Here is a 57671-nt window from a genome sequence, read left to right on the forward strand (position 1 = left end):
CGGTGGCAAGACGGGCACGACGCTGTCGAACGTGGCGGCTGGCAAGGCCGACACGGACGCGGTGAACGTGTCGCAACTGAAGTCGTCGGGCCTCGTTGGCGAGGACGGCAAGTCGCTTGCCGCAATCACGTACGACAAGAACGCGGACGGTACGCCGAACTACAAGTCGGCAACGCTCGCCGGTGAAGGCGGCACGAAGCTGTCGAACGTGGCGGCGGGCAAGGCCGACCTGGATGCGGTGAACGTGTCGCAACTGAAGTCGTCGGGCCTCGTTGGCGAGGACGGCAAGTCGCTTGCGGCAATCACGTACGACAAGAACGCGGACGGCACGCCGAACTACAAGTCGGCAACGCTGGCCGGTGAAGGTGGCACGAAGCTGACGAACGTGAAGGCAGCCGAACTGTCGGCGACGAGCACGGACGCGGTGAACGGCTCGCAACTGTTCGCGACGAACGAGAACCTGGGCAACCTGAAGGACGCGCTGACGGATGGCGGCGTCCTCGACAAGACGACCGGTGAATCGCTGGCGGTGGTGTACGACAGCACGTCGAAGGACAAGGTGACGCTGGCCGGCAAGACGGGCACGACGCTGTCGAACGTGAAGGCCGGTACGGCGGATCTGGATGCGGTGAACGTGTCTCAGCTGAAGTCGTCGGGCCTGATCGGCGAAGACGGCAAGTCGATCGCCGCGGTGACGTACGACAAGAAGGCGGATGGCACGGCGAACTACAACTCGGTGACGCTGGGCGGCGGGAAGTCGACGAGCCCGGTGACGCTGTCGAACGTTGCACAGGGCAAGGCCGGCACGGACGCGGTGAACGTCGATCAACTGACGAAGGCGATCAGCGACGTGGAAGGCGGCATGAACCCGCTGGCGGTGTCGTACGACACCGTGGCGAAGGACAAGGTGACGCTGACCGGCGAGAAGGGCGCGACGCTGACGAACCTGAACGCGGGCAAGGTGAGCGCGGACAGCAAGGACGCAGTCAACGGTTCGCAGCTGTACGGCACGGCGAAGAGCGTGGCGGATGCGCTGGGTGGTGGCTCGACGGTGGACGAAAACGGCAAGGTGAAAGCGCCGACGTACACGCTGGTCGATCCGGCGGACGATACGAAGAAGGTCGATTACCACACGGTAGGCGATGCGCTGGAGAACCTGGATGGTCGTGTGGCGAGCAACACGGGCGACATCACGAACATCAAGAACCAGTTCACGAACACGGGTCTGGTGGACAGTGATGGCGACACGCGTGCTGCGGTGACGTACGACAAGAACACGGACGGCACGCCGAACTACAAGTCGGCGACGCTGGCGGGTAAAGGCGGCACGAAGCTGACGAACGTGGCGGCCGGTACGGCGGATATGGACGCGGTGAACGTGTCGCAACTGAAGTCGTCGGGCCTCGTTGGCGAGGACGGCAAGTCGCTTGCTGCAATCACGTACGACAAGAACGCGGACGGCACGCCGAACTACAAGTCGGCAACGCTGGCGGGTGACGGCGGCACGAAGCTGACGAACGTGAAGGCTGCCGAACTGTCGGCGACGAGCACGGATGCGGTGAACGGCTCGCAACTGTTCGCGACGAACGAGAACCTGGGCAACCTGAAGGATGCGCTGACGGATGGTGGCGTCCTCGACAAGACGACCGGTGAATCGCTGGCGGTGGTGTACGACAGCACGTCGAAGGACAAGGTGACGCTGGCGGGCAAGACGGGCACGACGCTGTCGAACGTGGCGGCGGGCAAAGCCGACCTGGACGCGGTGAACGTGTCGCAGCTGAAGTCGTCGGGCCTGATCGGCGAAGACGGCAAGTCGATTGCCGCGGTGACGTACGACAAGAACGCGGACGGCACGCCGAACTACAACTCGGTGACGCTGGGTGGCGGGAAGTCGACGAGCCCGGTGACGCTGTCGAACGTGGCGAAGGGCAAGGCCGGTACGGACGCGGTGAACGTCGATCAACTGACGGACGCACTCCGCGACGTGGAAGGCGGCATGAATCCGTTGGCCGTGGCCTATGACAGCGCGAAGAAGGACAAGGTGACGCTGACGGGCGAAGGCGGTACGACGCTGTCGAACGTGGCGGCCGGCAAGGCCGACACGGACGCGGTGAACGTGTCGCAACTGAAGTCGTCGGGCCTCGTCGGCGAGGACGGCAAGTCGCTTGCCGCAATCACGTACGACAAGAACGCGGACGGCACGCCGAATTACAAGTCGGCGACGCTGGCGGGCGAAGGCGGTACGAAGTTGTCGAACGTGAAGGCCGGTACGGCCGACATGGACGCGGTGAACGTGTCGCAACTGAAGTCGTCGGGCCTGATCGGCGAGGACGGCAAGACGCTGGCTGCAATCACCTACGACAAGAACGCGGACGGTACGCCGAACTACAAGTCGGCAACGCTGGCCGGTGAAGGTGGTACGACGCTGTCGAACGTGAAGGCCGGCAAGGCCGACATGGACGCGGTGAACGTTGCGCAACTGAAGTCGTCGGGCCTCGTTGGCGAAGATGGCAAATCGCGTGCCGCAGTGACGTACGACAAGAACGCAGACGGCACACCGAACTACAAGTCGGCGACGCTGGCTGGCGTTGGTGGCACGACGCTGTCGAACGTGAAGGCCGGTACGGCGGACATGGACGCGGTCAACGTGTCGCAGCTGAAGTCGTCGGGCTTGATCGGCGAGGATGGCAAGACGCTGGCTGCAATCACCTACGACAAGAAAGCGGACGGTACGCCGAACTACAAGTCGGCGACGCTGGCTGGCGAAGGTGGTACGAAGCTGTCGAACGTGGCGGCCGGTACGGCGGACGCGGACGCGGTGAACGTGTCGCAACTGAAATCGTCGGGCCTGATCGGTGAAGACGGCAAGTCGGTTGCCGCGGTGACGTACGACAAGAAGGCAGACGGTACGCCGAACTACAAGTCGGCGACGCTGGCGGGTGAAGGCGGTACGACGCTGGCGAACGTGGCAGCCGGTAAGGCTGACCGCGATGCGGTGAACGTGTCGCAGTTGAAGTCGTCGGGCTTGATCGGCGACGACGGCAAGTCGGTGGCCGCGGTGACGTACGACAAGAACGCGGACGGTACGCCGAACTTCAAGTCGGCGACGCTGGCGGGTGAAGGCGGTACGACGCTGGCGAACGTGGCAGCCGGCAAGGCTGACCGCGATGCGGTGAACGTGTCGCAGTTGAAGTCGTCGGGCTTGATCGGAGACGACGGCAAGTCGGTGGCCGCGGTGACGTACGACAAGAACGCAGACGGTACGCCGAACTACAAGTCGGCGACGCTGGCGGGCGTTGGCGGCACGACGCTGTCGAACGTTGCGGACGGCAAGGCTGACAAGGACGCGGTGAACGTGTCGCAACTGAAGTCGTCAGGCCTGATCGGCGAAGACGGCAAGTCGATTGCCGCGGTGACGTACGACAAGAACGCGGACGGCACGCCGAACTACAAGTCGGCGACGCTGGCGGGCGACGGCGGTACGAAGCTGTCGAACGTGGCGGCTGGCAAGGCCGACCTGGACGCAGTGAACGTATCGCAGCTGAAGTCGTCGGGCCTGATCGGGGAGGACGGCAAGTCGATCACCGCAGTGACGTACGACAAAAATACGGACGGCACGGCGAACCGTGAATCGGTGACGCTCGCGGGCAAGTCGGGCACGAAGCTGACGAACGTGAAAGCGGCTGAGCTGTCGGCCACGAGCACGGACGCAGTGAATGGCTCGCAATTGTTCGCGACGAACGAGAGCCTGGGCGATCTGAAGGACGCGTTGAAGGATGGTGGCGTCATCGACGAAACGACCGGCGAATCGCTGGCGGTGGTGTACGACAGCACGTCGAAGGACAAGGTGACGCTGGCCGGCGGCAAGACGGGCACGACACTGTCGAACGTGAAGGCCGGTACGGCGGATCTTGACGCAGTGAACGTGTCGCAGCTGAAGTCGTCGGGCCTGATCGGGGAGGACGGCAAGTCAATTGCCGCAGTGACCTACGACAAGAATGCTGACGGCACACCGAACTACAATTCGGTAACGCTGGGCGGCGGGAAGTCGACGGGCCCAGTGACGCTGTCGAATGTGGCCAAGGGCACGGCTGGCACGGATGCAGTGAACGTCGACCAGTTGAACGATCTGGAAGACTCGCTCCTCAATGGCTCGATCAAGCTCAAGTACATCAAGGTCAACTCGGAGGGGGGGCGCGAAGCAATTGCGAGCGTTCCCGAAAGTGTCGCAATCGGTGCGAACGCTTGGGCAACCAGGCCAGGCACGCTGGCCTTGGGATCAGGTTCGCGCGCGAACGGCCTCAACTCCGTTGCAATCGGCTCCAACTCGGTCGCCGACGACGACAACACCGTTGCGGTGGGCAACGTCGGTGAAGAGCGCCGTGTCGTTCACGTCGCAGCTGGTGTCGACGACACCGATGCCGTCAACGTGAAGCAACTGACCGAGGCGATGCATTCCGCGAATACGAAGCTCGACGCGAAGATGACGCGGATGGTGCGCGACGTCGAATCGAAGCCGGGCAGCTTTGTCGCGATCGAAGGGTTGGGTGCGGACGGCAGCATGCCGAACATCGCATCGATGAACGGTCGCGATCCGAAGATGGGCACGGCTGCCGCCATTGGCGTCGGGAGTGGCGCCAGCGGGATCAATTCGATCGCGGTTGGTCTGCAGGCGGTCTCGAATTCGGATCACTCGGTGGCGATCGGCAGCATTGCGCAGACCGGGGTCGAGCAACCGTATGCGGTTGCGATCGGCAGCATGGTCACGACGAACGGCGCAGGCGCATTGGCGATCGGTTCCCGAGCAAGGGCCAATGCCGAAAACGCGGTAGCAGTCGGTAACAATAAGGTGACAGCTGTTGGCAAGAGTTCGATCGCGATAGGTGACGCCGCGACGACGAAGTCCGGCACCGTGAACAGCATCGCTATCGGTACGAACGCGACCGTGCAACAGAACGTCGTGGACGCCATCGCGTTCGGGGCGAACTCGCAGGCGCTGAGATCGAACAGCATCGCGCTGGGTGCCAACTCGATCGCGGATCGTGCGAATGCGCTGTCGATCGGCACGGCAGGCGCCGAACGGCAGATCGTCCATGTCGCGAAGGGTACGCAGAACACCGACGCAGTCAGCCTCGCACAGCTCAAGGGCCTCGCGGACGTGGTCGGCGGCGGGACTGGCTTCGACGCGAACGGCGACGTGACCGCACCGACTTACACGATTGACGGCAAGGAGTACCACAACGTCAACGACGCGCTGCAGGCTGCGGCGAAGAGTGGCAATGACGGCGGCAACGGCACGGATCCGAATGCGGTGGCCTATGACGGCGCGCAGAAGGACAAGGTGACACTGGCCGGTCAGAACGGCACGACGCTGTCGAACGTAGCGGCTGGCAAGGCCGATACGGATGCGGTGAACGTGTCGCAACTGAAGTCCTCGGGCCTGATCGACAAGGACGGCAACGCGGTGGCTGCGATGACGTACGACAAGAACGCGGACGGCACGCCGAACTTCAAGTCCGCGACGCTGACGGGTGAAGGTGGTACGAAGCTGTCGAACGTGGCGGCCGGTACGGCCGACATGGACGCGGTGAACGTGTCGCAGCTGAAGTCGTCGGGCCTGATCGGCGACGACGGCAAGTCGATTGCTGCGGTGACATACGACCGTAAGGCGGACGGCACGACGAACTACGGCTCGGTGTCGCTGGGCGGCGGGAAGTCGGCGGATCCGGTGACGCTGTCGAACGTGGCGAAGGGCAAGGCCGGGACGGACGCGGTGAACGTCGATCAACTGACGGATGCGATCCGCGACGTGGAAGGCGGCATGAACCCGCTGGCGGTCGCTTATGACGCCGTGAGCAAGGACAAGGCGACGTTGGCTGGCCAGAGCGGTACGACGCTGTCGAACGTGAAGGCTGGTACGGCCGACATGGACGCGGTGAACGTATCGCAACTGAAGTCGTCGGGCCTGATCGGCGAGAACGGCAAGGCACTTGCAGCCGTGACCTACGACACGCGTGCCGACGGCACCACGAACTTCGCTTCGGTGACGTTCGGTGGCGTGAACGCCGGCGCTCCGGTCGCACTGCACAACGTTGCTGCCGGCACGGCATCGACGGACGCAGTCAACGTGTCGCAGTTGAAGGGCGTGACCGACATCATCGGCGGTGGTGCAGGCCTCGACGCGGACGGCAAGGTTACCGCGCCGGTCTATAACGTCGACGGCAAGGACTACGCGTCGGTCGGCGATGCCATCAAGGCGCTGGAGCAGCGTGAGGGCGGGAACGGCAACGGTACGAACCCGAACGCAGTCGTCTATGACAACTCCACCAAGGAAGCGGTGACGTTGACTGGTGCGAATGGCACGGTGCTTCGTAACGTCGCCGACGGCTTGCTTGCCGAGAACAGCACCGAGGCGGTCAACGGCCGTCAGGTGAATTTCCTCGCGCAGAGCATTGCGGACAGTCTCGGCGGTGGCGCGAAGTTCGATCCGGTGACGGGCGATATTTCGGCGCCGACGTATGAACTGACTGCGGCGGATGGCATGACGGACACGTACGACAACGTCGGCGATGCGTTCAAGCACATCGACGAGCGTGTGTCGACGCATACGACGCAGATCGAGACGCTGCAGAAGGGTGTCGCGAACGCGGTTCAGTACGACGACGCAACGCATGCCTCCGTCACGCTCGGTGGTGCAGGTGCGGCGCCCGTCACGCTGAAGAACGTCGCGGACGGTGTCGACGAGACCGATGGAGTCAACGTGCGGCAACTGCGCTCGGCCGGCCTGGTTGGTGAAGACGGCAAGCTGCAGTCGGCGGTCGTGTACGACAAGAACGCGGACGGCACGACGAACTACGGTTCGGTGACGCTCGGCGGCGCTGGTGCGGCGGCTCCGGTCGCGCTGCACAACGTAGCGGCCGGCAAGGTCGCGACGGATGCGGTGAACGTCAGCCAGTTGAGTGGCGTGACCGATGCGCTCGGCGGCGGTGCGAAGATCGACGAGGAGACCGGCAAGGTCGTCGCGCCGACCTACAACGTCGGTGGCGACAGCTTCCACAACGCCGGCGATGCACTGAACAACATCGACAACCGGGTCACGCAGATCCAGAACAACCTGGGTGAGGCCACGAAGCTGGTTGGCGCTGTTGCTTACGACAAGAACGGCGACGGCACCGTGAACTTCAACAAGGTGACGCTGGGCAACGGCTTGTCCTCGGGACCGGTGGTGCTGACCAACGTCGCGGACGGCAAGAGCCAGTACGACGCCGTGAACTACGGTCAGTACTCGAAGCTGGAAGGGCGTGTCAACGATATCGACGATCGCCTGACCTCGCTGCCCAAGCCGCCCGCGCCTGGCGACGAGAACGGCAACAACGGCGGCTCGAACGACCTGATCCAGGGCACGGGCGGCAGCGGCAAGGACAAGGCCGACGTCGTCGCCGCGAAACCGGGCAACGGCAACGGCAACATCGCTGTCGGCTCCGGCTCGCAGATCGTGGACGGCAAGAACAACGGCACGGCGATCGGTGCCGGTTCGAAGGTGTCGGCCGACGACGGTACGGCGTTGGGCCATGGTGCGTCCGTATCGTCCAGCGCAACCAACTCGGTCGCACTGGGTAGCGGTTCGAAGGCGACCGAAGCCAATACCGTGTCGATCGGTTCGGACGGCCACGAGCGCCGGCTGGTCAATGTCGCGGACGCCGTGAACAAGACGGATGCCGTCAACAAGGGGCAGCTCGACCGGGCGATCGGCGGGATGCAAGGTCAGATCAACGACATGTCGCGCAATGCCTATTCGGGTATCGCAGCGGCCACGGCGTTGACGATGATTCCGGGCGTCGATCCGGGCAAGACCTTGTCGTTCGGTGTCGCAGGTGCGTCGTACAAGGGCTATCAGGCAGTCGCGATGGGCGGTGAAGCGCGCATCACGGAAAACCTGAAGATGCGTGCCGGCGTCGGCCTCAGCAGCGGCGGCAATACCTTCGGCGTGGGCGCGTCGTATCAGTGGTAAGGCGGTAGCGCGGGCCGTTCGGCCCGCGTCATCACCACGATGCGTGGTCGAGCGGGCGCTTGTTGTCCGTCACGCCACGCATCGCGCCACACGACCGACTTCATTTCCATCCGCCAATTTCCAGGAGTCCGCCTCGCGCGGACCGAATCATCATGAATAAACCACAACACTTCGTCCGTCGGGGTCTGCTCGGCGCATTCGTCGTCCTGCTGAGCGCATGCACGACGCAATCCGGCCCGACGTACACCGTCCGGGCGATCAAGGCACCGGATCAGCCCGGGCCGGTCTTTCGCGTGACTTGCGAGGGGCTGGTAACCAGCGCGCGCTCGTGTGAAGCGGCTGCGCAGAAAATCTGTGCCGGCCAGCCGGTCACGCCGCTGCAGGCCGTCGATCGCGTTCGTCGCGGTGCCGCGATGGGCGATGCGCGCGAATTGACGTTCATGTGCGGTGTACCGCCTCAGGCGCGGGTCGAGCCTCCGGTCGCGCAACCGCAACCGGTCATGCAGCCGCAGCCGGCTGCCCAGCCCATCGCACAGCGTCAGGTGCTGCTGCAAGGCAGCGCGAACTTCGCGTTCGACAGCGCGGCGCTGACGCCGAGCGCACGCCAGGAGCTCAATCGCTTTCTGGACGTGAATCGCGAGGCTCGATTTCGCCGTGTGACCGTCACGGGCTACACCGATTCGCAAGGTGCGCACGCTCATAACGTTCGACTGTCCGAGGCGCGCGCGCGTGCAGTGGTCACGTACCTGCGCACGGGCGGGCTGCAGGCGGAACATTTCACGACCGTCGGCAGGGGCGCGGCAGAGCCGGTCGCCAGCAATGCGACGGCCGAAGGGCGTGCGCAGAACCGGCGAGTCGAAATCGAACTCGAGACGGCATAACGAGCGGGATTGACGGCTCCGCGGTCACCGGTGGCGGTTGCCGTGGAGCGAAGATTGAAAATGTCCGAATGACTCCGGGACATCTTGGACTGATACAGGAAAGTAAAAAAATGGCAGAGCAGAAGGCAACGACGCGACCGTCGCGTCCGACGATCGACACGGTCACCGACAACGTACCGCCACACACCGGCATGATTGAAAATGGCGGGCTGACCAACGACCCGCGCCCGACGGTGAGCGGTCGCGGTGACCCTGGCTCGACGATTCATCTTCTGGTGGACGGGGTCGAGGTCGGAACGGTGGTGGTCGGTGCAAACGGGACATGGAGTTTCGCGCCCACGCAGCCGCTGCACGACGGGCAGTATCGTCTGACGGCGCGAGCGAGCAATGAAGTCGGCATGAGCATCCCGTCGACGTCTTACAGCATTCAGGTGGACGTTACGCCGCCGTCGCAGCCGAAGATCGAATCGGCGACGGAAGGGGCGCAGCCGACGCTGTCGGGCCAGGCGGAAGCGTATTCGACGGTCGCGATCTATGACGGCACGACGCTGCTGGGTACGACGAAGACGGGTATCGACGGCACGTGGACGTTCCAGGTGACGTCGCCCCTGTCGAACGGCACGCATGCACTGACGGTGACGGCAACGGATCCGGCGGGCAATACGAGCGCGCGCTCGGACGGCTTCGACGTGACGGTGGGGCCGGTGACGCCGCCGGTGCCGTTGGCGAAGGCGGTGCTCGACGACATGGGGCACGACAGCGGGAATTTCAATTTTGACCGACTGACGAACGACGGCAAGGGCGGCCGCTTGCTGACGGGCCACCTGATGGGTGCGCTGGCGGCGAACGAGAAAGTGCAGGTGTCGACGGACGGCGGCCGGACGTGGTTTGACGCGGTTATGAAGTCGGACGGCACGTGGATGGTGACCGACCTGAACGAACACGGCGGCAACTGGACGATCCAGACGCGTGTGGTGAATGGCGATGGTGTCACGGGTCCGGTGATGGCGTACGACGTCGAACTGGACACGACGTCACCCGATCACGTGCTGTCGGCGGTTCGCTCGGGGAATGTGATCGACGTCTCGTTCGCCAGCAAGGACATGACGGTCGGCGACGCGATCAACGTGATGATCGGCGATCACCGAGTCTCGTACAACCTGACGGCGGCGGATATCGCGGCAGGGCGCGTGAAGGTGACGATCCCGGCCGGGATCGCTGCGACGATGGACGAGCACACGAGCTACGGTGTCGCGTTGGTCGACCGGGCCGGGAATATTTCCGACTATCTGGTGACGAAATTCGTTGAGAAAAATTCCGAAGGGAACGGAGGTTCCGGGATTTCCTACAAGATAACGGATTTCAATAATGAGGCACCTAGAGAAATCGCCGGCGGGATACCGGTTAACTTTGGCGTGTTCACGGCGGTGCTGTCATATAAACCGACGGTTAACGGGAAGCCGATCGATCAGGGTGTCCGTGTCAAAGGCGGAAGTGGTGCTGATGCCAACGAGGTGGGGTTGGTTTTCAGTTTTAAGGAGTCGCCGAGTTTTTATCTTAATAATGGAGCGCATGCAAAGGCAGTTAGCTTCGACTTGGAAAACCGCTCTAGATACGGGCTGATGGCGCGTTTCTATGACGACGCCGGCAAGCTGATTTTCAAGCAACTTTTGTATAGCTCGGATCTGAACAATCCGTCTGGTGGCGGGCTTCATTCTTATCAGATTGTATTGTCCGATAATCTTCAGTTTTCATCCTTTACGCTCGGATGGTTTGAAAAGAACGAAGGTGCGTTACCGGCGACCGCGACGGCATGGATCGACAATATTGGCTTTTCCGGTGGCAGCTTTGATGGATTGACGCGGACAGCACAAGTCGACTTCAACAATGAAAAACTTAGGGAGATCGCTGGCGGGATACCGGTTAACTTTGGCGTGTTCACAGCGGTGTTGTCAGATAAGCCGACGATTAACGGGAAGCCGATCGATCAGGGTGTCCGTGTCAAAGGCGGAAGTGGTGCTGATGCCAACGAGGTGGGGTTGGTTTTCAGTTTTAAGGAGCCACCGAGGTTTCATCTTAATAATGGAGCGCATGCAAAGGCAGTTAGCTTCGACTTGGACAATCGCTCTGGATACACGCTGATGGTCCGTTTCTATGATGACGCCGGTAAGCTGATTTTCAAACAATTTTTGGATAACTCGGATCTGAACAATCCGTCTGGTGGCGGGCTTCATTCTTATCAGATTGTATTGCCCGATAGTCTTCAGTTTTCATCTTTTACGCTCGGATGGTTTGAAAAGAACGAAGGTGCGTTACCGGCGACCGCGACGGCATGGATCGACAATATTGGCTTCTCTGGCGGCAGCTTTACCACGGCGACCTGGGAAACGGTGACCGAGCTCGTCCCTCCGGCCGATGTGCAACACGTGCTGGCGAGCGCGGATGCAGAGTATTTCGGTTCGGCGAACGGTACGGAATTCCAGCTCGACAACGTGTCGTACTTCACGAACGGGCATGCGGGCCTGCATGGCGGTGCCGGCATCGATACGCTGAAACTCATGGGTGCCGGCCAGACGCTGGATATCTCGAAGCTGCTGAACGTCGGCGGCCACGACAAGATCACGTCGATCGAGATCATCGATATCACCGGTACGGGCAACAACACGCTGAAGCTGTCGATGCGCGACGTGCTGGAACTCGGCCACGAGAACGTGTTCCGAAACGATGGTCACACGCAGTTGATGGTGAACGGCAACGCCGGTGATCGGGTCGAGTTGTCGGGCATGAGTGGCCTTGCTCAGGATGGTGGGTGGGCGAACAAGGGGCTGGTTGCGATCAACGGCCAGGCCTATACGCTGTACGAGAACGCGGCGATGCACGTCGAACTGCTCGTGCAGTCGGCCGTGTCGACCCAACTGACCTGATCCGCAGGCGCGGGTCGGAATCGCGTCGGACCAAGATGCGGTTCCGTCCCGCCGAACCGGTGCCGGCGGCCCGGTTTCTTCATTGTTTCTCCATGCGCAGCCTGCAGCGAATTGCGGGCTGCGCATGTCTGCACATTCAACACCCTTCCCCCCATTCGAACTTGTCCCAATAGATCGAGATCCCTTTTGGGACCCGTCCCATTTTTGCATCCGGGCACATTTCGTAAAGTTGTTGCGTTCCTGTCGCAGTCCCATTGGCGTGCTGCGATAGCCATCCCGTCCGGTCATGCGACGGGAGACTCCGCCGCATCGATGTATGCGCCTACCCTGTCGCTCGCGTGAAGCAGCCGCGTTCTGGAGTGCGCCAGGGTTCCGTGAATTCCAGTGGCCAGATAACGATTTCGATATGAATGTCCAACCATCCGATACCGGCGCCGGTAACGCGCCGAGTCTGCCGGACACGCTCACCCACGACAGCCTGCTCGATTCAGTCGCATGGCTTTGTGCGCACTACGGATTGGGAAGAAGTCATGCAGTCCTTATTTCCGGTCTCGCCAAGTATGGCCTGCTGACGCCGTCGCTCGCGCTCGAGGCGCTGACGCAGGCCGGTCTGGCGGCGAAGCTGGTCGAGCGCCCGCTGATGCAGTTACCCGAGCATCTGTTGCCGGCCGTGCTGTTGCGCCGCAACGGCAGCGCGTGCGTGCTGCTCGGCCGGCTTATCGACGATTCGGCGGAGCGCGACCCGCAGATCCGCTATCGCGTTATGCTGCCCGAACTCGGCGAAGCGCCGGTCGAATGCACCGACGCGGAACTGGGCGATACCTACTCCGGCTACGCGCTGCTCGTGAAGCCGGCGGCAAAGGTCGACGCGCGTCCGGACGACCTGCCGACCGAACCGGCCGGACACTGGTTGCTGCGAACGCTGTGGCGGTATCGCAGCTATTACGCGAGCGCTGCGGTAGGCGCCTTCCTCATCAACGTGCTTGGCCTCGCCAGCGTGTTCTTCACGATGAACGTCTACGATCGCGTCGTGCCGAACCAGGCCTACGTGACGCTCTGGTCGCTCGCGATCGGCGTCGCGCTCGCGATGCTGATGGAGGCGGTGTCGCGGCACGTGCGTGCGCATGTGCTCGACACCGCGGGGAAGAAGGCCGACCTGGTGCTCGGCAGCCTGCTGTTTCGGCAGGCGCTGGCGATCCGGATGGAGCACCGGCCGGCGTCGGCCGGCTCCTTCGCGCACCGGTTGCGCGAGTTCGAGTCGGTGCGGGACTTCGCGACGTCGGCGACGCTGTCGGTCGTGTCCGATCTGCCGTTCGTCTTTCTGTTCGTTGGCGTGGTGTTCGCGGTCGGCGGCCCGCTCGGCTGGATTCCGCTCCTGATGATTCCGCTGATCGTCGGTCTCGGCGCGATCGTGCAATGGCCGCTCGCGCGTGCGATGCGTGAGAACCTGCGCGAGGCGTCGCTCAAGCAGGGCGTGCTGATCGAGTCGATCGACGGGCTTGAGACGCTGAAGGCTGTTGGTGGCGAAGGCGCGATGCGTCACCGCTGGGACGCGTTCAGTGCGAAGACGGCAGCCTCGTCGATGCAGTCGCGCCAGCTTTCCAGCATGGCGACCAGTTGTGTGTCGTTCCTGCAGCAGATGCAGACCGTTGCGATCGTGATCGCCGGCGTGTACCTGATCGGCGAAGGCAAGCTCACCCAGGGCGCGTTGATCGGCTCCGTGATGCTGGCCGGCCGCGTGACGGCGCCGCTCGGCCAGGTCATGGGGCTCGCGCTGCGGTTCCAGCAGGCGAAGACGGCGATGCATTCCCTGAACCAATTGATGGCGATGCCGGTCGAGCACGAGCCGGGCCAGGATTATCTGGCGCAGCCGCCGCTCAGCGGCCATGTGAAGCTCGACGGTGTGTCGTTCGAGTATCCGTCGGCCGGCCTGCAGCAAAATGCGCCCGCGCTGGACCAGGTGTCGGTGGAGATTCGGCCCGGCGAGCGCGTCGCGATACTCGGCCGGGTCGGCAGCGGGAAATCGACGCTGCTGCGGTTGATTGCGCGGCTGTATCAGCCGACGGCGGGCAAGCTGCTCGCCGACGGGCTCGATGCGGCGCAGATCGCGCCGGCGGACTGGCGCAGGGCATTCGGCTACGTCGGCCAGGACAGCCGGCTCTTTTATGGGTCGCTGCGCGAGAACGTGACGATTGGCCGCCCGGACGTGCCGGCCACGGAGCTGCTGCGCGTGCTGAAGCTGACGGGGCTCGATGCGCTGGTCGCCCAGCATCCGGCCGGCGTGAACCTGCAGGTTGGCGAAAACGGCCGTGATCTGTCGGGCGGGCAGCGCCAGCTCGTCGCACTGGCCCGCAGCCTGATCGCGCGTCCGCGAACGTTGCTGCTCGACGAGCCGACGAGCGCGATGGACTCGCAGACGGAGGCGCAGTTCATCGAGCATCTGAGACAGGCGAGCGCCGGACAGACGCTGGTCGTGGTCACGCATCGTACTTCGCTGCTGGCGCTGGTCGACCGGATCGTGATCGTCGATCAGGGCAAGATCGTGATGGATGGCGAAAAGGCGCGCGTGCTGGCGGCACTGTCAGGGCAGCCCGAGACGGGCGAGCATCATGCTCCGCCCGAGCCGCAGCGAAACCGTGCGCCGAAAATCCGCGTGGTGCAGCGTGGCGTGGAACCCGGTGCGTCGCCCGCGGAACCGGCAGGGGCCGTGGCATCGTCGACTGCGGAGGCATCATGATGCGGCGCATTCGATCGATTCTCGGCCGCAAGCCGGCGCCGCGCCTGCGGGCAGGCGATGCCGCCTACATGAGCGACATTCGCGAGGCATTGCTCGTACGCTCGTCCGCGGGCGCACAGCTGGTTCTCTATCTCGTTGCCATGGTGCTCGGCGCCGGACTGGTATGGGCGCACTTCGCACGCGTCGAGGAGGTCACGCGCAGCGATGCGACGGTCGTATCGCCGAGCCGCGAACAATCGATCCAGAGCCTCGAGGGCGGCATCGTCCAGAGCGTGGCGGTGCGCGAGGGCGACGTGGTCGAAAAGGGGCAGTTGCTCGCGAAGATCGATCCGGCGCGCGCGCAATCGAGCTATCGCGAAGCGTTGACCAAGGCGCTGGAGCTGAAGGCGAGCGTGTCACGCGCGCGCGCCGAAGCCTATGGCACGCCGCTGGACTTTCCGGCAGACGTGAAGCGCGAATCCGGCCTCGTCGCGCAGGCCACCGCAACCTACCATGCCCGCCGCCGTGCGCTGGACGAGCAAGTCGCCGCGTTGAAGAAGAGTCAGGCGCTGGTCCGGCGCGAGATCGCGATGTCGGAGCCGCTCGCGGCGAAGGGGCTGGTCTCGGAAGTCGAGATCCTGCGGATGCGGCGCCAGGCGACGGACATCGCCGCGCAGATCGCCGAGCGCCGGAGCCGTTTCACCGCAGAATCCAGTACCGAGCTGTCACGCCTCGAACAGGAGCTCGCTCAAACCAACGAGGTGCTGGTCGGGCGCGCGGACGTGCTGGCGCGCACCGATGTCGTCGCTCCGATGCGCGGCGTGGTGAAGAACATCCGCATCCGCACGGCGGGCGGTGTCGTGCAGTCGGGCGAACACATCATGGAGATTGCGCCCCTCGACGGCCGGGTACTGGTCGAAGCGCGGATCAAGCCGTCCGACGTCGCGTTTCTGCGGCCGGGGTTGCCGGTGCTCGTGAAGCTGAGCGCGTACGACTTCGCGATCTACGGCGGGTTGCACGGGCGTGTCGTCAGCCTCGGTCCGGATACGTTGAAGGACGATCAGAAGGCCGCGATGGGGCGTCCCGACGCGAACTACTACCGGCTGATGGTCGAAACGGAGTCGGACGCGCTCGTCGCGGCGGGCAAGCGTCTGCCGGTATTGCCGGGCATGCAGGCAACGGTCGATATCCGCACTGGCGAGAAGACGGTGCTCGATTACCTGCTCAAGCCGATCTTCAAGGCCCGCGAGGCCTTCAGGGAGCGGTGATCATGAGTGGATTTCGAATGATCGGCACATGCGTCGATGCGCAAGAATCTCGCGTGGCGTTTCGTGTTGCCGCATCGGCGGTATTGATTGTCTTGTCGATGTGGCAATCGGCCGGGGCTGCGCATGCCGCCAATCCCGTATCGTCACATGTGGCGACGGCGTCGGCATCGAACGCGGCGCATGCTGCGACATCCGCAGGGTCGGATGGACGGACGGGCGCACGCGTGCTTACGTACGATGATTCCGCGTCGGCGACTCCCGGCGGGGCCGCCATGACGGAGCGCGAACTGCGGCAGATGCTGTATGCCGCGGCGGAAGCGGCCGTCGACGTCAGTCCGCAGGTGCGGCGCTTGTACGCGGAATACCAGGCCGCGCAGTCGGATGTCGATCAGGCAAAGGGGGCACGCTGGCCGCAATTGCAGTTGAACGGCCAGACACGTAGCGCACAGTTCGGCTCGAACGCCGGCAGCGCATACGACCCGGGCAACTCGCTGGGCGTGAACCTCACGACGACGTTGTTCGACTGGGGGCGCACCGAGAAAACGATCGGCAGCCGGCGGGAGCTCGCGAGTGCAGGGCAGGAGCGCTACGTCGCGCAGTTGGAGGATTCCGCCTATCAGGTCACGGCCACCCTCGTCGAGCTCGCGAAACAACGCAACATCGCCGAGTTGAGCCAGCGCTTCGTCGATCGGATGACGCGCCTCGTGCGGATGCTCGATGAAATCGTCGCGGTCGATCGCGGTCGCGGCAGCGAGCTCACCCAGGCAAAGGCCCGGTTGCTCCAGGCCGAGGCGAGTCGCGATGCGGCACTGGCGAAATGCCGGACGGTCGAGCTGAATCTTCGCAAGCTGGTGGGCGAGCGGCCGGTGCCGATGCCGATGGATCCGCACTGGCCGCTGCATCCCGGCAATCTCGACCGGTTGATGTCCGCGCTCGATGAAAATCCGCGCATCCGACAGGCGCGCGCCGAGGCCGGTGCGGCCGAACTGAACCGCGATGCGGTGCGGGCGGCATCCAGGCCGCAACTGAACTGGGTCGTCAGCACGAATACCGGCCACGATGCCGTCGGGCGCCGCATGCCGTGGCAGACGATGCTCACGCTGACGTGGAACGCGTTTACCGGCGGCGCCGCGACCGCGGCGACCGATGCGGCGACGTTCCGCGCGTCGGCGAGCTGGCGGCAGGCCGAACAGATGCGCCTGGACCTCGAATATCAGGTACGCAGCGCGGAGCAAGATGCGCACGCGTTCGGCGAACGGGCGGATCAGTATCGCGATCTGTCGGTCGAGTCGGCGCGCGTGCGCAGCGCGTTCTTCGACCAGTGGTACCACCTCGGGCGTCGCTCGTTGCTGGACGTGCTGATTGCCGAGAACGACGACTACAACAATCGCGTCAACGAGGTGGCGTACCGATTCGATGGCTATGCGGCGACGCTGCGGGGCTACGCATCGGCGGGCATGCTCGTGCAATGGTTGCGTGAGGGATGACGCATCGCGCGGTGTTGCGCCCCGGCCGCGCAACGAGGGAAATCATGAGTCCTGGATCGATCGAAAACTGGTTTGCATTGCCGCCGCCGAGGGCGGCTTCCTACCTGCCCGCCCCCTATGGCGCCCGGCACGGCGTCACCGCTCGCTTCGCGAGTTCGTCGCCGGAGTCGGTCTACTTGCCGAATCACCGTTTGGTTGTCGCCTCGGACACGTGCGCGGCCGATTTCGGGCACGACAATTTGGCATGGACCCGCAAGCCGCCGCCGCGCGGTCGTGCTCGCCTCATGTTGGCCGCGATTGGCGGCGCCGTGTTGGGGGCGGCATTGATGGCGCTGCTCGGCGCGATGATGGCAGGGCGGGCTGCGGAGCAGAGCCATTCGGCCCGAGGCAGCTTGCCCACGGGCAAACGAGCGCCTGCGTCGGTGGTTGCGTCGGCCGCTGAGGTGGTGCCTTCTCCAACGCAGGTTCTGGATTCAGTACCGGCTTTGGCCGCCCCCTCTGCTCCGGCGGCCAGCCGGGCGGGCGCGCTGCCCCAACCGATGCGCGGGGCGAACGGGCATGCAGTACCGGCATTGCGGCCCACACCACCTCGGCGGTCCGATAGCGCGAGCGTACGCGTCCGCGAACCGGAGGTGGTGCAGCCAGTATCCGGTAAAGCAGCGTTGCGTCGCGCGCCGACAAAGCCTCGACCAGCGGCGCCGGCAGACTCGTCCGTATCGAGGGCACCGGGCCGGTGCGGCGCCGACTGGCCATGCGGCGACGCACTGCGCGCGTTGCAGGGCGAGTTGAAGCAGTGGGAAGCCCGCAAGCACCTACCAGCGGCGCGAGAAAGCCATGTCGCGGGGCAGACGTCGGTTCACCTGACTGATCACCGGCGCGTGACGGAATGGTGATTCGGTGATGATCAACGCCGCTGTCTGCCCGGGCGTGTCAGTGCTGGGCCGGAATCCGTGCCATGCGGTCATTGCAGGATCAGCCGCAAATGCGCATCGGCCTGTTCGCCGGGAGGCTTCTCGAACCCGCCTTTCGCGAAGCGGTGCCATCGGCCGATCACGTAACTGACGAGCAGGCTCGCGCGGGCGGCCGGATCGTAGTCGGCCGGCAGCACGAACGGCTTGGTGCCCTCCTGCGGCGCGTTCGCTTCGGTGCGCGCCACCCGCAGGCATTGCTTGACGGTCGCCTCGATACGGTCGAGCAGCTGGTTCACGCGCTCGGTCAGCCGCTCGTCCTCGCCGACCAGCGCCTCGCCGGTCAGCACGCGCGTCATCCCCGGGTTCTTCGCGGCGAAGTTGAGCATCGTGAGCGCGATCGTGCGCGCCTGCTGCACGCCGTTCGGCTCCTTCGCGACGATCTGGTTGACGAGCCCGAAGAGCGCCTGCTCGATGAATTCGATCAGCCCCTCGTACATCTTTGCCTTGCTGGTGAAATGCCGGTAGAGCGCAGCCTCCGACACGTCGAGCCGGGCCGCGAGCGCGGCGGTCGTGATTTTCTCGGGTTTCGGCGCCTCGAGCATCGCGGCGAGCGTCTGCAGGATCATCACGCGCCGCTCGCCCGGCTTCGGGCGCGGGCGGGACGGCGTGGCCTGGTCTTCCTTTACGGCTTGGTCCTGCGGGTAAGTCGGCTGCATTTCTGTCGCCCCGATCGTGTGCCCAGTCGGAGCGATTTTAACGAACGAATGCGTTGGTCGACATAATGCGGACGGCCAATGTTCGGCAGATGGCCCGGAAGGTGGCCGGTGATCCATACGGTGCCGATGCCGAGACGCTTGTAGCGCTTCAGGTGGCTGCGGGTGTCTTCGACGAGGATCGCGTCGGCGAGCCGGGCATGCGCGGCGCGCAGCGTCCGGCGCAGCATCGCGTGGTCGGGCTTCGCGCGCCACGTGCGGCGGTCGCGCATGTGCTCGATCGCGATCACGCGCTCGAACAGCCGCTCGATGCGCAGCTCGCGCAGCACCGCGCGCGCGTAGTTCTCGGGCGCGTTGGTCAGGATCAGCTTGCGGCCCGGCAGCGCGGCGACGATGCGAGCGAGGCCGCGCTCGGCGCGGATCATCGCAGGCAGGTCGGAAAACGTGTGGACTACGTGCAGGAAATCTTGCGGATCGATCGGATGGTGGCGCGCAAGGCCGAGCAGTGCGGCGCCGTAGCGCTCGGTGTAGCCGGTGCGCAGGCGGTCGGCTTCGGCGCGCTCGACCTGCAGCGCGTCGATGATGTACTGCGTCATCGCGCGGTTGATCTCGGGAAAGATCGCGTGCGATGCGTGGTGAAGCGTGTTGTCGAGATCGAACAGCCAGACGGGCGCGCCGGCGCGCGGCCGGCTGCGGGAGATGCGCCGGCGTCGCAGCGATGCCGGCAGGTCGGGAGCGGGGGACTGGCGGCGCGTGCTCAATGCGAGCGGATCATCGTGCCGAACGGTTGCTCGGTCAGGATTTCCAGCAGCACCGAGTGCTCGATCCGGCCATCGACGATGTGCACCGACTTCACGCCGCTCTTCGCGGCGTCGAGCGCCGACGAGATCTTCGGCAGCATGCCGCCGGAGATCGTGCCGTCTTCGAACAGCGCGTCGATCTCGCGCGCGGAGAGATCGGTCAGCAGGTTGCCGTCCTTGTCCATCACGCCCGGGATGTTGGTCATCATCAGCAGCTTCTCGGCGTTCAGCACGGTGGCAAGCTTGCCCGCGACGAGGTCGGCGTTGATGTTGTACGACAGGCCGTCCTCACCGAAGCCGATCGGCGAGATCACCGGGATGAACGCGTCGTCCTGCAGCGCCTTCACGACGGCCGGGTTGATCGCCTCGACTTCGCCGACCTGGCCGATGTCGATGTACTGGCCCGGGTTGTCGCGGTCCGGCATCAGCAGCTTGCGCGCATGGATCAGGCCGCCGTCCTTGCCCGTCAGGCCCACCGCGTGGCCGCCGAAGTGGTTGATCAGCATCACGATGTCCTGCTGCACTTCGCCGCCCAGCACCCATTCGACGACTTCCATCGTCTCTTCGTCGGTGACGCGCATGCCCTGGATGAAGGTGCCGGCCTTGCCGATCTTCTTCAGTGCGTGATCGATCTGCGGACCGCCGCCGTGGACGATCACCGGATTGATGCCGACCAGTTTCAGCAGGATCACGTCGCGCGCGAAGCCTTGCTTGAGCCGCTCTTCCGTCATCGCGTTGCCGCCGTATTTGATGACCACGGTCTTGCCGTGGTAACGACGGATGTACGGCAGCGCCTCGGCGAGGATTTCTGCTTTCAGCGTAGGGGCGATCTGCGAGAGGTCGATGGGCTCGGACATGGCGGCGGCTCTGGCTGGGAACGGTTGAAACACGGCGAATTGTACAGGAGTGGCGCAGCGCAGCATCGGGTTTTTGGACGGGCCGGAACACCGGCGGCGGCGCCCGGGCACCGCACGCGGCGGCCCGCCGGCTATGGCGCGGCGCGATGTGGGCAGCGATCCGGGCAGCGCTGCGCGGGCGGTGGCGGCGGGGCGGTTCGCGGGCGTTGGGAATGGCCCTCGGCCTGACGGCCGGCGTGCAAAATCCGTTCGTCGCGCTATGCTTGTCGCGTCGGGCGGCTTCACGCCCGCTCGAGCGCTTCCGCCATGACCGATCCTGCCGTCGACGCCCGTTCCACCCCGCGCCGTGCACGGTGCCCGCACTGCGGGCGCAGCTTCGACTGCGGCGCCCGCACGCAGCCGTTCGAATGCTGGTGCGCGTCGATGCCGGTCTTGCCCGGCGGTACGCCGCCCGCGGCCGGCGCACGCTGCCTCTGCCCCGAGTGCCTGGCCGACGAGATCGCGCGGCGGATGGCCGGCGCGGCCGGCTGACGGCAGCGGCCGCGCACGCGCGGGCGTCCCGTTCGCCTCGTATCGATCCGGCCCCGCTAGAGGCGCCGCCCGCTAAACGGGTAAACTGCTCGGATGCAACGAATCACCACCACCGGGCGCGTCAACCTCAGTCACCTGTTCTGGCTCCGCAATCTCGCGATCATCGGCCAGCTCGTGACGATCGGTGTCGTGCAGACCTATTTCGGCGTGCATCTGCCGTTGCCGGCGATGCTGATGGTCATCGCGCTCGAAATCGTTTTCAACGCACTGACCTGGGTGCGCGTGCTGCGCGCGCGGCCCGAGACCAATTTCGAGCTGCTCGGCCAATTGTGGGTCGACCTCGGTGCGCTGTCCGCGCTGCTGTTCCTGTCGGGCGGCACGACCAATCCGTTCGTGTCGCTGTACCTGCCTTCGCTCGCGATCGCGGCGGCCGTGCTGCCGTGGCACCTGATGATCTGGCTCGCGGCGTTCGCGGTCGCGTGCTACGCGGCGCTCGGCTTCGACTCGGTGCCGCTCAACATGGACAATCCGGCGAACCTGTTCGACTACTACCGTACCGGCATGTGGGCGAACTTCATGGTCAGCGTCGGGCTGATCGCGTGGTTCGTCGCGCGCATGTCGAATGCGCTGCGCCAGCGTGACGCGGCGCTCGGCGAGGCGCAGCAGCACCTGCTGCGCGACGAGCGGGCCGTTGCGCTCGGCGTGCAGGCCGCTACCGTCGCGCACGAAATGGGCACGCCGCTGTCGACGATCGCGATGCTCGCCGAGGAGCTGCGCGACGCGGCGCGCGACGATCCGGGGCTGGCCCGCTACGACGCCGACCTGAAGGTGCTCGAGGAACAGATGACGCTCTGCACGTCGGCGCTCGCGCGCCTGCGCAGCCGGGCGAGTACGCCCGCGAGCCGCCAGCCGGTGGACGACTGGCTCGACACGTTCGTCGAGCACTGGCGCCTGCGGCATCCGCACGTACAGTTCGAATTGCTCGGCGCGCGCCCGGCAGGCGTCGCGCTCGACGACACGGTCGCGGCCGGCCAGATCCTGACGATCCTGCTCGACAACGCCGCGCGCGCGAGCCCGCAGCGCGTGACGCTGGCCGCGAAGGTCGCGCACGCCGGGGCGGCTGACGAGATCGAATTCGAGGTATGCGACGACGGGCCCGGCATTCCGGCCTCGCTGCGTGAATCGCTCGGCGCGATGCCGGTCGACAGCACGCAGGGCGGGCACGGGGTCGGCCTGTATCTCGCGTTCAGCGCGGCCGCGCGGCTCGGCGGCGAGATCGAACTGTCCGATGTCGTGCCGCGCGCGTCGGGCGGCAACGGGCGGGCCAACAGTGCGGCGAATGGTCACGCCGCGGCAGGATCGGCACAGCGCGCGGGCCAGCGCCTGGCCGAAAGGACAACCGGCACGCCGGAGAGTCGCCCGGCCGGTACGACCGCCGCGCGCGGCACGCGGGCCGTGCTGCGGCTGCCGGTCGTGCGCGTCGCGGCGTCGGCCGCCTCAACCAACACGTAGACGGAGAAACCACATGAGCGAGAACAATTTCCTGGTGATCGACGACAACGAGGTGTTCGCGGGCACGCTCGCGCGCGGCCTCGAGCGCCGCGGTTATGCGGTCCAGCAGGCGCACGACAAGGAGGCGGCGCTCCGGCTCGCCGCCGGCGGCAAGTTCCAGTTCATCACCGTCGACCTGCATCTCGGCGAGGATTCGGGCCTGAGCCTGATTGCGCCGCTGTGCGACCTGCAGCCCGACGCGCGGATCCTGGTGCTGACCGGCTACGCAAGCATCGCGACCGCCGTGCAGGCGGTGAAGGAAGGCGCCGACAACTATCTCGCGAAACCCGCGAACGTCGAGTCGATCCTGGCCGCGCTGCAGACCAACGCGACTGAAGTACAGGCCGACGAAGCGTTGGAGAATCCGGTCGTGCTGTCGGTCGACCGGCTCGAATGGGAACACATCCAGCGCGTGCTGGCCGAGAACAACAACAATATTTCAGCGACCGCGCGGGCGCTGAACATGCACCGCCGCACGCTGCAGCGCAAGCTCGCGAAGAAGCCGGTGCGGCAGTAAGCGGCGCACCAGCGAAAACGGGCGGCCCCCGACGAAAGGGGCCGCCCGTTTTTCATCCGGCGCCGTGCGCGTTACAGCACGTAGCGCGACAGGTCTTCGTCCTGCGACACTTCGCCGAGCGCGCGATCGACGTACTTCGCGTCGATCGTCACGCGCTCGCCGGCGTGGTTGCCGGCCGAGAACGACACTTCCTCGAGCAGCTTCTCGATCACCGTATAGAGCCGGCGCGCACCGATGTTCTCGGTCTTCTCGTTGACCGAATAGGCGATTTCCGCGAGGCGGCGGATGCCGTCGTCGGCGAATTCGAGCTGCACGTCTTCGGTCGCGAGCAGCGCCTGGTACTGCTTGACGAGGCTTGCGTCGGTCGCGACGAGGATCGCTTCGAAATCGTTCACCGACAGCGAGTCGAGCTCGACGCGGATCGGGAAGCGCCCCTGCAGTTCCGGAATCAGGTCGCTCGGCTTCGCGAGGTGGAACGCGCCGCTCGCGATGAACAGGATGTGATCGGTCTTCACCATCCCGTACTTCGTGTTGACCGTCGTGCCTTCGACGAGCGGCAGCAGGTCGCGTTGCACGCCCTGGCGCGACACTTCGCCGCCGCTGCCTTCGTTGTTGCGCGACGTGATCTTGTCGATCTCGTCGAGGAACACGATGCCGTTCTGCTCGACGTTCTGCACGGCCTTCGTCTTCACTTCCTCGTCGTTGAGCATTTTCGCCGCTTCCTCGTCGGTCAGCAGCTTCAGCGCTTCCTTGATCTTCACCTTGCGGCGCTGCTTCTTGCCGCTGCCGAGGTTCGAGAACATCGAGCGGATCTGCTCGGTCATCTCTTCCATCCCCGGCGGCGCCATGATGTCCATACCGGCCGACGGCTGCTCGATGTCGAGCTCGACTTCCTTGTCGTCGAGCTGGCCTTCGCGCAGGCGCTTGCGGAACGTCTGGCGCGTCGCGTTGTTGTCGTCGTTCGCGTGTTCGGCGTTGCCGCCGAAGCCCACCGCGCGCGGTTGCGGCAGCAGGATGTCGAGGATGCGGTCTTCCGCCTGGTCGGTCGCCTTGCTGCGCACCTTGCGCATCTCGGATTCGCGCGTCTGCTTCACCGAGATTTCGATCAGGTCGCGCACGATGCTGTCGACGTCACGGCCGACGTAGCCGACTTCGGTGAACTTGGTCGCTTCGATCTTGATGAACGGCGCGTCGGCGAGCTTCGCGAGGCGGCGCGCGATTTCGGTCTTGCCGACGCCCGTCGGCCCGATCATCAGGATGTTCTTCGGCGTGATTTCCTGGCGCAGCGGGTCGGCGACCTGCTGGCGGCGCCAGCGGTTGCGCAGCGCGACCGCGACGGCCTTCTTCGCCTTCGCCTGGCCGATGATGTGCTTGTCGAGTTCCGAGACGATCTCGGCAGGGGTCATGGTGCTCATGGGGCTGTCCTTACTCGATCGTTTCGATGATGCGGTTGTGGTTCGTGTAGATGCACATGTCACCGGCGATCCCGAGCGACTTCTCGACGATCTCGCGCGGCGACAGCTCGGTGTTCTCGACCAGCGCGCGAGCCGCGGCCTGCGCATAGGCACCGCCCGAGCCGATCGCGCAGATGCCGCCTTCGGGGTCGAGCACGTCGCCGTTGCCGGTGATCACCAGCGTGGTGGTGGCATCGGCCGTGATCAGCATCGCCTCGAGGCGGCGCAGCATCCGGTCGGTGCGCCAGTCCTTCGCGAGCTCGACGGCCGCGCGGGTCAGGTTGCCCTGGTGCTTCTCGAGCTTCGCCTCGAAGCGGTCGAGCAGCGAGAACGCATCGGCGGTGCCGCCCGCGAATCCGACCAGTACCTGGTTGTTGTAGATCCGCCGCACTTTCCGCGCGCCACCCTTCATGACGATGTTGCCGAGGGTTACCTGGCCGTCGCCGCCGAGCGCGACCTTGTCGCCGCGCCGGACCGAAACGATGGTCGTGCCGTGAAATTGCTCCATCTGCGTTCCTTGAGAAAAACGGGGAAGAGTCGGGGGCGCGAGGCGCCGCCGCGTAACTCGCCGCGCGCCGGGAAGCGGCCCGGCGCGCGTCCGATTCATTTTAGGGCGGGCGCCGGGATATCAAGAGGCCGGGTGGGCAAATCGACGGACCGGGAAGCGGTGCCGGAAAAACAAAAAGCGCGCGGCAGGCCGCGCGCTTTCGGGAAGCAGCGTGTCTGAGCGGAACGCCGCTCGATCAGTCGCCGAACAGCTTCTGGCGCAGCTCGCGGCGCTCCTGCGCCTCGAGCGACAGCGTGGCGGTCGGACGCGCGAGCAGGCGCGGAATGCCGATCGGCTCGCCGGTTTCCTCGCACCAGCCGTAATCGCCGGAATCGATGCGGGCGAGCGACTGCTGAACCTTCTTGAGGAGCTTGCGTTCGCGATCGCGCGTACGCAGTTCGAGCGCGTGCTCCTCCTCGATCGTCGCGCGATCGGCGGGATCGGGGACGATCACCGTCTCGCGCAGGTTCTCGGTCGTCTGGCCTGCATTCTTGAGGATGTCCGCCTGCAACTGTTCGAGCCGATTTTTGAAGAAGGCGAGCTGATCCTCATTCATGTAATCCTTGTCGCTCATCTTCAGGATTTCGGCTTCGGTCAAGAGTTTCTTCGTCATCTGCTTGCTTCTTCAATGTGCGGCAAATCGAGAGATATTGCCTGCACTTTGGGATTACCCGCAACCGCGTTTGCATTCATTTGCGATTTGCCGCCGCGGGGCCGAAAGCCTCTGGAAAACCGGTTCTCAAATACCAGGATAGGCCTGGCGCGGAGTTGCGCGCGCTGCGAACCGGTGTGCTGCGCGGCACATCGCATCGGCCGCGGCCGGGAGGCGGATTGGCGATCCGGCGCGGTTGCGATGCCCGGAAAACTGGTTCAGCAAGAACCGGGCCTGTTTGTTGCCGTACTCCAGCGGGCACGTATTGTAACTGAATCGCAAGCGGGCGCCGTATCGGGTCGATCCCCGTCGGCTGCGCCAATATCTAGAAAATATAACGCGCAAATCGCGAAAAAGCGATGACGGCGAAACCCTGCCCAAAAAGGGCGCTCCGCGGCCGCCGCAGCCGCCTGCGAGGCGGCCCGCCCGGCGGCGTGTGCGGCGGTTGCCCGTGCGTCAGGCGAGGCAGGCGTCGAGGCCGTCGGTGATCAGGTCCTGCGGCAGGTCGACGCCGATGAACACCATCTTGTTCGTCTTCTTCTCGACCGGCAGCCACTTCGACGCGAGGTCGCTGCCCATCATCTGGTGCACGCCCTGGAACACGACCTTGCGGTCGACGCCCTTCATGTACAGCACGCCCTTGTAGCGCAGCATCCGCTCGCCGTAGATCTGCAGGATGCCGCCGAGGAAGTCTTCCAGCTTGTTCGGGTCGAACGGGCGGTCGTTGCGGTACACGAACGACTTGATCTTGTCGTCGTGGTGCGCGTGGTGGTGGTGGCCGTGATCGTGCGCGCATTGACCGTGATCGTGGTCGCAACTGGCGTGATCGTGATCATGGTCGTGATCGTGGTGGTGATGCGCGTGATCGTCTTCGGCGAGGAAGTCGGGGTCGATCTCGAGCTTCGCGTTCAGGTTGAAGCCGCGCAGGTCGAAGATTTCCTTGATGTCGGCTTCACCGAAGTTCACGACCTTGATCGCGGCCTTCGGGTTCATGTGCATCAGGCGGTGCTTGAGGCCGGCTACCGTCTGGTCGTCGACCAGGTCGGACTTCGTGATGAACAGGCGATCGGCGAAGCCGACCTGGCGCTGCACGACTTCGTGCTCGTCGAGCTGCGCGTTCGCGTGCTTTGCGTCGACCAGCGTGATGACCGCGTCGAGCAGGAAATCGTCGGCGATTTCGCTGTCGATGAAGAAGGTTTGCGCGACCGGGCCCGGGTTCGCGAGGCCGGTCGTTTCGATCACGATGCGGTCGAAGTCGAGCTTGCCTTCGCGCTTCTTCGCGGCGAGATCGCCGAGCGTGCGCGCGAGGTCGCCGCGGATCGTGCAGCAGATGCAGCCGTTGCTCATCTGGATGATCTGCTCGTTCGAATCCTGGATGAGGATTTCGTTGTCGATGTTCTCTTCGCCGAACTCGTTCTCGATCACGGCGATCTTCATGCCGTGCTGTTCGTTCAGGATGCGCTTGAGCAGCGTCGTCTTGCCGCTGCCGAGGAAGCCGGTGAGGATGGTGACGGGAGTGGCCATGTCAATCGCCTGTGGTTCGTGAATCGGGGTCAAAACCAGGATGTGCGTCGCGCCCGGGGCTTTGCCAGCCGGGGCGCACAACCATCCATTGAAACATACCTGTCAAGCCCTCGCCCGTCGTCCGAACGACAGGCGGGAGCGCGGATCCGCCGGGCGCGGAGCCGCGTCCGGCGAACGGTTACGCGCGTAGATCGGGGCAATCAGACGATTTGCAACAGCAGGCCCTTCAGATATTCGCCTTCCGGGAACGCGGCGAGCAGCGGGTGATCGACGCCCGCGCCGAGGCGCTTCAGGATGCGCGCGTCGACCTTCGCGTCGGCGGCCGCGCCCGCGACGATCTTCTGGAACAGGTCCATGTCGATCGCACCCGAGCACGAGTACGTGAACAGCAGGCCGCCCGGACGCAGCAGCTTGAAGCCGCTCAGGTTGATGTCCTTGTACGCGCGTGCCGCGCGATCGACGCTGTCGCGGGTCGGCGCGAACTTCGGCGGATCGAGCACGATCAGGTCGAAACGCTCGCCTTCGTCGACGAGGCGGCGCAGGGTCTTGAATGCGTCGGCGTCGAGCCAGGTCGCGCGTTCGGCGTCGAAGCCGTTGGCGACGACGTTCTGCTGCGCGAGCGCGAGCGCATCGCCCGACGAGTCGATCGATACGACGCGCTTCGCGCCGCCCTTGAGCGCGGCGAGCGAGAAGCCGCCCGTGTAGCAGAAGCAGTTCAGCACGTCACGATCGGCCGCGTACTGCGCCACCAGTGCGCGGTTGTCGCGCTGGTCGACGTAGAAACCTGTCTTGTGGCCGTTCGGCACGTCGACGTGATAGCGCACGCCGTTTTCGTTCGAGACCAGCGTCGCGGGCGGCGCATCGCCGGCCAGCACGCCGGTCGTCTGTTCGAGCCCTTCCTTGTCGCGGATCGATACGTCCGAGCGCTCATAGACGTTCGGGCAATCCGTGGCGCCGACGAGCGCCTTCACGATCGCATCCTTCCATGCCTCGACGCCCGCGGCCATGAACTGGCAGACGAGCTGGCCTCGCGGCGCGGCGCCGGCTTCGGCGGTGTCCGCGACGTAATAGTCGACGATCAGCCCCGGCAGCCCGTCGGCTTCGCCGAACACGAGCCGCACCGCGCCCGTGCCCGACACCATCGTCGTGCGATGCGCGACCGCGCGCTGCACGCGGCGCTTGAAGAACGCGTGGTCGATCGGCTCGTTCTCGTCGAAGCTCCACACGCGCACGCGGATCTGCGATTGCGGGCTGTACGCGCCGCGCGCGAGGAAGCGGCCGTCGTGCGCGCGCACGATCACGGTCGCGCCGGGCGCGGGCTTGCCGTCGACGCGGTCGATCGCATTGGCGTAGATCCACGGATGGCGGCGCAGCAGCGATTTTTCCTTGGACGGCTTGAGGGTGACGGTTTGCATGATGAGATCGAAATGGGCCGTGCACGACGCCGACCGTTGCCGGTCGCCGCGCGCGGCGGGTAATACGGGACGCGCGTCAGTCGCGCTTCTTCGCGCGCGGATGCGCGCTGTCGTAAATCTTCGCGAGATGCTGGAAGTCGAGCGACGTATAGACCTGCGTCGCGGAAACGCTCGCGTGGCCGAGCAACTCCTGCACCGCGCGCAGGTCGCCGCTCGACTGCAGCACGTGCGTTGCAAACGAGTGGCGCAGCACGTGCGGATGGACGTTGGCGGGGATGCCCGCGGTGAGCGCGGCGCGCTTCACGCGCTCGCGCACGACGCCCGGCGACATCCGGTTGCCGCGCACTGACACGAACAGCGGATGCGGATCGTGCTTCACGAATTCGCTGCGTACCGCGAGCCATGCGTTCAGCGCATCGATCGCCTTGCGGCCGACCGGCACCTTGCGCTCCTTGTTGCCCTTGCCGCGCACGGTGACTTCGGCTTCGGCGAGGTCGAGCCAGCCGGCCGAGCGGTAGCCGTCGGCCTGCGTGTACATCACGTCGAGCCCGATCAGCTCGGCGAGGCGCAGCCCGGACGAATAGAACAGCTCGAGGATCGCGTGATCGCGGATGCCTTCGGTCGTGTTGGCGAGCGGCGCGTCCATCAATGCGGAAGCATCGTCGACCGACAGCGCCTTCGGCAACGTCTTTGCGCGTTTCGGCGCACGCACCGCGGCGACCGGGTTCGCGGGCATCTCGACGCGCTGCGCGAGCCAGCGGTAGAACGCGCGCCACGCGGACAGCCGGTGCGAGATCGACCGGGCAGACAGCCCGCCCGAATGCGCGCGCGCGACCGCGCCGCGCATGTCGACGGCAGTCAGCGCTTCGAGCGGCCGGCCGTTCGCGAGCTTCTTCAGTTCGTCGAGTTCGTGCGTGTAGCCGCGCAGCGTGTGTTCCGACAGCTGCCTGACGTGCTTCAGGTTCGACAGGTAGGCGGCGATCGGATCGTCTGTCATCGCGTGCGGAAGGATCAGTGCGGCAGCAGGCGCGTGAGCGCGGCGCTCGCGAGCGTTGCGATCTGCGCGAGGAAGTCGGTGGCCATCCCGTCGTGGAAGCGGCGCGGGTCGGGCGAGCCGAGCACGAGCAGGCCGAACGCGGGCGGATCGTTGCCGGCGAGCGGCGCACGCAGCGCGAGCAGCGCGACCGATGCGGCCGAGCCGTCGCCGGCCGGCGGTGCGGCGTCCGCGCCTTCCGCCGCATTCGCGGCCGAGGCGGCGATCGCGGGCGCGAGCCACTGCGCGGCCTCGAAGCCCGTGTTCGCACCGCAGTACGGCGTCGACAGCCCATTCGTGAACAGGCGCACTTCCTCGCCGACCTGGCGCGCGAAGTCGGCCTGCGAGTAGGTGTCGGCGACATCCCACACGCGCAGCGCTGTCTGCGGTACGTCGAAGACTTCGGCGATGCCGTCGGCGATCGTGCGCGGCAGCGCGTATGGATCGCGTTCCGCGATCACGCGTGCCGTCCAGCGGCTGAACTTCGCGGACAGGCTGTCGTTCTCGTGGCCATAGCGCACGAGTTCGGCGAGCCGGCGCTCGAGATGCTTGTTCTTGTCGCGCAGCATCTCCATCTGCCGCTCCTGCAGCGAGATCGCGGCCTTGCCGTGCGGGTTCGCGAGGCGGATCGTCGCGAGCAGTTCGGCGTGCCGCGCGAAGAATTCGGGATTGGCGAGCAGGTAGTCGGCGACTTCGCGATCGTTCATGTGGCTGGAGCGTTCAGTTATCAAGGACGTTGCAGGGTCAGGCGGGCAGGTCGATCTCGCCTTCGAACACGGTCGTGGCGGGCCCGGCCATCATCAGCGCGGCAGCTTCGTCGCGCGCGCCGTCCCAGTTGATCGTCAGCGTGCCGCCGTGCGTGTGCACGGTCACGGGCGAATCGAGCAGGCCGCGCCGGATACCGGCCGCGACCGCCGCGCAAGCGCCGGTGCCGCACGCGAGCGTCTCGCCTGCCGCGCGTTCGTACACGCGCAGCTTCACCTCGCTGCGCGACACGATCTGCATGAAGCCGGCGTTCACGCGCTCCGGGAAGCGCGCGTGATGCTCGATCAGCGGGCCTTCTTCGAGCACCGGATACGCTTCGGTGTCGTCGACGACCTGCACCGCGTGCGGGTTGCCCATCGTCACCGTCGAGATCCAGCGCGTCGCGCCGCCGACGTCGAGCGGCCACAGCGTGTCGCGGCCCTCGGTGCGGCCGTCGAGGCCCGCTGCGTCGAACGGCACCTGCGCCGGCGTGAACACGGGCGCACCCATGTCGACGACGACTTCGCCGTTGTCCTGCATCGTCAGCGTGATCAGGCCCTTCATCACCTGCACGCGCACGCTGCGCTTGTCGGTCAGGCCGCGGTCGCTGACGAACTTCACGAAGCAGCGCGCGCCGTTGCCGCAGTGTTCGACCTCGCCGCCGTCACAATTGAAGATCCGGTACTTGAAATCCACGCCGTCGACGGTCGGTTTTTCGACGAGCAGCAGCTGGTCGGCGCCGATGCCGAAGTGACGATTGGCGAGCGCACGCACCTGCGCTTCGGTGAGCGGCGGCAATGCGCGCGAATAGCCGTCGAGCACGACGAAGTCGTTGCCCGCGCCGTGCATCTTGGTGAACGAGAGTTTCACTGGGTCCGGATTTCCATGGCGATCAAGGCGGTCAGCGCGGCGTGCTCGACGCCGCGCCAAGCGGGGCCGCCTCGTTCGTCGTGCTGATCTCAACCGCAAATGATACATGCAGCCGACAGGGGCGTCCTGCGCGGGCGGGGGCGAATTGGGGCGCATCTGTCGATCGGTCGACTGGGCGCGTGTGCGATAGGCGGGCAGATTGACGAGATGTGGCGGGCCTGTCGTCGTGCGAGCAGGTTCGGCGAACGCACGGGATGGCGCGGACGCGTACTTTCGTACAGGTCAAATTGACGAGGCAATCAAGCGATTCGTATAGTGTGGCTATACGCATGGGCCATGCTGTCGGCATCGCGACTCGAATCTGGGAGATCCATGATCAAGTCGTGGCAGCACAAGGGGCTGGAAGCGTTTTTCACGAGCGGAAACAAGGCCGGCATCCGGCCCGACCATGCGCCAAGGTTACGTCGCCAGCTTGCGCGTCCCGACGTCGCGAGCCGACCGCTCGACATGAACGTGCCGGGCTGGCGCTTGCACGGTCTCGCTCGGGGGCTGGACGGCCATTTCGCGGTGAGCGTGAGCAGCAACTGGCGCCTGACTTTCAGCTTCGAGGGTGCCGACGCTGTTCTGGTCGATTACCAGGACTACCACTGAGGTGATTCAAACCATGACCCGTATCTTCAATCCGCCGCATCCAGGCGAAGCGCTGCGCGACGACGTGCTGCCGGCATTCGGCCTGACCGTCACCGAGGCCGCGGCGCAACTCGGCGTCACGCGTGCGGCGTTGTCGCGCATTCTGCATGGTCATGCAGGGATCTCGCCGGAAATGGCGTTGCGCATCGAGGCGTGGCTTGGCGAGGAGAACGGCGGTCGCGCGGATCTGTGGCTCGCGCAGCAATCCGCTTACGACTTGTGGCAGGCGCGCGCGAAAGGCGTGCCCAAGATAGCGAGAGCGCGGGCACGCACGTGACCGCGCTCTCGTGAGCATGGCTCAATACAGGCTCGGCTCGCCGTTCGGGCGCGTCTTGAAGCGCTTGTGCACCCAGTAGTACTGCTCGGGCAGCAGCGGGATCTGCTCCTCGAGGAATTCGTTCATCCGCCGCGCGTCGAGATCGTCGTCGCCGGTCGGGTAATGCTCCCACGGCTTGAATACCTTCAGACGGTAGCCCTTGTAGTTCGGCAGCACCTCGCCGATGAACGGGACGACCTGCGCACGGCCCGTCTTCGCGAGCCGGCCGACCGCCGTCAGCGTGCAGGCGGGCACGCCGAAGAACGGCACGAACGTCGAATTGCGCAGCCCGTAGTCCATGTCGGCGCCGAGCATCACCGGCTTGCGGTCGCGCAGCCAGCGCAGCACGACGCGTGCGCTGTCCGCGCGGCCGACCATCTCGGCGTCGAAACGCCCGCGCGCCTTCTTCGCCTCTTCCTCGAGCACCGCGTTCGAGAACGGCTGGTAGAGCGACCCGCAGCGGCGATGCAGCGAACGATTCAGCCAGATCGAGCCGGCCTCGATGCCGACGAAATGCAGGCCGAGGAACAGCGTCGGCGGCAGGTCCGGATCGTCGAGGTCGACCGCGCTGTCGACCTGGATCAGCTTCGCGAGCTTTTTCTCCGAACCGAACCACTGCACGCTGCGTTCGACGTAGCTGCGGATCGCATGGCGGAAATGCTGCCCGGCAATTTCCTCGCGGCGCTCGTCGCTCCAGTCAGGGAAGCAGAGTTTCAGATTGGTGTGTACGATGCGCTTTCGCCGGCTGGGGATCTTGTAGAGCAGCCAGCCGAGACCATCGCCGAACCGTGCGGTCAGGCCGTACGGCAACAGGGCGAGCAGTTTCAGCAAGCCAATGGCGAGGTGCGTGGCTAGACGACCTAGCATGCGAAACCTCCGTGGGACCGGCTGGCCGGCGCTTTGCAAACAGGGTGGTGAGACAGCGGAAGATGCAGCACGGGCGGCGCTCTGTGACAATTCAGGAAAGCCGCTATAATACGGGCTTCGCCGAGTTAACTGACAACTTGCGGGGCGAAGCCGGTTAGCGTGACACGCGCTGCCCGGTCCTGGTAATCCGCTAAAGCGTCGCCGCTTCAGGCCCAACGAAGCTGGCTACGTGAAACCAACCGTAACCACACAGGAGCCTGAAAAAGTGGCAAACGATTATCTCTTCACGTCCGAATCCGTCTCTGAAGGCCATCCGGACAAAGTCGCGGACCAAATCTCGGACGCGATCCTCGATGCCATCCTCGAGCAAGACAAGTATTCCCGCGTTGCGGCGGAAACGCTGTGCAACACGGGTCTCGTCGTCCTGGCCGGTGAAATCACCACGACGGCCAACATCGACTACATCCAGATCGCACGCGACACGATCAAGCGCATCGGCTACGACAACACCGACTACGGCATCGACTACAAGGGTTGCGCGGTGCTCGTCGCGTACGACAAGCAGTCGCCGGACATCGCCCAGGGCGTCGATCGTGCACACGACGACAACCTCGACCAGGGCGCGGGCGACCAGGGTCTGATGTTCGGTTACGCGTGCGATGAAACGCCGGAACTGATGCCGCTGCCGATCTACCTGTCGCACCGCCTCGTCGAGCGCCAGGCCAGCCTGCGCCGCGACGGCCGCCTGCAATGGCTGCGCCCGGACGCGAAGTCGCAGGTGACGGTCCGCTACGTCGACGGCAAGCCCGATTCGATCGACACCGTCGTGCTGTCGACGCAGCACGCACCGGACATCGAGCTGCCGGCGCTGCGCGAAGCCGTGATCGAGGAAATCATCAAGCCGACGCTGCCGGCCGACCTGATCAAGGGCGACATCAAGTTCCTGGTGAACCCGACCGGCCGGTTCGTGATCGGTGGCCCGCAGGGCGACTGCGGCCTGACCGGCCGCAAGATCATCGTCGATACCTACGGCGGTGCCGCACCGCACGGCGGCGGCGCGTTCTCGGGCAAGGATCCGTCGAAGGTCGACCGTTCGGCTGCGTACGCAGGCCGCTACGTCGCGAAGAACATCGTCGCCGCCGGCCTCGCGTCGCGCGCGCTGATCCAGGTGTCGTACGCGATCGGCGTGGCCGAGCCGACCTCGGTGATGGTCAACACGTTCGGCACGGGCCGCGTGTCGGATGCGGTGATCACGAAGCTCGTGCGCGAGCATTTCGACCTGCGTCCGAAGGGCATCATCAAGATGCTCGACCTGCTGCGCCCGATCTACGAGAAGACCGCTGCTTACGGCCACTTCGGCCGCGAAGAGCCGGAATTCTCGTGGGAAGCGACCGACAAGGCGCTCGCCCTGGCCGAAGCGGCCGGCGTCGAGCCGACGGCACGCGTCGCGTAAGCGTCGTTCGCCTCAAATGAAAAACCCCGGCTTGCCGGGGTTTTTTTATGGGTTCCGATCGCCGGGGCAGTCGGGCAACGGCGCGGGCAGCGACGCGACGGCGATCGCCGCGCTGCGGTGCCCGCCGGCGTGCGCTCAGCGTGCGCCGAAACCGAACCAGCCGTTGCTGGCCGCGAGGCGGCGCGGGCGGTTGACGCGGCGCTGCGGGCCGAGCGTGCGGCGCAGCGCGAGCGCGCGCAGCGACGACGGCTTCTGCAGCAGCGAGCGCAGGCCGGCACGGCGCGAGAACGCCTGCGCGCTCATCATCGAGAAAAATGCGTGGAACCACGCACGGATACCGTCCAGCCGGCTATGTGCGGGCGTACGCTCCGCCAGCGCCTGCGTGCGTGCGCGGTGATGGCGCAGCGAGCGGGCAGGAGCGGGCGGTACGACGCGCTTCGCAGCGCGGCTGAGACGGGAAGTCAGACGGAATGGCATGTGAACGATGCTTCGCTTGTATGGATGGCGCCCTTGGGAGCGCACTGGTATGAACGGCCTCGGATTGCGCAACGGATCTTACCGAAACCCGCTGCGCGCCGCGCCCGCCAGAATTGACAGGCCGCGACAGGCTACAGGGGATTCATGACGGGCAAAAGTCGCGATAAACCCTTGTGCCACAAGGCGTGTGCCGCATACCGCCTGTGGGTGAGGCCAGCACCGCGCCGTACAGTTCCCTTGAGCCGGATCAAATTCGAGATTGGCATGCCCCTGCGCACGACAATGGTGCTGTTCGCGGTATCCGGTGCCGATTTACAATCGTCACATTCACACAATAAACGTCTGGCATCCCATGTCGTCTCCATTGCAGTCGGAATCGATCCGCGCGCAAGTCGCGGAATTGCGCGAGCGGGGCTTCGTCGTCGCGCGTGGCCTCGTCAGCGCCGAGCAGTGCGCGGTGCTCAGGCAGGTCGCGGAGCGCCAGTTGCAGGAGGCGGCCGAGCCGATCGAGTTCGAGGCGGATCTGCGCTACCCGGGCGCGCCCGAGTCCAAGCATGCGCCGGGCGGGCACACGGTGCGGCGGCTGCTTGATGCGTATTCGCGTGATCCGGCCTTCGCCGAGCGCGCGATCGCACCCGAAATCGGTGCGTGGATGCGCGAGTATTTCGGCGAAGAACCGGTGCTGTCGCGCGCGCATCACAACTGCATGATGACGAAGCACCCCGCGTACGGCAGCCTGACCGGCTGGCATCGCGATTTCCGTTACTGGGCGTTCGAGCGTCCGGACATGGTGTCGGTGTGGCTCGCACTCGGCCCGGAAACGAACGAGAACGGCGCACTGTGGCTCGTGCCGGGGTCGCATACGGCCGAATTCGGGCCTGAAGCGTTCGACGATGCGAAGTTCTTCCGCAGCGACCTGCCGGCGAACAAGAAGATGATCGACGCGGCCACGTGCCCGTCGCTGCAGACGGGCGACGTCGTGTTTTTCCACAGCAACACGCTGCATTCGGCCGGGCAGAACCGTTCCGACCAGGTGAAATTCTCGCTCGTGTACACGTACCACGGCGCGAGCAACCGGCCGTTGCCGGGCACGCGTTCGGCGTCGAAACCGGAAGTGCAGTTCTAGGCGCGGAGCGGGCGGCCCTCAAGGCCGCGGCGATTCCGCGATGCAGCGCATCGCGGGGGCATGGAACAACGGGCGGCCTGGCCGCCCGTTTCGTTTGGCGCGGCCCGGACGCAAGACGCAGGCCGTGCGCGCATCGCGCGACTGCGCGCTCAGCGCTTGTTGCCCGGCATCGCGAGGCCGATCAGGCCGATGAACGATGCGACGGCGCCGCCGACGATCAGCAGGATCGTCTTCGTCGCGGGCGAACCGGTGAAGAAGCGCGACACATTGTCGTTGATCGAGTGGAACGACTGGCCGCCGAAATACAGCAGCACGACGCCGCCGACGAGCAGCGCAACCGAGATGACCCGGGACATACCAACCTCGCTGAAACGGTGATTCGAGACGCCGCAGTGTAGGCGACGACCGCGGCCGCGTCCATCGCCGTGCCGCCGAGCGCGATCCGGCCGCTTTCGCTACCATAGTCGTCGTATGACTCCTTCGCCGCCGTCGCGCCGCAAGCGCGGCCGGCGCGCGTCCCTTCTCCCGATGTCCTGACGGAACCGACTCATGGCCTACGAAGCAGCTTCCGAACGTTATGCCGACATGCACTACCGCACCTGCGGCAAGTCCGGGCTCAAACTGCCCGCACTGTCGCTCGGCCTGTGGCACAACTTCGGCGACTCGACGCCGATCTCGACGCAGCGCGAGATCCTGCGCACCGCGTTCGACCTCGGCATCAACCACTTCGATCTCGCGAACAACTACGGGCCGCCGTACGGCAGCGCGGAAACCAACTTCGGCCGGTTGCTGAAAGAGGATTTCCGGCCGTATCGCGACGAGCTGCTGATTTCGACGAAGGCCGGCTGGGACATGTGGCCGGGACCGTACGGCAGCGGCGGCGGGTCGCGCAAGTACGTGCTCGCGAGCCTCGACCAGAGCCTGCAGCGAATGGGGCTCGACTACGTCGACATCTTCTATTCGCACCGCTTCGACGCGCACACGCCGCTCGAGGAAACGGCGGGCGCGCTTGCGTCGGCCGTGCAGCAGGGCAAGGCGCTCTACATCGGCATTTCGTCGTACTCGGCGGCGAAGACGCGCGAGATGGCCGAGTTGCTCGCGCAATACAAGGTGCCGTTGCTGATCCACCAGCCGTCGTACAACCTGCTGAACCGCTGGGTCGAAACCGAACTGCTCGGCACGCTCGACGAGATCGGCACGGGCAGCATTGCGTTCACGCCGCTCGCGCAGGGGCTGCTCACGTCGAAGTACCTGAACGGCGTGCCGGCCGATGCGCGCGTGAACAAGCCGGGCGGCGGTTCGCTGAAGCAGGATCACCTGAGCGCGGACAATCTCGATCATGTGCGCAAGCTCAACGCAATCGCCGAACGGCGCGGGCAGAGCCTCGCGCAGATGGCGCTCGCCTGGGTGCTGCGCAACGGCCGCGTGACGTCCGCGCTGATCGGTGCAAGCCGCGCGGAGCAGGTGCGTGAAAACGTCGGCGCGCTGAAGAACCTCGAATTCTCGGCGGAAGAGCTCGCGGAGATCGATCGTTACGCGACGGAAGGGGGCATCAATCTGTGGGAAAAGCCGTCCACCGACCAGGCGATCTGACCGGCAGTCGATACGGCATGCGAAACATCGCGTGCCGTATCAATGGCTGGCGCGCAGCATATCGCATCGCTGCACTGCAGCGATGCGCGCCGCGCACGGGTTGCGCTGCTAGATCAGCGCAGGCAGGCCTTCGACGAGCAACACCGCGACGCCGACGCCGAGGATGACGCCCAGCACGCGCAGCAGGTTGTGGCGGAATTCGGTTGCGCACGGCACCGCGCCGAGAAATAGCGCTCCGGCCAGCGCCATCGGAATCAACAGGATGAAGTCGCCGATCGTGAAGTAGGTCGTCATGCGTGTCTCCAAGGTCGACCGGAGTGGGCGCTTGCGCGCTTGCTCCGGCCCCATGCCGGGTGTTTCTAGTATTGGTCCGGCCCGATTGCGAGCGGGGCGGTCAATTCGAGTATAGGCAACCGGCAGTGCTTTTCGCTATCCGAACCATTAAAAATCGGCGGAAAGCCTGACGAATTACGCATTCTTCCCCGCAAGTCAGACGAACGCCTTGAGCATATCTTTCTCGTGCCTTTCGATTTTCGCGGATTCGTCGTATGTGTCCGATGCGTGCCGCCGCACTGGCGGGCGCGGCGGCACGCCCGCTCATGCGCGGTCGGGTTGCGCGCGGGCCGCCGGCGCGCGGAACACGAGTGCGAGCCCCGCGATGATGGCCCCCATGCCGGCGAGTGCGAGCGGCTCGGGCCGGTTGCCGAGCCACGCGGCATCCATCAGCGTGGTGACGACGGGCACGAGATAGAACAGGCTCGTCACGTTGACGAGATCGCCGCGCTGCATCAACCGGTAGAACAGCAGTTGCGCGATCACCGAAATCACGATGCCGAGCCACAGCAGCGGGATCACGAATGCCCAGCTCATGTCGAACGACACCGGCCGGAACGGCACGATCGCCACGCACAGTGCGAGGCCGATTGCATTCTGCAGCGGCAACACGTCGGCGGGCGCCGCTCGTACGCGCTTTTGCAGCAGCGAGCCGGCGGTCAGCGCGACGAGCGCGGTGAGCGCGCACGCGATGCCCGCAAGCGACAGGCCGCCATCCCCTACGCCCCGGAACACGACGAGCGCGAGGCCGGCCAGCGACAGCGCAAGCCCCGCGACACGTACGGGCTGCCAGCGCCGCTCGACGATCGCGAGCGTGAGGATCGGCTGCACGCCGAGGATCGTCGCGAGCACGCCCGGCGCGATCCCGCGTTCGAGCGCGAGCAGGTAGAAGATCGAATAGCCGCCCATCATCAGCAAGCCGGTCAGCGCGGCCATGCGCCGCTCGCCGAGCGGCGGCAGCCAGCGTTTGCGCACGAAGGCCAGCCCGAGCAGCACGAGCGATGCCAGTGCGAAACGTGCGGTGAGAAAGACGAACGCGGAGGCGTGACGCAGACCGAGTTCAGCGAAGATCGCGCCGCTGCTCCACAGCAGCACGAAGAGCGACGTCGCGCCATGCGCGGCGAGCGCGCGTTTGAACGAAACCATGTGAATCCACCTGTCGAACGGATCGAAATGTTCCATCCGCGCGCGCAGCAACCCGCCGTGCGTCACGACGCACGAATGCGAGCCTGCGGGCGAATGGAAGACGAAACGAAAAGCCGGCGGGTCAGCCGGCGCGTGCCGCCGGCGGGGGCGGCGCGGCGCCGACGAGCGGCGGTGCGACAGGGGGAGGAAGGACCGACGGATGCGCGCACGCCTGCGGCCGCGAGTCGAACTGCGGCCGGGATTTTGCGAGGGCGGACGTGAGCGGATGCATCGTGTCGGAATGCGCTTGAACGCGAATGAGCATCAAAGGTACCGCAACGCCTGCACCGGACGCAACATCTGTCGGCGGCGCATTGCATGACGAAGAGCGCTAGGCGATGCGTGCGCAACCGTTGCCGTGCCGGCTGCGTTCGAGGCAGGGAGAAGGTGGTGACGGCGTCGCGTGATTCGGCAATCGCAGTCGAGCGAAATTGCCTGGCGACCCGATACCGGATTCACGGTGCACGTGGAGCGTGGGTCACGTGCGCGCCGCGGTGATGCCGGGGATTCGGCGGGCAGTCACATTCGACAGGGTATGATGGGGGTAACCGGGCGGGCAAGCGCCTGCTCCGGCGTAGTGGTTGATTGGAGACATTCGACGAATTCGCGGCACTTCGCCTGCTTCTTCTTCTTTTCGTGCTTCGATAAACCGTGAACAATGGGATTACGCGCAACGCTCCGTCGAGAGCGCGCGGATCGTGCATTTGCCGGCTCGCCAGCGGGCCGGGTTTCAAGATTCAAGAGTGGGGAACCATCATGCATGTCGGGTCGATTGTCTGCACTACCCATATCGCGGTGCCGAAGGGCGCGCGCGGCATCGTCCAGCGCGTCCTGGGCGACATGGCCATGGTGACCTGGTACGCGGGCGTACCGGGCGAGTCCAAGGAACTCAACACCGAGCCGTTCTTTCTCGAGGACCTGATCGACACCGGCGAATCCGTGCTGCCGGCCGGCGCGGCGCTTCACTAAGCGCAACCACCGCACCGGGCGCTCGTCTTTCAGCCCGGCAGGCGGCACAATGCGGGGCATGAAAGACGTCACTTCCGCTCCCGCTTCTCCCGTCGTCCCGCCGTTCGCCGGACTCACGCCCGAGTGCGTGCTCGATGCGCTCGACAGCGTGCTGATACCGGCCGGCCTGCGCACCGACGGGCGCCTGCTCGCGCTCAACAGCTACGAAAACCGCGTCTATCAGGTCGGCATCGAAGACGGCCCGCCGGTCGTCGCGAAGTTCTACCGTCCGGCGCGCTGGTCGGACGAAGCGATCCTCGAAGAGCACGCGTTCGTCGCCGAACTCGCCGCGCGCGAGATTCCGGCGGTGCCCGCGCGCACCTTCGACGGCCGCACGCTGCACGCGTTCGACGGCTTCCGCTTCTCGATCTTCGAGCGGCGCGGCGGCCGCGCGCCCGATCTCGATCGCAGCGACACGCTCGAATGGCTCGGCCGTTTCATCGGCCGGATCCATGCGGTCGGCGCGACGCAGCCGTATGTCGCGCGCCCCGTGCTCGACATCAAGACGTTCGGCTACGAGCCGCGCGACTACCTGCTCGCGCACGACTTCATTCCGGACGATGTGCGGCCCGCGTACGAGACGGCCGTGACGCTCGCGCTCGAAGGCGTCGAGGCCGCGTTCGAGCGGGCCGGCGAGATCCGCCTGCTGCGCACGCACGGCGACTGTCATCCGAGCAACGTGCTGTGGACCGATGCCGGCCCGCACTTCGTCGATTTCGACGACAGCCGGATGGCGCCCGCGATCCAGGATCTGTGGCTGCTGCTGCCGGGCGATCGTGAAGGCGCGTCGCGTGCGTTGGCGGACCTGCTGGCCGGCTACGAGGATTTCTGCGAATTCGAGCCGCGCGAGCTGCATCTCGTCGAAGCGCTGCGCACGCTGCGGCTGATCCACTACGCGGCATGGCTCGCAAGGCGCTGGGACGATCCCGCCTTTCCCGCCGCGTTCCCGTGGTTCAACACGCATCGCTACTGGGAAGCGCGCGTGCTCGAGTTGCGCGAGCAGATCGGCGCGATGCAGGAAGGGCCGCTCTGGCCCGTGTGACGGCGCGCGCGGCACCCTCACCGCGCGGCATGCATATGCGGGCCGCGGCGCGATGCGCGCGGCCCGTTCCCCTCAGAACTTCAGCATCAGCTTGATCAGCGCGGCGAAGCGCTTGCCGTACGGCGGCGCGAGCAGGTTGCGCGCGTTCAGGCGCGCCTGCGTGAGCACCGGCTTCATCTTCGAGAACGTCACGAAGCCATCGTAGCCGTGATAGGCGCCCATGCCGCTCGCACCGACACCACCGAACGGCAGACTGCCGCACGCGATGTGCATCAGCGTTTCGTTGATCGACACGCCGCCCGAGATCGTTTCGCGCATCACGCGGTCGATCGTGCCGCCGTCCTCGTCGAACAGGTAGAGCGCGAGCGGACGCGGGCGCGCATTCACGTATGCGATCGCTTCGTCGAGCCGTTCGTACGGCACGAGCGGCAGCAGCGGCCCGAAGATTTCCTCCTGCATCAGTTGCGACGCGGCCGGCACCTGCGTGACCGCGCACGGCACGAAGCGGCGCGATGCGGGATCGGATTGCGCGTCGGACAGCGGATGCAGCTGCGCGCCGGCCGCCTGCGCGTCGCTCGCGAGCTGCTGCAGCCGCGCGTAGTGGCGCGGCGACACGATCGTCGTGTAGTCGCCGTTGGCCGACAGGTCGGGATACAGCTTCGCGAACCGTGCGCGCGCGCGCTCGATGAACGCGGCTTCCATCCCGCGCGGCAGCAGCACGTAGTCGGGCGCGATGCAGGTCTGGCCCGCATTCAGCGTCTTGCCCGCGACGATCGCGTCGACCGCCGCATCGAAGCGCGCGTTCGGGCCGACGATCGCCGGCGACTTGCCGCCGAGTTCGAGCGTGACGGGCGTGAGGTTGTCGGCGGCCGCGCGCATCACGTGGCGGCCGACGTGCGTCGAGCCGGTGAACAGCAGATGATCGAACGGCAGCCCGCTGAACGCGGCGCCCACTTCCGCATCGCCGTTCACGACCGCGACGTGGTCGCGCGTGAAGGTCTTGGCAATGAGCTGCTCGAACAGCGCCGACGTGCGCGGCGTCAGTTCGGACATCTTGATGATCGCGCGGTTGCCGGCCGCGAGCGCACAGATCAGCGGGCCGGCTGCGAGCAGCACCGGGTAGTTCCACGGCACGACGATGCCGACCACGCCGAGCGGCTGCGGAATCACCTTCGCGCGCGCCGGGCGCAACCATTTGTTCATCGGTTTGCGGATCGGCTTCATCCAGCGCTTGCCGTGCTTGAGCGCGTCGTCGATTTCTTCCTTCGCCATCCAGATTTCCGACAGCAGCACTTCCTGCTTCGCGCGATGACCGAAATCGCCGCTGATCGCTTCGGCGAGTGCATCCGCATGGTCGATCAGCATCGTGCGCAGCGCGCGCAGGTGTTGCACGCGCGTTTCCCATGCCGGATACGGCGCGCGCAGGTAGGCCGCGCGCTGGTCACGCAGCAGCGCCGTCAGCGCATCCACCGACGGCAGCGCTTGCGGGGCCAGTTCGGGCAGGTCGTTCTTCATGTCGTCTCCTCCAGTTGGGCCTGGCTGGTCGGCCGGCCGTCACGCCGCACGCGCACGCTCGGCGAGCGCGGCGACGCGGATCGGGGTGGTGCGGGTCGCGCGGCACGGGGCCGGATGCGACGTGTGCTCGAAAACCGGTTGAAGCGTGCAGCGGGCGTCGCATCCACGCGACGGTGTGCGCATCCGGAAACGGCTTTGCGGCGCATGCGCGTGCGGCGCGATGTGACTGCCGGCAGGCACGCGTCGCTGCGCCGTGACTACCCGCCAGCGCTCCGAAGCGGGGCAGCGCGACAGGTCCGTCAAATCATGCCGCGGCGCATCGTGCCGCTGCGGCGGCAAACCGTCCAAACGGTCGGCGACGACACGTGCCGTTCGATTTCGATCGACGGCGCGCATGACGTCGCGCATCCGCGCGCGGGCAGCCGTTTGAAATGAAATGCGGGCTGCGCGCATCGCGTCCGGGCAACCCGGTCGACACGCGGCCTGCAGAACCTGACGCTGCATCGTCGTCGCTCCCGTTTCGCGACGGATCGGCTTCTCGTGGCCGGCGCGTCGCGCAAAGCGAATCGATACATCTTAAATTTAGTTCACCCGGGCGTTTAGAGGAATCGCTCTTGAATCCGCGCGCCGCGCGCGCGACGGCCATTCCTACAATGCCCGAACATTACAAGAGGGGACGCGGTCGCGTGGCGGCCTTCCATGACACGACGGAGACGTGACATGCAATACGACTACATCATCGTCGGCGGCGGTTCGGGCGGATCGAGCCTGGCAGGCCGTCTCGCCGATGCCTGCCCCGATGCGACGATCGCGCTGATCGAGGCCGGCTCGCACACGGAGCGCAACCTGCTCGTCAACATGCCGGTCGGCATCGCGGCGCTGGTGCCGTTCAAGCTCGGCACGAACTACGGCTACGAGACGGTGCCGCAGCCGGGCCTCGGCGGGCGGCGCGGCTACCAGCCGCGCGGGCGCGGGATGGGCGGCTCGAGCGCGATCAACGCGATGATCTATACGCGCGGCCACCCGGGCGACTACGACGAATGGGCGCAGCTCGGCGCGACGGGCTGGGGCTGGCAGGACGTGTTGCCGTATTTCCGTCGTGCGGAAGGCAACGCGCGCGGCGCCGATGCATGGCATGGCGCGGACGGCCCGCTCACGGTGTCGGATCTGCGCTTTCGCAATCCGTTCTCCGAACGATTCATCCAGGCCGCGCACGCGGCCGGCTATCCGCTGAACGACGACTTCAACGGCGCGACGCAGGAAGGCGTCGGCTTCTACCAGGTCACGCACCGCGACGGCTCGCGCTGCAGCGTCGCCCGCGCGTATATCTATGGCCGCAACCGGCCGAACCTGCATGTGATCACCGATGCGACGGTGCTGCGCGTCACGTTCGACGGCAAGCGGGCGGCCGGCGTCGCTGTCGCGCGCAACGGGCGCATCGAGACGCTCGACGCGCGCGCGGAAGTGATCCTGTCGGCCGGCGCGTTCAATTCGCCGCAACTGCTGATGTGCTCCGGGATCGGCCCGGCGGAGCAGCTGCGCCGGCACGGGATCGCGGTCGTGCAGGACGCGCCGGATGTCGGCACGAACCTGATCGACCATATCGATTTCATCATCAATACGCGCGTGAATTCATCGGAGCTGGTCGGCGTCTGCCTGCGCGGGATCGCGAAGATGACGCCCGCGCTCGCGCGCTATTTCTCGAGCCGCACCGGGATGATGACGAGCAACGTCGCGGAGGCCGGTGGCTTCATCAAGAGCGATCCGTCGCTCGAGCGTCCCGACCTGCAGCTGCATTTCTGCACGGCGCTCGTGGACGACCACAACCGCAAGATGCACTGGGGCTTCGGCTATTCGCTGCACGTGTGTGCACTGCGGCCGTTCAGCCGCGGCACGGTGGCGCTCGCGAGCGGCGATGCGCGCGACGCACCGCTGATCGATCCGCGCTTCTTCAGCGATTCGCGCGATCTCGACCTGCTCGTGCGCGGCACGCAGGCGATGCGCAAGATCCTGTCGCAGGCGCCGCTCGCGTCGCAGGGCGGCCGCGAGCTGTACACGCGGGCGGACCAGAGCGAAGCGGAACTGCGCAAGACGATCGTCGAGCATGCCGACACGATCTACCACCCGGTCGGCACCTGCCGGATGGGTTCGGATGCGCGCGCGGTCGTCGATCCGCAACTGCGCGTGCGCGGCGTCGAAGGATTGCGCGTGGTGGATGCGTCGGTGATGCCGACGCTGGTCGGCGGCAATACGAATGCGCCGTCGGTGATGATCGGCGAGCGCGCGGCGGATTTCATCGTCGCCACGCGCAAGGGCGCGGCGCCGCGCGGCGAGGCAGCCGCAGCGGTGCACGGCCGCTGAGCGGCGCGCGCACGGCGGCGGCCATGCTCAGGCAAACGTATCGACGAGGCCGGCGCGGCTCACGCTCGCGGCGGCCGGTGCGGGTTGCGCAGCGCCGACCGGTGCATCGCCGGCTGACGATCCGCCGCTCCCGCGCCGCGACGGCTGGCCGTGGGCGAAGGTCTGCTGCGGGTTCTGTTGCTGCGAGGCGAAGCCGCCGTCGCTGACGGTCGCGCTGCCCAGCCCGAGGCCGCCCGCTTCCATGGCCTCGCGCAGCTTCGGCAGCGCGGCTTCGACCGCTTCGCGCACCTGCGGGTGCTGCGACACGAACAGCGCGTGCGCGTTGTTGTCCGCGACGCGCAGCACGACCTGCAGCGGCCCGAGATCGGCCGGATTGAGCGTCAGTTCGGCGCTCTGCTGGTGCGCATTCGACAGGAACACGACCTTCTGGCTCAGCGCGTCCGTCCAGTCCGGCGTGCTGATGTGCGGCGCGAGCACGTGCGCGTTCGCGGCGGCGATCGCCCCCGCGGCCGGCGACAGCTGCAGGTTCGCCTGGGCCGCGGCCGCAGCCGTGGCGCCGGCCGCGAGCGTCGCGCTGGCGGCCGGGTCCGCCGCGCCGCTGGCTGCCGCGAGCGCGTGCTGCTCGCCCGACTGCGCGTTCGCGTTGGCCTGCAGCGCCTGCGCGGTGGCTTGCGCGGGCGCTTGCTGGGTGGCGAGCGCGCCCTTCGCGTCTGCGAGCGTACGGTCGAAGGTCGGCACCTTCGGCGCTAGCGGCACGGCCGTGGCGGTCGCCGCGGTCGAGGCGGGCGCGGACGCCGTCGTCCCGGCTGCTGGCATCGCGATCGCACCCGAGCCGCCCGTCAGCCTGGCGAGCGCTTCCTGCAGCGCGTCGCGGCTCGTCGCCGGCGTGGCCTGGGTGGTCTGGGCGGCCGCGTCCCTGGCCGCGTGATCCGCCAGCGTGGCCGTGGCATCGGGTTGGCCGGTCACGGCGGTCTTTTGCGCAGCGGCGGCGGCAGCAGCCGCATCGGCCGGCACAGTGTTGTCCGTGCGCGCCTGCAGTTGCGCCTGCACGGCCGCGGCCGCCGCGAGCGCGGCGGCGTCGGGGTTGGTGGCGGCGTTCGTGGTCGTATCGTCGGTCGTGTCGTCGTCATCGGCGGCGGACGGCTTCGTGCCGGCGGCCGGCTTCGACGAAGCCTGTTGCGTCGACGCATCCGGCACGTCGGCATTCGACGCATCGCGACGGGTGGTGACGCTTTGCTTCAGCGTCTGCGCGAACGGCACGGCGGTCGTCGCGGTCGCGGCATCGTTGCCGGCGGCGCTGGACGAACCCGCGCCGCGGGCGGCCTTGAGTGCGGTGCCGGCGGTGTCGAGCAGCGCGCCGAGCAGGGGCAGGGGAGGCATGTCGGTTCTCTCGTTCGAATGCGGTGGTCGGTTACGACGAACGGGCCGCGTCGGCCCGCATGCGCAGGATCTTCGCGGCGTGTTCGTCGGCGTCGCGCTGTTCGCGCCGGGCGTCGCGCTTCGCTTCCTGCGCGACGCCGCGCGCCTGCAGGATTTCAAACGAGCCGACGGTGCGTTTCTTGTTTTGCCAGTTCGGGCGTGCTTCGTCGATACGGACTTCGGCGGCGGCCAGCACGCTGCGCTGCTGCGCGATCGCGGCGTCGAGCGTATCGATGAACGCCTGGAAATTGCGCCAGTTGCCGGCCGGCATCCCGTGCTGCGCGGATTGCGAGAAGCGCGCGTGGTATTCGTCGCGGTAGCGCAGCAGCGCGTCGAGCTGCTCGGCGGCTGCGGTGCGGTCGCGCTGCGCGGTGCCGAGCTGCTTCGTGGCGGAGTCGAGATCCTCCTGCGCGCGGTCGAGCAGCAACTGGAGGGGAAAGCCGTGTGCCATCTGGATCAGCCTCCGTAAGTGTCGAACAGTGCATCGAGCCCGGCGAGGCTCGACGCGAACGGTGCGCATTCGCGAAAGCCCTGTTGCAGGAACGCCTCGATGCGCGGATAGAGCGCGATCGCGCGGTCGAGCTGCGCGTCGCGGCCGGGCGCGTACGCGCCGACCGCGATCAGGTCGCGATTGCGCTGGTAGCGCGACAGCATCTGCTTGAACTGCCGGACGTGGTCGAGGTGCGTTTCGTCGATCAGCGCGGTCATCGCGCGGCTGATCGACGCCTCGATGTCGATCGCCGGATAGTGGCCGGCCTCGGCGAGCGCGCGTGACAGCACGACGTGGCCGTCGAGGATCGCGCGCGCCGAATCGGCGATCGGGTCCTGCTGGTCGTCGCCTTCGGTCAGCACCGTGTAGAACGCGGTGATCGAGCCGCCGCCTTCCGGCCCGTTGCCGGTACGCTCGACGAGCGCGGGCAGCTTCGCGAATACCGAAGGCGGGTAGCCCTTCGTCGCGGGCGGTTCGCCGATCGCCAGCGCGATCTCGCGCTGCGCCATCGCGTAGCGGGTCAGCGAATCCATCAGCAGCAGCACGTGCTTGCCCTGGTCGCGGAAATACTCGGCGAGCGACGTCGCGTAGGCCGCGCCCTGCATCCGCAGCAGCGGCGACACGTCGGCCGGCGCCGCGACGACGACCGAGCGCGCGAGCCCGTCTTCGCCGAGGATCTGTTCGATGAATTCCTTCACTTCGCGGCCGCGTTCGCCGATCAGCCCGATCACGATCACTTCCGCGCTCGTGTAGCGCGCCATCGTGCCGAGCAGCACCGACTTGCCGACGCCGGAGCCCGCGAACAGGCCCATCCGCTGCCCGCGGCCGACGGTGAGCAGCGCGTTGATCGCGCGCACGCCGACGTCGAGCACGTGGTGGATCGGTTCACGCTCGAGCGGGTTGATCGACGGCGCCGACAGCGGCGCATCGACCTTCGATGCGAGCGGGCCGAGGCCGTCGAGCGGGCGGCCCGACGCGTCGACGACGCGCCCGAGCATTTCCCAGCCGACCGGCAGCCGCTTCGCGCCCGCGAGCGGATCGGCGACAGGCGCGCTTTCGCGCGGCCACACGCGCGCGCCGGGCAGCACGCCCGCGACGTCGGTGGTCGGCATCAGGAACAGGCGATCGCCGGCGAAGCCGACGACTTCCGCTTCCGCGTGCGGCAGCGTGCTGCCGGGCGGCAGTTCGATCGTGCATTCGGCGCCGACGGACAGGCGTAGCCCGATCGCTTCCAGCACGAGGCCGGCCGCACGCGTCAGGCGCCCGCACGGCCGCAGCGGCAGCGCGCGCTGGCTGCGCGCGGCGAGCCCGTTCAGGTGGGTGCGCCAGTGCGCGAGATGCGGGTTGTGCGGTGCGCGCGGCGTGGCGCCGGCTGCTTCGGCCGCTGCAGCGGCGGCGTGCGGGGTGGTGTCTTGGGCGGTGTCCAGCGCGGCGCTGTGCGCGTCCGGGCCGAACGACGCGAGCGCGAGTTCGCGCTCGAGCGGCGTCATGCCGTCGTGCGCGAGCGCCTCGGGCGGCCGCGTCACCACGTGCTCACCTTGCCGATCGCGGCGGCGACGCGCTGCCAGCGCGTGGGCAGCGTCGCGTCGACCTCGCCGGTCGCGGCGTGGGCGCGGCAGCCGCCGCGCTCGATCGATGCGTCGGTGCGCACGGTCCAGCCGAGCGTATCGAGATCGTCCTGCAGATAGGCTTCGACGACGGGCAGGTCGGCCGGATTGACCGCGAGATGCGGCGCGCCGGACAGCGCGGGTTCGGCCGCGAGCACGTCGCGCACGGCGGCAACCAGCGCGGCCGGGTCGTGCTTCACGTGCTGGCGGACCACCTGCTGCGCGATGTCGAGCGCGAGCTGCGCGATGTCGGCGGCGAGATCGTGTTCGATGGTCGACACGGCCTCGCGAAACGACGCGGCGAGCGCCGCGAGCTGCGCGGCCTGTTCACGCGCGTCGGCCTGGCCGGCTTCGAAACCCTGTTCGCGGCCCTGGTCGAAACCGGCCTGGTAGCCGAGCGCCTGGCCTTCGACGTGGCCGGCCGCATGGCCTTCGGCGTGCGCGGCGTCGCGCACGCGCTGGAGATCCTCGGCGAGCGCGGCGGCGGGGGCGGCGGCGGGTCGAACGACGCCATCTCCCACCGCTGGTAGGCGGTGAGGGTGCCCGCGCGATCGCTCGCCGAATCAGACATATGCGTCTTCCGCCTTGCCGCCGATCGCGATCGCGCCGCTCTCGGCCAGGTTGCGCACGATCTGCAGGATGCGGCGCTGCTGCGTTTCGACGTCGGACACGCGTACCGGGCCGCGCGCATCGAGATCCTCGGCGAGCAGTTCGGCCGCGCGCTGCGACATGTTCGCGAGGAACTTCTGGCGCAGTGCCGGCGGCGCACCCTTCAGCGCGATGATCAGCGTTTCCGACTCGACTTCCTTGAGCACCATCTGGATCGCGCGATCCTCGAGGTCGAGCAGGTTCTCGAACACGAACATCTGGTCGATGATCTTCTGCGCAAGTTCGGCGTCGTACTGGCGCACGCTTTCGAGCACGCCTTCCTCATGCACGCTCGTCATGAAGTTCAGGATCTCTGCCGCGGTGCGGATGCCGCCCATCGGGCTGCGCTTCAGGTTGTCGCTGCCGGACAGCAGGCCCGTCAGCACGTCGTCGAGCTCGCGCAGCGCGGCCGGCTGGATGCCGTCGAGCGTCGCGATCCGCAGGATCACGTCGTTGCGCAGCCGCTCGGTGAAGCACGACGCGATTTCCGACGCCTGGTCGCGGTCGAGGTGCACGAGGATCGTTGCGATGATCTGCGGATGCTCGTTCTTGATCAGTTCGGCCACCGCGGCCGAATCCATCCATTTGAGGCCCTCGATGCCGCTCGTGTCGCTGCCCTGCAGGATGCGGTCGATCAGCACGCCGGCCTTGTCCTCGCCGAGCGCCTTGGTCAGCACCGAGCGGATGTAGTCGCTCGAATCGAGCGACAGCGCGGTGTGCTGCTCCGCTTCCTTCGCGAATTCGTGCAGCACGCCCTCGACCTGCTCGCGCGTGACGTTCTTCAGCGCGGCCATCGCGGCGCCGATCTTCTGGACCTCGCGCGGCGCGAGGAACTTGAATACCTGCGCGGCCTCTTCCTCGCCGATCGACATCAGCAGGAGCGCGCTCTTGGTCAAGCCTTCAGCGTTCATCGGACACCCAGTTCTTCACGACGGTGGCGACGATCTTCGGATCCTGGCGGGCGATCGTGCGCGCGTAGTCGAGGTTGCGTTCGTAACGGTTCTTCTCGCTCTCGAACCCGAGCAGCAGCGCGTCGGGTTCCTCGGCCTTCTCCGGCGCCGGCAGGCCGTCGAGCGCGACCGGATCTTCCGGCGCGGCGAGCGCCGGCGCGGCCGGCTCGGGCGGCGGGAACGCGCGGCGCATCGCCGGGCGCACGAACATGAAGTAGAGCGCCGCCGCCGCTGCCGCGATGCCGAGCCACTTCGCCGCTTCCTTCGCCATCGCGATCATGTCCGGCTGGCGCCACCACGGCAGGTCGGCGTACGGGTCGCTCGCGGTCGAGAACGCGCTGTTCACGACGTTCACCGAGTCGCCGCGCTTCTCGTCGTAGCCCATCGCATCCTTCACGAGCTGTTCGACCTGCGCGAGCTTCGCGGGCGGCAGCGGCTGCATCGTCACGTGGCCCTTCGCGTCGGCGACCGGCTGGTAGTTGACGACGACCGCGACCGACAGCCGCTTCACGCTGCCCATCGGCTGTTCGAGATGGCGGATCGTCTTGTCGACTTCGTAGTTGGTCGTCTGGTCCTTGCGGTCGCTCACCGGCGTCGTCTGCGGCGCGTTCGCGCCGTTGCCGGCGACGATCGGCGCGGAAGCCGGCTGCGGCGGCGTGTTCGACAGCGCGCCCGGCACGCCCGACGCGCCGCCCTGCGCGAGTTCGGTCGCGCTGCTGGTCTGCTGGCTGCGGATCGTGGCCTGTTGCGGCGAGCCGTTCGGGCCGTAGCTTTCCGACGTCTGCTCGACCTTCGAGAAATCGAGGTCGGCGCTGACCTGCGAGCGCGCGTTGCCGGCGCCGAAGATCGGCGCGAGGATCGCGTCGATGCGCTTCTGCGTGTTGCGCTCGACCTGCTGCACGTACTTGAGCTGGCTTGCGTCGAGGCCGGATGCCGACGCGGTCTGGGTCAGCAGGTTGCCGTCCTGGTCGACGATCGTCACGTTCTTCGCGGGCATGTCGGGCACGCCGGACGACACCATCCGCGTGATTGCCTGGACCTGGCCTTCGTCGAGCACCCGGCCCGGGTAGAGGTCGACGAACACTGACGCGCTCGGCGCTTCCTTGTCGCGCACGAACACCGACGGCTTCGGGATCGCGAGATGCACGCGCGCGCCGCGCACGGCGTTGATCGATTCGATGGTGCGCTGCAGCTCGCCTTCGAGCGCGCGCTGGTAGTTGATCTGCTCGGCGAACTGGCTGATGCCGAATTTCTGGTTGTCCATCAGCTCGAAGCCGACCGAGCCGCCCTTCGGCAGCCCCATCGCGGCGAGCTTCAGGCGCGTTTCATGCACCTGGTTCGACGGCACGAGGATCGCGCCGCCGGCATCGGCGAACTTGTAGGGAACGTTTGCCTGCTGGAGCGCGGCAATGATCGCACCGCCGTCGCGATCCGACAGGTTGCTGTACAGCACGCGGTAGTCGGGCGCGCGGCTCCACAGCACGAGCGCGGTGATGACGGCGATCGCGAATGCAACGGCGATCAGGAACGGCAGCTTCGGGTTGCCCTTCATCCGCGAGATGCCGGGGATGCGTTCCGCGAAGCCGCCAAGCCCGAAGTCCGCGCCTGCGCCACCCGCGCCCGGCAACGCGGCGGCCGCGGCGGCGCCGGGCACCGGGCTGGCGAGGCCCGCGCGGGCATCTGGGTTGATCAGCGAGTTGGCCTGCGAATCCATGCGTCGAGTTTCTCCGGAGCGGGACGACTGAGCTCGCTCGGACGAGCGGGCGGACAATGACACGATGCGATTATCGTGACCCGGGCCGCACTCTGATCGACCGAAAAGAGCGGGGTTTCCCCCGTACTTTCGAGGCTTTGACGCGCGGCGCGCTGCTATCCTTTTTCGGAATCCGGCATGGTGCGCGTGGTGCGGTACCGGCGGATCTCCCGGTGCGTCCGGGTCTCTCTCTCAGTTTTGGGGACAGCATGACTGCGAACGTCAGCGGAATCGGTTCGGTGTTGCAACAGATGCAGTCGATGGCCGCGCAGGCGTCAGGCGGCGTCGCGAGCCCGACGGCGGCCCTGGCCGGCTCGGGCGCGGCGACGGCCAGCACGTTCGCCAGCGCGATGAAGGCGTCGCTCGACAAGATCAGCGGCGACCAGCAGCACGCGCTCGGCGAGGCGCAGGCGTTCGAGGTCGGCGCGCCGAACGTGTCGCTGAACGACGTGATGGTCGACATGCAGAAAGCCAACATTGGCTTCCAGTTCGGGCTCCAGGTCCGCAACAAGCTAGTGAGCGCTTACAACGACATCATGCAGATGGCGGTTTGACAAGGCGGCTATTCGGGAAAAGCGATCCGCGGACGGCCATCCGGCCTGGTCCGCGGGCCGGCCTTGCTGCGCCAGGCGGCATGCGCCGCTTGCCTAAAGCTTTCCAAATCCCTTCCGATAACTCCGGTGAAGGCCGCGTCGTGCGATGCACGGCGGCGGTTCCCGTATAGCCAAGGCACAACAAGGAGAAGCGCATGTTTTCCCCAGGACACGCTGGAGCCAGTGCATACGCGCGTGTCGGCGTCGAGACCGGGGTGATGGGCGCTTCCCCGCACCGGTTGATCGCGATGCTGTACCAGGGCGCGCGGCAGGCGGTTGCGCTGGCGCGCATGCATTTGCAGCAAGGCAATGTGTCGGCGCGCGGCGAAGCGATCGGCAAGGCGATCCGGATCGTCGACAGCGGGCTGAAGGCGTCGCTGAACCTCGATGCGGGCGGCGAGATCGCGGCGCGGCTGGATGCGCTGTATGCGTATATCGGCCGGCGCCTGCTCGAAGCCAATGCGCAGGCGAGCGACGCCATGCTGGTCGAGGTCGACAGGCTGCTCGCGACGCTCGAGGAAGCATGGACGGGCATCGGCCCGGAAGTCGCTCGGATGGCGGCGCAACAGGCAGTGGAAGCATCGAGATGAATCGCAAGGCCGAATACTTCGAACGTTACGAGGCGCTCGCCGCCGTGTCGGGCCGGATGCTGGGCGCCGCCCGCAGCGCCGACTGGAGCGCGTTGCCGGGGTTGCAGGCCGAATTCATGCAGCTGGTCGACGGGCTGAAGGAAGCCGATCCGGGCGTCGTGCTCGACGAATCGGATCTCGGCCGCAAGCTCGACCTGATCCGCCGCATCCTGGCCGACGACGCCGCGATTCGCGATCTCGCGAGCCCGGACGTCGCGCGGCTGTCCGCGCTGTTCGAGGCGCGGCGCTCGACCAAGGTATTGACCGATCTCTACCGCGCGCGCGGGTAGGGCCCGTTTCCGGGGAAACGGGCGCGGGGGCGCACGAGCCCGCTGTGGCAGGCGCGCAGTTCCCGCGGACGGCACCGGCGTGCCGTTCCCGGATTCGCAACGATGTGGCTGAGATGAGCAGGCTCCGATCATGACCGGTATCGACTCCGTTGCTGCCGCACTGCTGGCGAGCCGCCTCGACAGCCTGCTGACCGGCACCGTGTCGGCGCCCGCCGGCGGCGGCGCGACTTCGCAGGTCGGCACGCAGGGCGCCGGCGCGTCGTCCACGCCTTCGTCCGGCAGCCCGCCCGCCGCACCACCCGCTTCCGCCCAGACGGCCCTGTCCGATGTCGGGCGCGTGCTCGACGCGATCTCGCGTGCCGGCGGCGACTCGACGCCGGCCATTGCCGGGCGTGCACCGCTGCTGGCCGATCCCACCGTGCTGCTGACCGACACGGCTGCGCCGGCCCGCGCGCCAGCCACTGCCGATCCGGCTGCGTCTTCCACGCCCGCTTCAGCTGCTGCGTCGTCGGCTGCGTCGTCCACGCCGGCTTCGTCTGCTGCGTCGTCGGCTGCGGCGGCGCGCGACGCGGCTGCGACGTTGCCCGTCGCGGCGCTGCGCGCGGCGCTCGCGCAAGCCGTGAGCGAAAGCGGCCTTTTCTACGAATCTCATCTCGCGCAGTGGCTGGCCGGCCAGCGTCCGCTCGCGGCGCTGATGCGCGAGCCGCAGGCGCGCCTCGCGGCCGCGCTCGCGCCGGCCGATCCGGATGCCGCGCAGCACGGCTCGACCGACCTGCTCGACGAGCTGCTCGCGCAGCGCCCGCCATTGCCGGCGACCGCACGCGCAACCGCGCAGCCGGGCACGCTGGCCCAGGGCGGCGCGCCGGCTCGCGATCCCGCGCAGGCGTTGCCGGCAGGCGCGCGGCAAGGGGCGTCGCTGCCGCACGATACGGCCGATCTGCTCGGCGACCGGCCCGACGCGCGCTGGACGCCCGCGCGGGCCGAGCTGGCCACCGCGTCGTCCGATTCGCAGGCGCAGACGCTTGCGACCGTGCATCCGGCCGCCGTGCCGCTCGTCAGGCAGCAACTCGACGCGCTCGCGACCGACCAGTTCCGCTGGGCGGGCGAGGCATGGCCCGGCGCGCGGCTCGACTGGACGATCGAGCCCGACGATCCGGGCAACCGTGCGTCGCGCGGCGACGGCGACACGGGTGACGGCATCGCCTGGCGCACGCGCCTCACGCTGACGTTGCCGTCGCTCGGCACGGTCGACGCGGAGCTGGTGCTGAACGGCACGCAGCTCGTCGCGCGGCTGCGTGCGAACCAGACGGGTGCCGACCGCCTCACGCGGCACGAGGCGGCGCTGCGGCAGCGGCTCGAAGTGTCGGGCCTCAAGGTGGGCGGGCTGTCGATCCGCGCGGTCGACAACGGCCCGGACGGCTTCGACCTGTTTGCGGCCCAGGCGGCGGCCGCCGCGTATGCGCGGGGTTCGGCCTCGGCCAGCGGCCCGGCGATGCGTGCGCCGGATGCCGACGACGAGGCGCTGCCATGAGCATGACGTCCCGCAAGCGCGCGGCCGCGCTCGTCTACGATCCGAAGGGCGGCGATGCCGCGCCGCGCGTGGTCGCCAAGGGCTACGGCGCGCTCGCCGAGATGATCGTCGCGCGCGCGCACGACGCCGGGCTGTACGTGCATACGGCGCCGGAGATGGTGTCGCTGCTGATGCAGGTCGATCTCGACGACCGGATTCCGCCGCAGCTCTACCAGGCGGTCGCGGATCTGCTCGCGTGGCTGTACTCGCTCGACCGCACCGAACCCGCGCCGGACGACGCCACATCGCGCTTTCCGCTGCCGCCGCTGCGCTGAACGGCTCGGCGTCGCGCGATTTCTTACGAAATGCCGCCTTGACCTTGCAAGGTCATTCTGCCGGTATTTTTCGCCTATCGATCGGCATCGTGCTGCAATGCTCGCGCTTCGCCCGCATTTCCTCGCTCGGCGGGCTTGCCGCTGCGTATCCGGGCGGATTGAGCCGGCAATAGATTTGTGTAATGATATCCATTCTCATTTTCATGCTGCCCGGGCGGCGCGCACGCTTTGCGCGCCGCCCGTTGCTTTGAACGAATGGAATCTCTCGCGTGAACGCGCCCGAAACGATCAATCCGCCCAAGACGGGAGCTTCCCGCGCGGGCGTCACCGTGCTGCACCCGGCGGCCCGCCCGCTGAGCGACGACGAACTGGCCGCGCGCCGCCAGCGTTCGCGCCGCGCGACCTTCATCAAGTGGCTGCGCAAGGTGCATGGCTGGGTCGGGCTGTGGGGCGCGGTGCTCGGGCTGCTGTTCGGCGTGACGGGCGTGCTGCTCAACCACCGTGCGCCGCCGCTGAAGATTTCGACCGGCGAGCCGCAGGTCGAGGAGATGCAGATCGCGCTGCCCGATCCGGCGCCGAAGACGCCCGCCGCGATGACGAAGTGGCTGCAGCACGAACTGCATTTCGACGGCAAGCCGGGCCGCATGCGCAAGGAGCCCGCGCAGCCCGTCGCGTGGGGCGACAAGCGCGTGATGCAGCCGGAGCACTGGCAGATGGGCCTGTTCGGCCCGCACCAGAACGTGCAGGCCGAATACTGGGTCGGCAACGGCTACGTCGCGGTGAAGCGCACGGGCAACACGTTCCTGACGACGCTGAACAACCTGCATCGCGGCGTCGGGATGAATCTCGGCTGGGTGCTGCTGATGGACACGATCGCGGGCTCGCTGATCCTGCTGTCGCTGACCGGCGTGCTGCTGTGGACCGAGCTGAACAAGCGCCGCACGGTCGGCGTCGTGCTGGTGGTCGGTTCGGTCGCCGCGGCGCTGGCCGCCGGCCTGACCTGATTCGCGGCGCGCGCCGGCCTGGCGCCGGCGCGTGTGCTTTCGCCGGTTTCGTCCGCTTCGCCCGTCGCCGACGCGTGCCCGGCGCGACCGTGCGCCGGCGTCGTTAGCCGATCAGAGGCCGCAGGCCGCGCCGCTGTTCGCGGCGATCTCGCGCGCGGCCTTCGCGCCCTCGACCTGCAGGATCGTCGGCAGCGACACGTTGTTCTTCGCGGCGGTGATCTCGGCGAGGATCGAGATCGCGATTTCCGGCGGGGTCCGGCTGCCGATGTAGATGCCGGCCGGCCCGTGCAGCCGGGCCAGTTCCGCTTCGTTCAGGTCGAATTCGCGCAGCCGCTCGCGCCGTGCCGCGTTGTTGCGCCGCGAGCCGAGCGCGCCCACGTAGAACGCCGGCGTTTTCAGCGCCTCCATCAGCGCGAGATCGTCGAGCTTCGGGTCGTGCGTGAGCGCGATCACCGCCGAACGCGCATCGAGGTTCATGTCGAGCACCGTATCGTCGGGCATCGTGTGCACGACGCGCGTGCCCGGCACGTCCCACGCATCCGTGTATTCCTCGCGCGGATCGCACACCGTCACCTGGTAGTCGAGACCGACCGCGATCTGGCACAGATAGCGCGACAACTGGCCGGCGCCGATCACGAGCATCCGGTAGCGCGGCCCGTGGATCGTCACGAGCCGCTCGCCGTCGAACGCGAGCCCGTCGGCTGCCTGCGCCGGCGACAGCGATGCACGGCCGGTCGCGAGCGTCATCGTGCGCGTGACGAGGCGGCCGGCCTCGACTTCCGCGCACAGCGCGGCAATCCCGCTGTCGCGCGTGAGCGGCTCGAGCACGAGCTGGATCGTGCCGCCGCACGGCAGCCCGAAGCGGTGCGCTTCCTCGGCCGTCACGCCGTACTTGAGCGCTTCCGGGCGCGCGTCGGCCGCGATCCCGCTCGTGTGCACGCGGGCGATCAGGTCGTCTTCGATACACCCGCCGGACACGGAGCCGACCACGAGCCCGTCCTCGCGCACCGCGAGCATCGCGCCTTCGGGGCGCGGCGACGAGCCCCACGTCTTCACGACCGTCACGAGCAG

The 57671-nt window shown here is 66.8% G+C and carries 48 protein-coding genes and 1 pseudogene (2 of these 49 cut by a window edge); 25 read left to right on the top strand and 24 right to left on the bottom strand.

The window, feature by feature from the left end:
* The 6 genes from C5O79_RS27865 to C5O79_RS27890 all read left to right on the top strand — a co-directional run.
* Window positions 1-8011, top strand: the 3' portion of a protein-coding gene (locus C5O79_RS27865) for a YadA-like family protein (protein WP_131931933.1). Its footprint begins 4133 nt before the window's first position; only the last 8011 of its 12144 coding nucleotides appear in the window; its start codon lies off the left edge, out of view; its stop codon occupies window positions 8009-8011.
* A 152-nt stretch (window positions 8012-8163) separates the two neighbouring features.
* Complete coding sequence (locus C5O79_RS27870; protein WP_122474446.1) at window positions 8164-8892, top strand: OmpA family protein; 729 nt, start codon at window positions 8164-8166, stop codon at window positions 8890-8892.
* Window positions 8893-9002: 110 nt separating this feature from the next.
* A complete protein-coding gene (locus C5O79_RS27875) occupies window positions 9003-11816 on the top strand; it encodes an Ig-like domain-containing protein (protein WP_165935650.1) in 2814 nt (937 codons plus the stop codon).
* Between the two features lie 406 nt (window positions 11817-12222).
* On the top strand, window positions 12223-14553 hold the full coding sequence (locus C5O79_RS27880) for a type I secretion system permease/ATPase (protein ID WP_131931937.1): 2331 nt from the start codon (window positions 12223-12225) through the stop codon (window positions 14551-14553).
* Window positions 14550-15800, top strand: a complete 1251-nt coding sequence (locus tag C5O79_RS27885; RefSeq protein ID WP_131931939.1) for an HlyD family type I secretion periplasmic adaptor subunit — start codon at window positions 14550-14552, stop codon at window positions 15798-15800. Before C5O79_RS27880 ends, C5O79_RS27885 begins: the two co-directional genes overlap by 4 nt.
* Window positions 15801-16072: 272 nt before the next feature.
* Complete coding sequence (locus C5O79_RS27890; RefSeq protein WP_240687927.1) at window positions 16073-17287, top strand: TolC family protein; 1215 nt, start codon at window positions 16073-16075, stop codon at window positions 17285-17287.
* A gap of 961 nt (window positions 17288-18248) precedes the next feature.
* Here the strand turns inward: C5O79_RS27890 and slmA are convergent.
* Genes slmA through argB form a run of 3 tightly spaced genes read right to left on the bottom strand, consistent with a single transcriptional unit; the run spans window position 18249 to window position 20568 of the window.
* Window positions 18249-18914 carry a nucleoid occlusion factor SlmA gene (gene slmA, locus C5O79_RS27895; RefSeq protein ID WP_046544192.1) on the bottom strand — a complete coding sequence of 222 codons (666 nt, stop codon included), beginning with the start codon at window positions 18912-18914 and terminating at the stop codon, window positions 18249-18251.
* Entirely contained in the window at window positions 18881-19672 is a 792-nt protein-coding gene (locus C5O79_RS27900) for a pyrimidine 5'-nucleotidase (RefSeq protein WP_046544193.1), read from the bottom strand. Before C5O79_RS27900 ends, slmA begins: the two co-directional genes overlap by 34 nt.
* The gene (gene argB, locus C5O79_RS27905) at window positions 19669-20568 is read right to left on the bottom strand and encodes an acetylglutamate kinase (RefSeq protein ID WP_006490510.1); all 900 of its coding nucleotides are present in this window, start codon (window positions 20566-20568) and stop codon (window positions 19669-19671) included. The genes C5O79_RS27900 and argB overlap by 4 nt, the downstream gene beginning before the upstream one ends.
* 306 nt (window positions 20569-20874) lie before the next feature.
* On the opposite strand from argB, the gene C5O79_RS27915 reads away from it, so the two are divergent.
* The 3 genes from C5O79_RS27915 to C5O79_RS27925 all read left to right on the top strand — a co-directional run bounded on the left by C5O79_RS27915 (window position 20875) and on the right by C5O79_RS27925 (window position 23167).
* Window positions 20875-21099: a cysteine-rich CWC family protein gene (locus tag C5O79_RS27915; RefSeq protein ID WP_081421230.1), complete on the top strand. Its 225-nt coding sequence runs from the start codon at window positions 20875-20877 to the stop codon at window positions 21097-21099.
* A 93-nt stretch (window positions 21100-21192) separates the two neighbouring features.
* The gene (locus C5O79_RS27920) at window positions 21193-22611 is read left to right on the top strand and encodes an ATP-binding protein (RefSeq protein WP_046544194.1); all 1419 of its coding nucleotides are present in this window, start codon (window positions 21193-21195) and stop codon (window positions 22609-22611) included.
* Window positions 22612-22624: 13 nt separating this feature from the next.
* Window positions 22625-23167, top strand: coding sequence for a response regulator transcription factor (locus tag C5O79_RS27925; RefSeq protein ID WP_021156278.1), 543 nt, complete (start codon window positions 22625-22627; stop codon window positions 23165-23167).
* A gap of 71 nt (window positions 23168-23238) precedes the next feature.
* Here C5O79_RS27925 and hslU read toward each other — a convergent pair whose 3' ends face one another.
* From hslU to dapF, 8 genes are all read right to left on the bottom strand, one after another.
* The gene (gene hslU, locus C5O79_RS27930; protein ID WP_046544195.1) at window positions 23239-24582 is read right to left on the bottom strand and encodes an ATP-dependent protease ATPase subunit HslU; all 1344 of its coding nucleotides are present in this window, start codon (window positions 24580-24582) and stop codon (window positions 23239-23241) included.
* A 10-nt stretch (window positions 24583-24592) separates the two neighbouring features.
* On the bottom strand, window positions 24593-25129 hold the full coding sequence (gene hslV, locus C5O79_RS27935; protein ID WP_006477497.1) for an ATP-dependent protease subunit HslV: 537 nt from the start codon (window positions 25127-25129) through the stop codon (window positions 24593-24595).
* 235 nt (window positions 25130-25364) lie between these two features.
* Complete coding sequence (dksA, locus tag C5O79_RS27940; protein WP_006477498.1) at window positions 25365-25781, bottom strand: RNA polymerase-binding protein DksA; 417 nt, start codon at window positions 25779-25781, stop codon at window positions 25365-25367.
* A 495-nt stretch (window positions 25782-26276) separates the two neighbouring features.
* Window positions 26277-27344, bottom strand: a complete 1068-nt coding sequence (locus C5O79_RS27950) for a GTP-binding protein (protein ID WP_047852343.1) — start codon at window positions 27342-27344, stop codon at window positions 26277-26279.
* 200 nt (window positions 27345-27544) lie between these two features.
* A complete protein-coding gene (locus tag C5O79_RS27955; protein ID WP_046544197.1) occupies window positions 27545-28759 on the bottom strand; it encodes a class I SAM-dependent rRNA methyltransferase in 1215 nt (404 codons plus the stop codon).
* 76 nt (window positions 28760-28835) lie between these two features.
* On the bottom strand, window positions 28836-29756 hold the full coding sequence (xerC, locus tag C5O79_RS27960; protein WP_122474440.1) for a tyrosine recombinase XerC: 921 nt from the start codon (window positions 29754-29756) through the stop codon (window positions 28836-28838).
* A gap of 14 nt (window positions 29757-29770) precedes the next feature.
* Window positions 29771-30499 carry a DUF484 family protein gene (locus C5O79_RS27965; RefSeq protein WP_122474439.1) on the bottom strand — a complete coding sequence of 243 codons (729 nt, stop codon included), beginning with the start codon at window positions 30497-30499 and terminating at the stop codon, window positions 29771-29773.
* 37 nt (window positions 30500-30536) lie between these two features.
* A complete protein-coding gene (gene dapF, locus C5O79_RS27970) occupies window positions 30537-31406 on the bottom strand; it encodes a diaminopimelate epimerase (RefSeq protein WP_131931943.1) in 870 nt (289 codons plus the stop codon).
* 372 nt (window positions 31407-31778) lie between these two features.
* On the opposite strand from dapF, the gene C5O79_RS27975 reads away from it, so the two are divergent.
* On the top strand, window positions 31779-32057 hold the full coding sequence (locus C5O79_RS27975) for a type II toxin-antitoxin system RelE/ParE family toxin (protein WP_122474437.1): 279 nt from the start codon (window positions 31779-31781) through the stop codon (window positions 32055-32057).
* Between the two features lie 13 nt (window positions 32058-32070).
* Window positions 32071-32373, top strand: coding sequence for a HigA family addiction module antitoxin (locus tag C5O79_RS27980; protein ID WP_046544200.1), 303 nt, complete (start codon window positions 32071-32073; stop codon window positions 32371-32373).
* A gap of 21 nt (window positions 32374-32394) precedes the next feature.
* Here the strand turns inward: C5O79_RS27980 and lpxL are convergent, their stop codons facing one another.
* Window positions 32395-33279 (bottom strand): lauroyl acyltransferase LpxL, encoded by an 885-nt coding sequence (gene lpxL / locus C5O79_RS27985; RefSeq protein WP_039353863.1) that lies wholly within the window; start codon window positions 33277-33279, stop codon window positions 32395-32397.
* A gap of 265 nt (window positions 33280-33544) precedes the next feature.
* Here lpxL and metK point away from each other — a divergent pair, with 265 nt between their 5' ends.
* Window positions 33545-34732 (top strand): methionine adenosyltransferase, encoded by a 1188-nt coding sequence (gene metK / locus C5O79_RS27990; protein WP_006482984.1) that lies wholly within the window; start codon window positions 33545-33547, stop codon window positions 34730-34732.
* A gap of 135 nt (window positions 34733-34867) precedes the next feature.
* Here metK and C5O79_RS27995 read toward each other — a convergent pair whose 3' ends face one another.
* Window positions 34868-35209: a hypothetical protein gene (locus C5O79_RS27995; RefSeq protein WP_039353869.1), complete on the bottom strand. Its 342-nt coding sequence runs from the start codon at window positions 35207-35209 to the stop codon at window positions 34868-34870.
* Window positions 35210-35561: 352 nt separating this feature from the next.
* On the opposite strand from C5O79_RS27995, the gene C5O79_RS28000 reads away from it, so the two are divergent.
* Window positions 35562-36335: a phytanoyl-CoA dioxygenase family protein gene (locus C5O79_RS28000; protein ID WP_046544201.1), complete on the top strand. Its 774-nt coding sequence runs from the start codon at window positions 35562-35564 to the stop codon at window positions 36333-36335.
* Window positions 36336-36484: 149 nt separating this feature from the next.
* On the opposite strand, the gene C5O79_RS28005 is transcribed toward C5O79_RS28000, so the two are convergent.
* Window positions 36485-36691 (bottom strand): DUF3185 family protein, encoded by a 207-nt coding sequence (locus C5O79_RS28005; protein WP_039353880.1) that lies wholly within the window; start codon window positions 36689-36691, stop codon window positions 36485-36487.
* Window positions 36692-36884: 193 nt separating this feature from the next.
* On the opposite strand from C5O79_RS28005, the gene mgrA reads away from it, so the two are divergent.
* Window positions 36885-37928: an L-glyceraldehyde 3-phosphate reductase gene (gene mgrA, locus C5O79_RS28010; protein ID WP_122474436.1), complete on the top strand. Its 1044-nt coding sequence runs from the start codon at window positions 36885-36887 to the stop codon at window positions 37926-37928.
* 108 nt (window positions 37929-38036) lie between these two features.
* Here the strand turns inward: mgrA and C5O79_RS28015 are convergent, their stop codons facing one another.
* Together C5O79_RS28015 and C5O79_RS28020 are read right to left on the bottom strand one after the other, a co-directional pair.
* Complete coding sequence (locus C5O79_RS28015) at window positions 38037-38222, bottom strand: hypothetical protein (protein WP_011353526.1); 186 nt, start codon at window positions 38220-38222, stop codon at window positions 38037-38039.
* Window positions 38223-38525: 303 nt separating this feature from the next.
* Entirely contained in the window at window positions 38526-39407 is an 882-nt protein-coding gene (locus C5O79_RS28020) for a DMT family transporter (RefSeq protein ID WP_046544203.1), read from the bottom strand.
* A 795-nt stretch (window positions 39408-40202) separates the two neighbouring features.
* Between C5O79_RS28020 and C5O79_RS28030 the strand changes: the two genes are divergently transcribed.
* On the top strand, window positions 40203-40415 hold the full coding sequence (locus C5O79_RS28030) for a hypothetical protein (protein ID WP_011353523.1): 213 nt from the start codon (window positions 40203-40205) through the stop codon (window positions 40413-40415).
* Window positions 40416-40464: 49 nt separating this feature from the next.
* The gene (locus tag C5O79_RS28035) at window positions 40465-41496 is read left to right on the top strand and encodes a serine/threonine protein kinase (RefSeq protein WP_047852336.1); all 1032 of its coding nucleotides are present in this window, start codon (window positions 40465-40467) and stop codon (window positions 41494-41496) included.
* A 72-nt stretch (window positions 41497-41568) separates the two neighbouring features.
* Here the strand turns inward: C5O79_RS28035 and C5O79_RS28040 are convergent, their stop codons facing one another.
* Window positions 41569-43011, bottom strand: coding sequence for a coniferyl aldehyde dehydrogenase (locus C5O79_RS28040; RefSeq protein WP_047852335.1), 1443 nt, complete (start codon window positions 43009-43011; stop codon window positions 41569-41571).
* A gap of 123 nt (window positions 43012-43134) precedes the next feature.
* On the opposite strand from C5O79_RS28040, the gene C5O79_RS38250 reads away from it, so the two are divergent.
* Window positions 43135-43446 (top strand): hypothetical protein, encoded by a 312-nt coding sequence (locus tag C5O79_RS38250; protein WP_160313563.1) that lies wholly within the window; start codon window positions 43135-43137, stop codon window positions 43444-43446.
* Between the two features lie 285 nt (window positions 43447-43731).
* Window positions 43732-45372 carry a GMC family oxidoreductase N-terminal domain-containing protein gene (locus C5O79_RS28050; protein ID WP_047852333.1) on the top strand — a complete coding sequence of 547 codons (1641 nt, stop codon included), beginning with the start codon at window positions 43732-43734 and terminating at the stop codon, window positions 45370-45372.
* A gap of 27 nt (window positions 45373-45399) precedes the next feature.
* On the opposite strand, the gene C5O79_RS28055 is transcribed toward C5O79_RS28050, so the two are convergent.
* The 6 genes and pseudogenes from C5O79_RS28055 to fliF all read right to left on the bottom strand — a co-directional run bounded on the left by C5O79_RS28055 (window position 45400) and on the right by fliF (window position 52200).
* The gene (locus tag C5O79_RS28055; RefSeq protein WP_122474434.1) at window positions 45400-46752 is read right to left on the bottom strand and encodes a flagellar hook-length control protein FliK; all 1353 of its coding nucleotides are present in this window, start codon (window positions 46750-46752) and stop codon (window positions 45400-45402) included.
* Window positions 46753-46783: 31 nt separating this feature from the next.
* Window positions 46784-47242: a flagellar export protein FliJ gene (gene fliJ, locus C5O79_RS28060; RefSeq protein ID WP_039353905.1), complete on the bottom strand. Its 459-nt coding sequence runs from the start codon at window positions 47240-47242 to the stop codon at window positions 46784-46786.
* Window positions 47243-47247: 5 nt separating this feature from the next.
* Window positions 47248-48810 (bottom strand): flagellar protein export ATPase FliI, encoded by a 1563-nt coding sequence (gene fliI / locus C5O79_RS28065; RefSeq protein ID WP_122474433.1) that lies wholly within the window; start codon window positions 48808-48810, stop codon window positions 47248-47250.
* Window positions 48804-49459, bottom strand: a pseudogene (gene fliH / locus C5O79_RS28070) (flagellar assembly protein FliH). Before fliH ends, fliI begins: the two are co-directional and overlap by 7 nt.
* The gene (gene fliG / locus C5O79_RS28075) at window positions 49452-50447 is read right to left on the bottom strand and encodes a flagellar motor switch protein FliG (RefSeq protein ID WP_039354740.1); all 996 of its coding nucleotides are present in this window, start codon (window positions 50445-50447) and stop codon (window positions 49452-49454) included. Before fliG ends, fliH begins: the two are co-directional and overlap by 8 nt.
* The gene (gene fliF, locus C5O79_RS28080; RefSeq protein WP_122474432.1) at window positions 50437-52200 is read right to left on the bottom strand and encodes a flagellar basal-body MS-ring/collar protein FliF; all 1764 of its coding nucleotides are present in this window, start codon (window positions 52198-52200) and stop codon (window positions 50437-50439) included. The genes fliG and fliF overlap by 11 nt, the downstream gene beginning before the upstream one ends.
* Window positions 52201-52448: 248 nt before the next feature.
* Between fliF and fliE the strand changes: the two genes are divergently transcribed.
* The 7 genes from fliE (at window position 52449) to C5O79_RS28115 (ending at window position 56600) form a co-directional block, all read left to right on the top strand.
* Window positions 52449-52793 (top strand): flagellar hook-basal body complex protein FliE, encoded by a 345-nt coding sequence (gene fliE, locus C5O79_RS28090; protein WP_046544213.1) that lies wholly within the window; start codon window positions 52449-52451, stop codon window positions 52791-52793.
* 194 nt (window positions 52794-52987) lie between these two features.
* The gene (fliS, locus tag C5O79_RS28095; RefSeq protein WP_046544214.1) at window positions 52988-53422 is read left to right on the top strand and encodes a flagellar export chaperone FliS; all 435 of its coding nucleotides are present in this window, start codon (window positions 52988-52990) and stop codon (window positions 53420-53422) included.
* Window positions 53419-53751, top strand: coding sequence for a flagellar protein FliT (locus tag C5O79_RS28100; protein WP_039354754.1), 333 nt, complete (start codon window positions 53419-53421; stop codon window positions 53749-53751). Before fliS ends, C5O79_RS28100 begins: the two co-directional genes overlap by 4 nt.
* A 130-nt stretch (window positions 53752-53881) precedes the next feature.
* A complete protein-coding gene (locus C5O79_RS28105) occupies window positions 53882-55282 on the top strand; it encodes a flagellar hook-length control protein FliK (protein ID WP_122474431.1) in 1401 nt (466 codons plus the stop codon).
* Window positions 55279-55596 carry an EscU/YscU/HrcU family type III secretion system export apparatus switch protein gene (locus C5O79_RS28110; protein WP_122474430.1) on the top strand — a complete coding sequence of 106 codons (318 nt, stop codon included), beginning with the start codon at window positions 55279-55281 and terminating at the stop codon, window positions 55594-55596. The genes C5O79_RS28105 and C5O79_RS28110 overlap by 4 nt, the downstream gene beginning before the upstream one ends.
* Window positions 55597-55634: 38 nt before the next feature.
* Window positions 55635-55769, top strand: a complete 135-nt coding sequence (locus tag C5O79_RS38855; RefSeq protein WP_257791816.1) for a hypothetical protein — start codon at window positions 55635-55637, stop codon at window positions 55767-55769.
* Between the two features lie 96 nt (window positions 55770-55865).
* Window positions 55866-56600 (top strand): PepSY-associated TM helix domain-containing protein, encoded by a 735-nt coding sequence (locus C5O79_RS28115; RefSeq protein ID WP_046544216.1) that lies wholly within the window; start codon window positions 55866-55868, stop codon window positions 56598-56600.
* Between the two features lie 111 nt (window positions 56601-56711).
* Here the strand turns inward: C5O79_RS28115 and C5O79_RS28120 are convergent, their stop codons facing one another.
* Window positions 56712-57671 carry the 3' portion of an XdhC family protein gene (locus C5O79_RS28120; protein WP_122474429.1) on the bottom strand. Its footprint extends 66 nt past the window's final position, so 960 of the gene's 1026 nt are visible here — the last part of the coding sequence; the start codon falls outside the window, past its right edge; it ends in the stop codon at window positions 56712-56714.

It is taken from the genome of Burkholderia sp. SRS-25, from assembly GCF_004343765.1.
Taxonomy (GTDB): Bacteria; Pseudomonadota; Gammaproteobacteria; order Burkholderiales; family Burkholderiaceae; genus Burkholderia; species Burkholderia contaminans.

What these genes read in the sequence shown, in the direction of transcription:
- C5O79_RS27965 (WP_122474439.1), bottom strand. Translation starts at nt 30,499, where the DNA reads ATGAACGATCGCGAAGTCGCCGACTACCTGCTCGCCAATCCCGAATTC.
- fliJ (WP_039353905.1), bottom strand. Translation starts at nt 47,242, where the DNA reads ATGGCACACGGCTTTCCCCTCCAGTTGCTGCTCGACCGCGCGCAGGAG.
- C5O79_RS28055 (WP_122474434.1), bottom strand. Translation starts at nt 46,752, where the DNA reads ATGCCTCCCCTGCCCCTGCTCGGCGCGCTGCTCGACACCGCCGGCACC.
- C5O79_RS27995 (WP_039353869.1), bottom strand. Translation starts at nt 35,209, where the DNA reads ATGCCATTCCGTCTGACTTCCCGTCTCAGCCGCGCTGCGAAGCGCGTC.
- C5O79_RS27915 (WP_081421230.1), top strand. Translation starts at nt 20,875, where the DNA reads ATGACCGATCCTGCCGTCGACGCCCGTTCCACCCCGCGCCGTGCACGG.
- C5O79_RS28005 (WP_039353880.1), bottom strand. Translation starts at nt 36,691, where the DNA reads ATGTCCCGGGTCATCTCGGTTGCGCTGCTCGTCGGCGGCGTCGTGCTG.
- C5O79_RS28100 (WP_039354754.1), top strand. Translation starts at nt 53,419, where the DNA reads ATGAATCGCAAGGCCGAATACTTCGAACGTTACGAGGCGCTCGCCGCC.
- C5O79_RS28040 (WP_047852335.1), bottom strand. Translation starts at nt 43,011, where the DNA reads ATGAAGAACGACCTGCCCGAACTGGCCCCGCAAGCGCTGCCGTCGGTG.
- fliG (WP_039354740.1), bottom strand. Translation starts at nt 50,447, where the DNA reads ATGAACGCTGAAGGCTTGACCAAGAGCGCGCTCCTGCTGATGTCGATC.
- C5O79_RS28015 (WP_011353526.1), bottom strand. Translation starts at nt 38,222, where the DNA reads ATGACGACCTACTTCACGATCGGCGACTTCATCCTGTTGATTCCGATG.
- C5O79_RS28110 (WP_122474430.1), top strand. Translation starts at nt 55,279, where the DNA reads ATGAGCATGACGTCCCGCAAGCGCGCGGCCGCGCTCGTCTACGATCCG.
- C5O79_RS27975 (WP_122474437.1), top strand. Translation starts at nt 31,779, where the DNA reads ATGATCAAGTCGTGGCAGCACAAGGGGCTGGAAGCGTTTTTCACGAGC.
- C5O79_RS27980 (WP_046544200.1), top strand. Translation starts at nt 32,071, where the DNA reads ATGACCCGTATCTTCAATCCGCCGCATCCAGGCGAAGCGCTGCGCGAC.
- argB (WP_006490510.1), bottom strand. Translation starts at nt 20,568, where the DNA reads ATGTCCGAGCCCATCGACCTCTCGCAGATCGCCCCTACGCTGAAAGCA.
- C5O79_RS27890 (WP_240687927.1), top strand. Translation starts at nt 16,073, where the DNA reads ATGACGGAGCGCGAACTGCGGCAGATGCTGTATGCCGCGGCGGAAGCG.
- C5O79_RS28020 (WP_046544203.1), bottom strand. Translation starts at nt 39,407, where the DNA reads ATGGTTTCGTTCAAACGCGCGCTCGCCGCGCATGGCGCGACGTCGCTC.
- C5O79_RS27870 (WP_122474446.1), top strand. Translation starts at nt 8,164, where the DNA reads ATGAATAAACCACAACACTTCGTCCGTCGGGGTCTGCTCGGCGCATTC.
- mgrA (WP_122474436.1), top strand. Translation starts at nt 36,885, where the DNA reads ATGGCCTACGAAGCAGCTTCCGAACGTTATGCCGACATGCACTACCGC.
- C5O79_RS27875 (WP_165935650.1), top strand. Translation starts at nt 9,003, where the DNA reads ATGGCAGAGCAGAAGGCAACGACGCGACCGTCGCGTCCGACGATCGAC.
- C5O79_RS28000 (WP_046544201.1), top strand. Translation starts at nt 35,562, where the DNA reads ATGTCGTCTCCATTGCAGTCGGAATCGATCCGCGCGCAAGTCGCGGAA.
- C5O79_RS28030 (WP_011353523.1), top strand. Translation starts at nt 40,203, where the DNA reads ATGCATGTCGGGTCGATTGTCTGCACTACCCATATCGCGGTGCCGAAG.
- fliF (WP_122474432.1), bottom strand. Translation starts at nt 52,200, where the DNA reads ATGGATTCGCAGGCCAACTCGCTGATCAACCCAGATGCCCGCGCGGGC.
- C5O79_RS27925 (WP_021156278.1), top strand. Translation starts at nt 22,625, where the DNA reads ATGAGCGAGAACAATTTCCTGGTGATCGACGACAACGAGGTGTTCGCG.
- C5O79_RS28105 (WP_122474431.1), top strand. Translation starts at nt 53,882, where the DNA reads ATGACCGGTATCGACTCCGTTGCTGCCGCACTGCTGGCGAGCCGCCTC.
- C5O79_RS27880 (WP_131931937.1), top strand. Translation starts at nt 12,223, where the DNA reads ATGAATGTCCAACCATCCGATACCGGCGCCGGTAACGCGCCGAGTCTG.
- fliS (WP_046544214.1), top strand. Translation starts at nt 52,988, where the DNA reads ATGTTTTCCCCAGGACACGCTGGAGCCAGTGCATACGCGCGTGTCGGC.
- hslU (WP_046544195.1), bottom strand. Translation starts at nt 24,582, where the DNA reads ATGAGCACCATGACCCCTGCCGAGATCGTCTCGGAACTCGACAAGCAC.
- lpxL (WP_039353863.1), bottom strand. Translation starts at nt 33,279, where the DNA reads ATGCTAGGTCGTCTAGCCACGCACCTCGCCATTGGCTTGCTGAAACTG.
- C5O79_RS27950 (WP_047852343.1), bottom strand. Translation starts at nt 27,344, where the DNA reads ATGGCCACTCCCGTCACCATCCTCACCGGCTTCCTCGGCAGCGGCAAG.
- fliE (WP_046544213.1), top strand. Translation starts at nt 52,449, where the DNA reads ATGACTGCGAACGTCAGCGGAATCGGTTCGGTGTTGCAACAGATGCAG.
- dksA (WP_006477498.1), bottom strand. Translation starts at nt 25,781, where the DNA reads ATGACGAAGAAACTCTTGACCGAAGCCGAAATCCTGAAGATGAGCGAC.
- hslV (WP_006477497.1), bottom strand. Translation starts at nt 25,129, where the DNA reads ATGGAGCAATTTCACGGCACGACCATCGTTTCGGTCCGGCGCGGCGAC.
- slmA (WP_046544192.1), bottom strand. Translation starts at nt 18,914, where the DNA reads ATGCAGCCGACTTACCCGCAGGACCAAGCCGTAAAGGAAGACCAGGCC.
- C5O79_RS27885 (WP_131931939.1), top strand. Translation starts at nt 14,550, where the DNA reads ATGATGCGGCGCATTCGATCGATTCTCGGCCGCAAGCCGGCGCCGCGC.
- xerC (WP_122474440.1), bottom strand. Translation starts at nt 29,756, where the DNA reads ATGACAGACGATCCGATCGCCGCCTACCTGTCGAACCTGAAGCACGTC.
- C5O79_RS28035 (WP_047852336.1), top strand. Translation starts at nt 40,465, where the DNA reads ATGCGGGGCATGAAAGACGTCACTTCCGCTCCCGCTTCTCCCGTCGTC.
- C5O79_RS28050 (WP_047852333.1), top strand. Translation starts at nt 43,732, where the DNA reads ATGCAATACGACTACATCATCGTCGGCGGCGGTTCGGGCGGATCGAGC.
- C5O79_RS27920 (WP_046544194.1), top strand. Translation starts at nt 21,193, where the DNA reads ATGCAACGAATCACCACCACCGGGCGCGTCAACCTCAGTCACCTGTTC.
- C5O79_RS27955 (WP_046544197.1), bottom strand. Translation starts at nt 28,759, where the DNA reads ATGCAAACCGTCACCCTCAAGCCGTCCAAGGAAAAATCGCTGCTGCGC.